A 44971-nucleotide genomic window follows, 5' to 3' on the forward strand; every position below is an offset into this window, starting at 1 on the left:
CCAGTCCGGCTTTAGGCGCAGGAGGAAAGACATAACAGAGAACGGAGTTTTGCACGCCTCCGCCGATACAGCCCCAAACACGGGACAAGGAAAACAGAAAGGACAACTCCATGCCACGCCGTAAAGCCCGCATCAGAAACACGTTTCGCATGAAATTCATGTGGCGCTTCGCGGACGCGTCGCATTCAACCCATGTCAAATTCTTGCGCCGGATCGCCCGTAATATTCCGCAGGCGCGGGAATGGGTTGAAAGGTGCGTCTATGATCCGGATCTGGTTGCGGAAACATATGATCGTATCCTGAGAGAGCTGGGGCCAAGGGAAGACGATTTCACCATTCAGTACAAAAAACTCATGGCTGCCGAGCGGGCCCGGACCGCCGCAGAAACAGATAAAACGCCCCTGAGCCCCCATGACGCGCATGGGCCTCTGAATAGCCAGACACATGCTGGCTCGCATCCGGCGTCTGAACCCAGTGCAGAAAGTTCCGCCGAAGAACCCCCTCGCCCCCGCGTCCTTTTCCTGTAATCACCAGAACGCAGCGCGCGCCTTGCGTGCGGCTGCGGGTGACGAATTGCATCAGGCGCAGCTCTGCGGTCGTCTGTGTCATGCCGTGCAGATCTATCGTCCCGGCCAGTTCCAGCCGGCCGCGGCGCACACGCTTTTCACCGCCGCGGTCAGCGGCTTTTGCCGTGGGCTTTTGTTTGTCTTCCGCCTTGCCGGCCGCCGCGATCAATCCGTCAGCTGAATGTTTGCGCGGACGCATCGGATTGACCGGCCCGCCGGATTCAAGGGCGCGCTCAAATTCTTCCAGATTTGCCGTAGGCGGACCAATCGGCTTTACCGTGCGTGCAACCCTGGCCCAGGCGCGGGATTCCTCAGGGGTCAGGCGGCGCTTGGTCATGGCCTATGGCGCTGTCAGCTTCAGGGACGGATTGGCGACATTCTCATCCATCAGGCGCCGCGCCACCTTGCGCGGCAGGAACACCCACAGCCGGCCAGGCGCATTCATTGTGCCGGCGCGCTCGCCCGCTTCCTTGCCGGTCCCGAAATAGAGATCACCGCGCACGGCGCCCTTTATGGCGCCGCCCGTGTCCTGCGAAATCAACAGGCCCGCCCATTTGCCGCCCAGGCCTGGGGCTTCGGTCTCCACATACATCGGCACGCCCAGCGGGTGGATCGACGTGTCCACCGCCATGGACGACAGCGGGGTCAGCGGAATGCCCTGCGCTCCTTCCGGGCCAAGCGACGGGTCGCCCTCCGGTAGCGCGCGGAAGAACACAAAGCGCGGATTGTGGTTCATCGCCTTGCGCGTCTCAACAGGGCCGGCTCGGTCCATCCAGGCGCGGATGCCCTGCATGCTCGCCTCGCCTGCACTGATGCGGCCCGTCTCCATCAACCAGTTGGCAGTAGAGCCGAAACGGTGGCCATTATGCGCCGCATAGGCCGCTCGCACGGTTCGCCCGTCCGGGAAATGCAGGCGTCCACTGCCCTGGATCTGCAGGAAGAAGACATCCGCTGGGTGGGCATAGGCAATCGCCGTCACGCCATTTGTCGTGATGTCTGCCCGGGGTGGATAGGGCCGCAAACTACCATCCGGCATACGCTGTTTCGGGTTCGCCCCATTCGGCACCAGATCCGCCGGCAGCGCCGGAACAGGTTCGGTGAAAGGAGGCGTCGGCGTGTAGCGCGCTTCATACATCGGCTCGAAATAGCCGGTGAACCGGCTCTCACCCGTGGGAGAGGAGATTTCGACCGGCAGAAATTCGGCCTCCAGAATGGCCTTGGCGCTGGCATCATCCTCCGCCCTGTTGACCGCGTCACACACCGGCAGCCATTCGGCGACAAATCCGGCCCAGGGCGCCTTGGCGGACAGATAATCGCCCGCAGACCGGTCCTGTAGCTTCACACAGGATCGCTTGAACGCGCTGATCGGCAATTCAATCGGGGCCTCCTGCCAGTTCGGCAGGGCGGCAAAACTGCTTGGGCGCTCAATCGCCTCAACCTGTTTCGGCGGGGTGGAGACTTTCGGCGGAATATCCGGCACCACAGGGGACGGCGCAGGCGGCGGGGCACTCTGACAGGAGGCCAGAATGGTCATCACAGACAGGCAAAGCAAACGGCGGAGCATACCGCCACTTATGGCTTGCTTCAGGTCAGTCTGTCACGCCCCAGATGTCGGACGTACAGCAGAAGATGGCCTAATTGGCCTCTTCCACATCATCGAGGATCCAGTTCGGATCCGTTCCGGTCACATCGCGCATGAAGGCCCACAGCTCTTTCGCCGTGCGCGTCGTCTCGCCATCGCCCAGTTCGGCTTCATAGCGGACCCAGACGCGCGCCATCTTGCCGTCCAGCTCTGCGCTTTCGATCTCGGCCTTCTTGATGCGAAGAAGATCAAAAGCGGGCGTGTTGTTAGCTTCGCGATCGCTAATCGCCTGATCCCAGGCTTCATACACGTCATCATCCAGCAATGGACGCAAAGTCTCCCGGTCCCCCCGGGCAAAGGCCCCGACAATCATCGTATAGGCGGCCCGGGCCCCGCGCATGAAATCCGGCTCATTGAACCGGCGGTCAGCATTATAGATCTCTTCCATTCCACCCGCGGCAGGACCGGTAAAGATCGGTGTTTCCGGCTCAGCCGGCTGCATGGGCCGGTCCAGAGGCGTGACGGGACTATCGCTGCGCTTCGCAGACGGTTCTGTCCGGCGCATGGGCGTGTCGTCTTCCCCCTTCCCCAGTACGGTGTAGAGACGGAAAAGAACAAACAGCGCAATCGCTGCAAGAATGATTACCTGGACCACAGGATCGAACATAAGGACGGAATATCCTCCAAAGAAGTGTCTGGTATTCTAGATAGGGTGAACGGCCCTGTCATGCCAGTGATACATTGCGCGTTAAGGGGCCGCATGCTAGGCGGCGCGACGTCAAGTGTAGAGGGAGAACAAGCATGACAGATGCCAGCACACCGGAAAACCCCCAGCCGCAGGGCACCGGCCAAGAGGCGCCGTCCATGCGGGTGCTTGGTCAATATGTCAAAGACCTGTCCTTCGAAAATCCGGGCCATGGCCCTGTTCAGGCCCAACCGAACATTGATCTCGGTATTGATGTTGGCGCGACACCTCACGCCGACGGGAATGGCCTTTTCGAAGTTTCCCTGAAACTGTCCGCCAAGGCGACATCCGAGCAAACTGTGCTGTTCCTCTGTGAACTTGAATATGCCGGCCTGTTTCAGCTGCAAACAGTCCAGCAGAACCAGATCGAGCCCATGCTTCTGATCGAATGCCCGCGCCTCCTCTTCCCGTTCGCGCGTCGCATCATTGCAGAGATCACACGCGAAGGCGGCTTCCCGCCGCTGCTGATCGATCCGGTAGATTTTGTTCAACTCTACCAGGCCCAGTATCAGCGCGCCGCTGAGCAATCTGCTCAAAACGGCACCGGCCAGGCCTGATCAGCAGACCTTTTTCCAGATCGCGTCGTCGCCCAGGCTCACAATGAAGGCTTCATGGGCGGCGCGCTCTTCCTCAGTGATGGATGAGGCAAGTGGTTGAGGCCTTTGCTTTGCTGTCCGTTTCCGAGACCCCAAATCCCTTTCCTCTGCCGTCTCGAACGAGAAGGCCCGCGCGCGACCGCCTAGCAATTCCAGATACACGCTGGCCAACAGCTGGCTGTCGAGCAGAGCGCCGTGGAATGTCCGGCTTTCGAGCGAAATATCATAGCGTCGGCAAAGTGCATCCAGACTGGCCGGGGCGCCGGGATATTTCTTGCGCGCCATGGCGGCCGTATCAATCCAGCGCTCTTCCGGAATCGGCGGACGCCCGCAGCGCTCCAGCTCCATATTGATAAAGCCCCGGTCAAACCCGGCATTGTGCGCAACAATCGTCGCGTCGCCCAGGAATTCCAGGAAAGCATCGACGACTTCCGGATGCTCAAAATAGGGGGCATCTTTCAGATGCTCATCCGTGATGCCGGTGATACGGACCGTGTCTTCAGAAACGGATCGCTTCGGATTAATCAGTACACGAAACGTACGCCCGGTCGCAATGTGGTTCAGCATTTCCACTGCGCCAATTTCGATGACCCGGTCCCCGTCAGCAGGGTTCAGACCGGTTGTTTCGGTATCGAATGCGATTTCGCGAATAACATCACTCATGCGTCACTCTCTTCCTCAGCCAGGCGATTCATCAGGCGCACTATGGCCTGAACACAGTCGCGTGCAAATTCGAAACCATGAGCAGTGGAGATAATGAAATCTGCCTTGGCGCGCTTATCCGCATCCGGCATTTGCCGCGCGAGAATGGACTCGAATGTCTCCGCCGTCATGCCGGGGCGGGAGAGCACCCTTTCGCGCTGCACCTCTGCCGGGGCGCTTACAACCGCGACATAATCGCAATAGGCATATCCGCCCGCTTCATAAAGCAGCGGAATATCCAGCACAATGAAGGGTGCGCCGGATTTGTGCGCAGTATCCCGAAAGTGTTTCTGCGCATCGCCGGCGAGTGGATGGACGATTTTTTCCAGCGTCTTCATCGCTTCAGAATCATTCAGAACGCGCGTGCGCAGCGCAGTGCGGTCAATCGCGCCATCCTTGGTGACACCGGGAAAGGCCGCCTCAACCGGGGCAACCGCAGCGCCGTCCTTGGCATAGAGCGCGTGCACTTCGGCATCAGCGTCATAGACGGGCACGCCTTCCTCGCGGAAGAGTTCTGCTGTCGCGGATTTACCCATTCCTATGGAACCTGTCAGTCCAAGGACAATCATGTCGTGGCCTCCACCAGCTTGCGACAACGCTCCTGTGCGGACACCATATCCGGCAACACGCCGAACCAGTGTTCAAAACTGAACGCCGCCTGCGCCACCAGCATACCAATTCCATCGACAGGCTTCCAATCCTGCGCGCTTGCCGCATCCAGCATAGGTTTTGCCGCCTTGCCATAGGAAATATCGTAGAAGATACGGGACTTGCCATCAGGCATTTCAAGCGCCCCGCCTGAATGCCCGAGGCTGAGCGTATTGATCACAATATCCGCCTCACCCATGGCCGCAACAGCCTGGTCCAGGCTGCAGATTTCCGCTTCGATATTCAGATGGTTCGTCATTTCCTCTGCGCGTGAAACAGTCCGATTACAGATTGTCAGCTCTGCACGCATATCGGAGATAGCAAGTGCCACAGCGCGGGCTGCGCCCCCTGCCCCCAGCAGACACACATGCTGGCCGGAAATATCAATATCAATCTGGCCAAGCGTTTCGGCAAATCCCGGCGCGTCAGTATTCTCTGCGTGCCAGCCACCCTTCTTCAAATGGATCAGCGTATTCGCCGCGCCAATACGGCGCGCGACATCACTGACCGTTTCAGAGAGCGACAGGGCTTTTTCCTTGTGCGGCAAAGTTATGTTCAGACCCTTTGCGCCGCGCGACTCCAATGTCTTGAGCCCTTCGTCCAGTTCGCCTTTGGCAACGTGCAGGGCTTCATAGGTCGCATCGATTCCATGCTCGCGAATCCATGCCTTGTGAATCACAGGCGACAAAGAATGTGACACCGGATCGCCAACAACACCATACAGCAAGGTCATGAGGGCACTACCTTCCGAACACGCAGATAATCAAGCAGGGGCAAAAGCGGTAGACCGAGAATGGAGAAATAATCGCCTTCGATGCGCGTAAACAATTGTGCCCCCAAGCCTTCCAGCTGGTACGCGCCCACTGTGGACAAGAGCGGCGCGCCGACCTTTTCGACATAGTCTTCGATAAAGTCTTCGCTCAGCACACGCATGGTAAGCTTCGGCCGCGCCAGATAGCGCCAGACCGGTTCACCATTTTCGGAAATGACAATCCCTGTTTCCAACGTGTGCGTCTTACCGGACAGTTTACGCAAATGGTCGCGCGCACCCTCCAGATCCACGGGCTTGTCGAAGGCTTCATTCTCCAGCGACAGCATCTGATCACAGCCAATGATCAGACCGTTTTCTCGCATCGAAACTTTCATGGATTTCATCTCGGCCAGCTTCATGGCCTGATCACGCACGGACATGTTCTCGGCCCGGAATGCAGCCTTGGCAGCATCCTCATCCACGTTGGGCTTGATGGTTTCGGCTTCCACACCCGCAGCGGTCAACACGGCGCGCCGACTCTGGCTGCCGGAAGCGAGAATAATGCGTGGGCTCATACTTGTGCTTTCCGTTCGTTCAGCAGGTTCAGGATCGCGGCAGCCGTTTCCTCAACCGAGCGGCGGGACACATCAATGGTCTTCCACTTGTTGCGTTGGAAAAGGCGGTTGGCCTGGGTCACCTCATCGCGCACGGCCGCTTCATCGGCATAGATGGTGTGTTCATCTTGATCCAGCGAGATCAGGCGCTGACGGCGGATCTGCACAAGGCGCTCTGCGCTGATCTTCAGGCCAATGATCAGCGGGCCCTTCGGTCCGAGCTTTTCAATAAAAGGCGGCAGCGGCACGCCCGGAACCAGAGGAATATTCCCCGCCTTCACCTTGCGGTTTGCCAGATACACACAGGTCGGCGTCTTGGATGTGCGGCTGACCCCCAGCAGGATAACGTCCGCGCCGACCAGCCCGTCAACATTCTGGCCATCATCATGCGCGAGTGTGAAATTGATTGCTTCCATCCGTTCGAAATAGTCATCATCCAGCGCGTGCTGGCCGGCAACTTTCTGGTTGGCCGAAATGCCGAGGTGGCGGCCCAGCATGGCGATCGACGCATCCAGAACGGGCAGCGTCGCCACACCATGCTCACGACAGAAGGATTCCAGCTTCTGGCGCAGGACTTCATCAGAGATCGTGTACCAGACAACGCCGGGTGCGGCCTCTATCTCCCGCATCACGCGTTCCAGCTGGCGCTCGGAGCGGACGAGATAATAATTGTGTTCAAGCGGCTGTACGTTTTCGAACTGTGCACAGGCCGCTCGCTGAATCGCATTAAGGGTCTCACCCGTACTGTCAGACACGAGGTGGACATTGAAATAAATGCTGAAGCGCTGAGGGGTCGTATTCATACCCCCTGTGTTGCCGAGGTTGGCGAAACACACAAGACCTGTGAGTCGCCTGTGGATAGCCATTTTTCCCCAACTGGATTCACAATTGACTCACAGGAGGCAGAATCCGACTCCTTAAGAATCCCTTTATGTTCGACTCTGTGAGTCCCGCTAAGGTGTTAACCCCTCATTAACCCTGTCGCGGCGGGTAGTTAATGAAACCTTACCCGGGTGCGACACCCTGTGACTCACCTGTGGAATTAGCTGGACAATTCCTGTGTGTGGCCTTTCTCCACGAATTACACGGTCTAATAGTTATAAGCGCCCTGTCGGGCTTTGTTTGAATTTGGAATGGATGGGGCGATGGGCGAGAACACCAAGCCGAAACTGATTCAGGTACTCGAGGGACATGCGGTTTCTCCGCCTCCGGTATGGATGATGCGCCAGGCCGGGCGGCATCTGCCCGAATATCTTGAGCTTCGGGCGAGAGCTAAGAACTTCCTGGATTTCTGCTACACGCCTTCAATGGCCGCTGAAGCGACCCTGCAGCCCGTCCGCCGATATGGCATGGACGGGGCTATCCTGTTCGCTGACATCCTGTTGATCCTGGACGCGATGGGCCTGGGTGTGCGGTTCGAGAAAGGTGTCGGGCCTCTGGTCGAAGAGATCGCCAGCGCATCGGACCTCTCTCGCGTACCACCACAACAGGCGGCAGACCGTTTGTCTCCCGTCTATGAAACTGTTTCTCGCGTGAAAGCCGGTTTGCCGTCAGGTACAGCGCTGATCGGATTTGCCGGCTCTCCCTGGACCGTTGGGCTTTATGCCATCGAGGGACGTGGCAAGACCGACAAGTCCACCGCCTGGCGCTGGGCCCATGGCAAGCCGGATGAACTGGCCGCTGTGCTGGACCAGATCATTGATGCGACGGCCTATTATCTCAGCGCGCAAGTCGAGGCAGGCGCCGATGCGCTGATGCTGTTCGATAGCTGGGCCGAGGGCCTGCCGGACAATATTTTCCGCGAAGTCATTATTGCGCCGACAAAGAAACTTGTCGCGCGTCTTCGGGAGATGGGCATCACCGTGCCGATCATCGGCTTTCCGCGCGGCGCCTCAGCCATGATTGGCGAGTATGTGGCCGAAACCGGCGTGACAGCTGTGGGCCTCGATACGGCGGCTGTGCCAAGCTTTATCAATAGCGCGCTGCCGGAAGGCTTCCCGGTTCAGGGCCATCTGGACCCGCTATTGTTGATCGAAGGCGGTGAAAGACTCGACGCCCGCGTTCGTGAGCTTATCTCTGTCTATTCCGGCCGCCCGCATATTTTCAATCTTGGACATGGCATCCGGCCGGAAACCCCCATCGCGCATGTTCAGCGCGTTCTGGAAATCATTCGGGAAGGCTGACTTTTATGGCCCGCAAGATCGCTGTCGTACTGTTCAATCTGGGCGGACCGGATACGGAGAAGGATGTTCAGCCTTTTCTGAAAAACCTTTTCCGCGATCCGGCGATTATCGGCGCACCGCTGCCGGTGAGATGGTTCCTGGCGCGGCTGATTTCGTCCACGCGGGCGCCGTCGGTGAAAAAGAATTACGCCATGATGGATGCGGGCGGCGGATCACCCCTGCTGCCAGAAACAAAGATACAGGCAGAGGCGCTGACCGAGGCGTTGGCGAAGCGTTATCCGGAAGATGAAGTGCGCTGCTTTATCGGCATGCGCTACTGGCACCCCTTCACCGAAGAGGCCGCCGCAGAGGTAAAAGCCTGGGGCGCGGATGAAGTCGTGCTGTTGCCACTCTATCCGCAATTCTCCACAACGACGACAGGCTCCTCGCTGACGGCTTGGAAGAAAGCCTACAAGCAGCCTGTGAAGACGGTGTGTTGCTATCCTTTCGCCGAGGGCCTGATCACGGCGCATGTCGAGCGTATCATGGATGCGCACAAGCGCGCGGGCGAGCCGGGCAATGTGCGCTTGCTTCTGTCGGCGCATGGTCTGCCGGAAAAGATCGTCAAATCGGGTGACCCCTATCAGTGGCAGTGCGAGACCATGGCCGACATGATTGCTGGCCGGGTGCCGTCCGACTGGGAAGTCGTGGCGTGCTACCAATCCCGGGTTGGCCCGCTGAAATGGATCGGGCCGCCGACCGAGGAGTGCATCGCGGAAGCTGCCGATGAAGGAAAGAACATCCTCATCGCGCCGATAGCCTTCGTGTCAGAGCATATTGAGACACTGGTGGAGCTGGGCGAGGAATATCGCCTTGTTGCCGAACAGCATGGCGCGCCGAGCTATACCCGCGTGGAAGCCGTCGGCGTGCATGAGGAATTCATCTCCATGCTGGCCGACCAGGTGGAAGATGCGCTGCGCGAAGATCTTGCCATTCGGTCCTGTGCAGGGTCTCGCCTGTGCGCGGGCAACTGGAGTGGATGTCCGAACACACAAGCCCATGCCGGCGCGGGCAAGCTGGTGAATGCAGATCAGAAAGCCGGCGCGTAATGCTGTATCTCTGGGTGAAGGCGCTGCATGTGATTTTCGTGATTGCCCTGATGGGTGGTCTGCTTGTCTATCCGCGCTACAAGATCCATCAATTGTCCAGCAAGCCGGGTGATGAATTGTTCGAGACGATGAAGGATGCCTCGAACAGGCTGCGCAAGATTATCCTCAACCCCAGTATTATTTTAGTCTGGATTCTGGGAATCACGATGCTGGTCATGAATCAGAGCCTGCTGAGCCAGCCATGGATGCATGTGAAACTGCTGCTGGTGCTGATCCTGTCCGGTTTGCACGGCTACTTCATCGGTGTTGGCAAAAAGATCGACCGCGGCACACCGAATGTTACGGCCAAGCGGTTGCGCATGATGAATGAAGTACCGTTTCTGCTGATGATCGGCATCGTCATCATGGTGATCGTGCGCCCGTTCTGAGTCGTCGACTCTGGCACAACCCTTGACGAAATGCCCCTTTAGGAGGCATATGCAGCAAAACCGCTGCGCAGTCCTTGCGCGGGCGATGATCCCCCGATTTCTAAAATCCGGCTCCTGATATTATTTGCAGCAGCCCCTTATCCGGAATTCCCTCATGGCATCTTCCATGCTCGACGACATAACCAGTGTGAAACTCAGCGACCTGAAGGCGAAGTCGCCTGAAGAACTGCTCGCCTACGCAGAAGAGCTGGAAGTCGAAAACGCCTCCTCTATGCGGACGCAGGACATGCTGTTCGCCATCCTGAAGGAACTTGCCGACAGCGAAGTGGAAATCACGGGCCAGGGCGTTCTGGAAGTACTGACCGATGGCTTCGGCTTCCTCCGCTCTCCGGAATCCAACTATTTGCCTGGCCCGGACGACATCTATGTCAGCCCGGAAGTTCTCAAGAAGGGTAATATCCGCACCGGCGATACGGTTGAAGGTCCGATCGTCGCCCCGCAGGATAATGAGCGCTACTTCGCGCTGACCGATGTCTCCCGCATCAATTTCGAGGAGCCTGACAAGGCCAACAAGAAAGTCCACTTCGACAACCTCACGCCGCTCTATCCTGAAGAGCGCCTGCGCATGGAAAGCCAAGACCCGACCCGCAAGGATCGCTCCGGCCGCGTGATTGACATTGTTGCGCCGATTGGTAAGGGCCAGCGTGCGCTGATCGTTGCGCCGCCACGGACCGGTAAGACCGTTCTCTTGCAGAACATCGCGTCTGCCATCGAAGAGAATCACCCGGAATGCTATCTGATCGTTCTGCTGATCGACGAGCGTCCGGAAGAAGTGACCGACATGCGCCGCACGGTGAAGGGCGAAGTCGTCGCTTCCACCTTTGACGAGCCGGCGACCCGCCACGTTCAGGTGGCTGAAATGGTCATCGAAAAAGCCAAGCGTCTGGTTGAGCACAAGCGCGATGTTGTCATCCTGCTCGACTCGATCACCCGTCTCGGCCGTGCCTACAACACGACAGTACCAAGCTCCGGCAAGGTGCTGACTGGTGGTGTGGACGCCAACGCCCTGCAACGTCCGAAGCGTTTCTTCGGTGCCGCACGGAACGTGGAAAACGGTGGTTCGCTGACCATCGTCGCAACGGCTCTGATCGATACCGGCAGCCGGATGGATGAAGTGATCTTTGAGGAATTCAAAGGGACAGGTAACTCCGAAGTCGTGCTTGACCGGAAGATTGCCGACAAGCGGACCTTCCCTGCCATCGACATCATGAAGTCCGGCACGCGGAAAGAAGAACTGATCACGCCGCAGGCGCAGCTGTCGAAAATCTATATCCTGCGCCGTATCCTGGGGCCGATGGGTACGAATGATGCCATCGACTTCCTGCTTGATAAGCTGCGCCAGACGAAGAACAATGATGAATTCTTCGAAGCGATGAAGAACTAAAGGGAGCGCGATTGGCCATGAGCGAGCGCGACACTATCTGCGCCCTCGCCTCGGGCCAGCCCCCTGCTGCCATCTGTATTATTCGCCTCTCCGGAGATGCGATCTGGAAACTGGCCGGTGCGCTGCTGGATTGTGGGCTGCCGGAACCGCGCCGGGCAACCCTGACCAAGTTTCGCGATGAAGATGCCAATCTGATTGATGAAGGCCTCGCCCTGTTCATGCCGGGGCCACATTCCTATACAGGCGAAGATACGCTGGAGCTGTACCTGCATGGCGGGCCTGCGGTCATCGAACATGCAATCAGCACACTGATTAAAGAACCGAACGTGCGGATGGCTGAGCCAGGCGAGTTCACGCGCCGCGCGTTTGAAGCCGGCAAGATAGACCTGACAGAGGCCGAAGGCGTCGCGGACATCATCGAAGCAGAGACGACCGCGCAGAAAGCCCAGGCTTTGCGCCAGCTGACAGGCGGTCTGACCGAGCAGTATGACCGTTGGCGCGCTGAGCTGACCGGTATTTTGGCGCTTATCGAAGTCGCCGTGGATTTCCCGGATGAAGAGGATGCCCCGGAAGAAACAACGGCACCGGTGATCATAAAACTGAACCGGTTGATCGGAGAATTGGAAGAAGCTCTCGGCGACCGGGGCATCGGAGAGAAGATCCGCGACGGCTTCCGCATCGCAATTATCGGCGCGCCCAATGCGGGCAAGTCAACCTTGCTGAACCGGCTCGCGCGCCGTGATGCGGCCATCGTGACGTCCCGTCCTGGGACGACGCGGGATGTGATCGAGGTCCGCCTAGTGCTTGGCGGGCAAATTGTCTGGATCTCTGACACCGCTGGATTGCGCGAAACGGAAGACGAGATTGAAGCCGAAGGCGTGCGCCGTGCAGAACGTGTTGCCGCTGAAGCTGATCTGCGCCTGTTAATGGTTGACGGATCAGCCCCCGAGCTGGGGGTGCTGACCTCCCCTTACCGCCAATCGACGGATATAGTCATCGTTAACAAGGCCGACGTGAATTTGTCGCCTGATCTGCCAGAGTTTAACTATAAAATCTCGGCAAAGGATGGCGCGGGCGTTGCGGAAGTGGAAGCCGCGCTCGCGGATTTCATTGCAAATAAAGCGGCCTCAGTTGAGGCGCCTGTGATCACGCGTGCGCGCCACAGGGCCCGCCTGGTTGAGGGTCTTGGCTGTCTTATCGCGGCACGAGATGCGCTGGACCTAGGTACCGGAGCGGAACTTGCCGCGGAAGATGTACGCCTCGCGATCCGTCATCTGGGCGCGATTGTCGGCACGGTCGGCGTGGAAGATGTGCTTGGCGCTGTCTTCTCCCAGTTCTGCATCGGCAAATGACCCCTAGGGTTTGAGCGCCCGAGCCGCTATATAGCGCCTTTCTGAAAACACCGGACCAGAAGCGGCGCGCGATGAGCGAGACAAACCAGTTTGATGTGATTGTGGTGGGCGGCGGCCATGCCGGCTGCGAAGCAGCGGCAGCGGCGGCGCGGACGGGTGCACGCACAGCGCTCGTAACCCACAAGATCGCAACCATTGGCGAGATGAGCTGTAACCCGGCCATTGGCGGTTTGGGGAAGGGACATCTCGTGCGCGAGATTGATGCGCTGGATGGTTTGATGGGGCGCTTGGCAGACAAGGCAGGCATCCAGTTCCGGATGCTCAACCGCTCGAAAGGCCCGGCCGTCTGGGGACCGCGGTCTCAGATTGATCGCAAGCTTTATCGCGAAGCGATGCAGGCGGAACTCGCCGACTATCCGAACCTCACTATTATCGAGGATGGCGCGGAAGACCTGATTGTTGAGAACGATCATGTGGCCGGTGTGATCGGCCTCAAGGGCGATGCATATCATGCGCCTTCTGTAGTAATTACCACAGGAACTTTCCTGAAAGGCCTGATCCATATCGGTGAGAAGCGCATCCCGGCGGGCCGTGTAGGGGAAGCCCCGGCGATTGGTCTTTCGGATCGACTCTATGGTCTGGGTCTGCCGATGGGGCGCCTCAAAACCGGAACCCCTGCCCGTCTCGATGGCCGCACGATTGCGTGGGATCGTCTGGAGATGCAGCCGGCCGATGAGCGCCCTATTCCGTTCTCCTATCTGACGGACGAAATCACTGTGCCGCAGGTCCAGTGCGGCATCACATGGACGACCCCCGAAACCCACGCGATTATTGCAGAGAATATCACGCAATCGGCTGTTTATTCTGGCGCGATTGCCGGTCGTGGTCCACGCTATTGCCCGTCGATTGAAGACAAGGTGCATCGCTTTGCGGATAAGGATCGGCATCAGATATTCCTCGAGCCGGAAGGCCTGGAAGATCACACCGTGTATCCGAATGGTATTTCGACGTCATTGCCGGAGGAGATTCAGGAACGCTTTTTGAAAACCATTCCCGGTCTCGAAAACGCGAAGATCCTGCAATACGCCTACGCGATTGAATATGACTACGTGGATCCGCGTGCGCTTTCCTCCGCCCTGGAAGTTCAGCTCCTGCCCGGCCTTTATTTGGCGGGACAGATCAATGGTACCACGGGATATGAAGAAGCTGGCGCCCAGGGCCTCGTCGCAGGTCTGAATGCCGCGCGCGCGACGGCTGGGAAAGATCCGATCATTTTTGACCGGGCCGAAGCCTATATCGGTGTTCTGATTGATGATCTCGTCACACGTGGCGTGACGGAGCCATACCGGATGTTCACGTCCCGCGCGGAATACCGTCTGGCACTACGGGCAGATAATGCGGATCAGCGCCTGACCGCCAAGGGTATTGCCGCCGGATGTGTCGGGTCAGACCGTGCCTCTGTGTTTCACGTGAAACAGGAAAAACTGGAAGCGGCTCGGACTCTTCTCAATACTCTCACGCTTTCTCCAGCCAAAGCCGCTTTGTCTGGATGGTCGGTCAATCAGGATGGCCGCGTCCGGACGGCGTGGGAATATCTCTCATATAAAGACATAGGTCTCCCTTCACTAGCCAAAGTCTGGTCAGAGCTATCGGACATCGCGCCAGAGATCGCAACACAGATCGAGATCGAGGCGACCTATTCCGCCTATCTGGATCGCCAGGCGGAAGATGTCGCAGCACTGCGCCGGGATGAGGATCTGATGATCCCGGGTGATCTGGACTATTCCTCGATTGGCGGACTTTCCAATGAAGTACGCCAAAAGCTCGAAACCGTACGCCCCTCCACCCTTGGACAGGCCGGACGGATCGAAGGCGTCACTCCCGGAGCGCTGACCGCACTACTCGGATATGTTAAGCGCCGTAAGAAGGCCGGTTAATACTCATGACGAATTCTCAGGATCGCGCGGCTTTTTTGGCCGATTTCGATGTTTCACGTGAAACATTGGAAAGATTGGACACGATCATCTTAACCCTCGACGACTGGCGCAAGCGGTCAAACTTGATTGGCCCACGCGAATGGCCTCAGATCTGGACACGTCATGTCGGCGATTCCTTCCAGATCCTTGACTCTGTATCTAATGAAACGCGTGTGGTGGATTTCGGTTCCGGCGCGGGCTTTCCAGGATTGATCATGTCGGCGGCCCGCCCAGCGTCTCACGTGACCATGATGGAGAGTGTCGGGAAGAAATGTGCGTTTCTACGCGCCGCGATAGATGCAGCCGGTCTCAATGCCGCCGTCTATCAGGGACGGATCGAAACCGCCCCGGCGAGTGAGGCAGATATCGTCACCGCGCGGGCCTTTGCGCCACTTCCCAAATTGCTCGACTATGCGGCTCCATGGATGGAAAACGGTGCAAAAGGGGTTTTTCTGAAGGGCGAACGCTGGAAAGAAGAATTGACGGACGCGCAACAAAGATGGAGTTTCGCCTATGAGGCGATTCCAAGTCGCACCGGTGGGTCAGGCGTGATTTTGATCGTGAGGGAGCTCAAACGTGGCAGGCGGTAAACCTAGAATTTTTGCGGTTGTGAACCAGAAAGGCGGTGTCGGGAAGACGACCACGTCGATCAATCTGGGAACGGCTTTGGCGGCTGTGGGGCGCCGTGTTCTGATCGTGGACTTCGATGCCCAGGGCAACGCGTCGACCGGTCTTGGCATTGAGCGCCAAGATCGCCTGAAAACATCTTATGATGTGGTCGTGGACCGGATTCCCCTGGAAGAGGCGGTTCTGTCAACCATCGTGCCGCGTCTGGACATTGTTCCAGGTGACGAGAACCTTTCCGGTGTCGAGACGGAATTGGCCAATGATGCACACCGGTCATACCGTCTGCGCGATGGTCTGCATGATTATGTGAACCGGTCTATGGCCGGTAGTCTCGTCAAGTATGACTACATTCTGATTGATTGCCCGCCTTCCTTGTCGTCTCTCACATTGAACGCCATGACGGCGGCGGACGCGCTTCTGGTGCCGCTGCAATGTGAGTTCCTCGCTCTGGAAGGTCTTAGCCAATTGCTGCGCACCGTGGAAGTTGTGCGCGCGGGCCTCAATCCAAACCTTGAGATCCAGGGCGTAGTTCTGACCATGTATGACCGCCGCAATAATCTGTCCGATCAGGTGGCCGACGAAGTGCGCGCTTTCTTTGGCAACAAGGTCTACAATACAGTCATCCCCCGGAATGTCCGACTGTCGGAGGCGCCATCCTTTGGTAAGCCGGCGCTTCTGTATGATTATCGTTGCCCGGGCAGTGAAGCCTATATCCGCCTGGCATCAGAAGTTCTGCAAAGAGAGAAGGCCCGGGCGGCCTGAATATCATGAGCGAAGACGCAAAGAGCAAACCTTCCCGCCTTGGACGCGGACTTTCGGCCCTGATCGGAGAGGTCGAGGGTATCTCTCGCCCTGAAGCCGACACTACAGGCGGCAAGTCTGAAGGCGGTAGCGAGATTGCGATTGATCTGATCCGCCGCAACCCGTCGCAGCCGCGGCGTACGTTTGACGAAAGTGCGCTGAAGGAACTGGCTGAATCCCTGAAAAGCCGCGGTGTTCTGCAGGCGATCCTGGTGCGTCCGGATCCGAAGGAAACCGGGAAGTACCAGATAATCGCAGGCGAGCGTCGGTGGCGGGCCGCCAAAATGGCGGGTCTTACCAGTATTCCTGCGGTCATACGTGATACTGATGAGCTGGAACTGCTTGAAATCGGCATCATCGAGAACGTTCAGCGATCTGACCTCAACCCGATTGAAGAGGCCGAGGCCTATGAAGCGCTGATGAAGCGGTTTGGCCGGACGCAAGACAGCCTGGCGACCAGTGTCGGCAAGAGCCGCGTGCATATCGCCAACACATTGCGTCTTCTGCAATTGCCGGAAGCAGCTCGGGAGCATGTCCGTGAGGGTCGTATCACAGCTGGCCATGCACGAGCCGCGCTCGGCGCGCCAGACCCGGAAGCGCTGATCGATATGGCCGTCGAGAAGGGGCTGACGGTTCGCGATGTGGAAGCGCGCGCCAAAGCGGCCCGCGAAGGCGGCCCGATTGAAACCAAATCTGCGAAGCCCAAGCCGGATGAAAAGGATGTCGATACGGAGGCGCTGGAAGCAGATCTGTCCCGCCAGCTAGGCCTCGATGTTGATATTCGTCACGGCAAGAATGGCGGAGAGCTGCGCATCAAGTATCGCGATCTGGAACAGCTGGATGATGTGTGCCGCCGCCTGACAGCAAAGCGGAAGCTGTAAGGTCTAGCCAACCATTTCAGCTGCGCGAGCGATCTCATTCATCAGTACACGTACAACAGGATCGGCACTTCCGGAGCTGGACTTTGCCTGCTGCTCGGCTTCATAGATCCGTTCCATGATCCGCATAAGACGCTTGGCTGGCCATTTGCGCAGACGGGCATTGAAGGCCGGCCAGTCATTCTGCCAGACGGGCGGGCGCAGTTTCATGCCGGGATTGGAATTGCCCGCCGCCATTTTTGAGTGCGCGTCCAGCATACGCACCGTTTCGAATTGCAGGGACCGGAGAATGGAGATGCCACTTGTGCCGGCAACAGCCAACCGGTCCAGCGCTGCATGTACGGCAGCAGGCTGGCCATTCAGTGTGGCACGGATTGCAGCCGACAGATTGTGATCAATATCCGTTGCCGAGAGGGCGCGAATGTCGCTGACATTGATCGGACGGCCGAGGTTCAGTGCGTAGAGCGAAAGCTTTTCGATCTCCGCATTTGCCAGATTTCTATGGCCTGGCAGGTCACCCACAAACAGGTTGAGCGCATCCGGTTGAATCTCGATGTTCGCTTCGGCCAGAACAGACTTCACCCGGCCTTCAATGTCGCCAGCTTCATCTGCGAACAATTGCAGGCATGCGGTCAGTTTGGCGGCTTCGGCAGCAGCGCGGATCTTTGAGCGCTTTTGCAAGCTGCCGGCTTCGATGATGAGACGGGCGGAATAAAAGCCTTCCTGAGAGTCGCCTTTCTGGATGGCTTCGATAAGTAGTGCGGCGATCTTGTCGCCATTGGTCCGCACGCGAATGACACGCGGATCGCCCAGAAGAGACACAGCCTCCAAACCATCGAACAACAGGGATGGGTCTTTCCGAATGGAATCATCATCCAGAGGGGTAACATCCATGGTTCCGGATTTCGGCGTCCAGGCCCTGATCAGGCTGAGAGCGGCATCAGAGGCCAGCCCCTCATCTTCCCCGAATGCAAGCACAGCCCAGATTGACGGCTTGGGCTTACGGGCAAAATCAGCGGCCTGTTTGCCCTTCAGCAGCATCAGTCTTCAACAAGTTCAAGACGTAGATCATCGACGATACGCTTGGCGAGAAGACGCATGGCACGATCGGAAGCCCCTTTCTGAGCGGAGATATCTCCATAGGGACTATCTGGAACGGCAAAATTGACTTCACTGGATGATCTACCACTCAACGATCCGCTTTCACGGGAGAGCGTGTAGCGGGCATTGGCAACAACGCTTGAGCGTGAGGCTGCGCCATCCGGTTTGAAGGTCAAACGCGTGAGGTTTTCATCAACTTCCACTCTCAGCGTAGCTGGCTCGGTCACATTGGGCAGGCCGATTGCCAGTTCTTCTTGCAACGCCCGGCGCAGCATGTAGCCGGACCGGCCTGCAATCGGGGGTACGGTAATCATGCCGCTCGCATAGTTTGCATTGGAACCCGTTGCGTAAACAGGCCGGAAGCCGCAGCCGGAAATCAGGGCGAAAGCTAAGATGGCGAGAAGATATTTCATGCCACCACGATATTCACGATGCGGCCGGGAACGACAATGGTTTTCTTCACGGACTTGCCTTCAATGAAACTGGTTACTTCCTTCTGAGACAGGGCCAGAGCCTCAACGTCATCCTTGCTCATTGCCTTGGGTACGGTGATTTCCGCGCGGCGCTTGCCATTCACCTGAACAGCCATTGTCACACTGTCATCAACTGTCAGGGAGCTGTCGACTATAGGCCAGTCGGCTGCGGAAACAAATCCTTCCTTGCCGAGACGCTCCCAACAGGTTTCAGCCAGATGCGGCATGAAAGGTGTCAGGCAGCGGGCCAGCATGGAAGCCCCTTCCTGTCGCGCGCCCAGAATGGCGTCTCCAGCAGATTCCGCCTTCTTGAGCGCGCTGACCCATTCATGGATTGTGGCCACTGCGCTGTTGAAACGGAATTCTTCAATCGCCTTGTCGATGGCGGCGACAGCCTTGTGGCTCACCTTGCGAAGGTCAAGGGAGTCGGCATCATCACCAGGCTGCACGGTGGCATCCTCAGGCAGGTTGTCAAAGACGCTCCACAAGCGTTGGGCGAAGCGCGCTGCGCCTTCTACACCGGCCTGCGTCCACTCGACATCGCGCTCCGGCGGAGAGTCAGACAGCACGAACCAGCGGGCCACGTCTGCACCGAACTGCGCAATAATGGCGTCGGGGTCGACCGTGTTCTTCTTTGATTTGGACATCTTCTCGATTGGTCCCGGCGTGGCGATGGCGCCCGTTGCGGTTTCGATCCAGATGTCTCCGTCCTTCTGGACTTCCGACGGTTGCAACCATTTGCCGGCAGCAGATTTGTAGGTCTCGTGCGTCACCATACCTTGCGTGAACAGACCTGCGAAAGGCTCTCCACTCGGCAGGTCCAGCAGTCCGACATCGCGCATGGCTCGGGCAAAGAAGCGCGAATACAGCAGGTGCAGCACAGCGTGCTCAACCCCGCCGACATATTGGTCAACCGGCATCCAGTAGGCGCGCTCTTCCAGGTCTCTCACGCTTGCAAAGCGGGAGTAGTACCAGGAGCTATCGACGAATGTGTCGAGTGTATCGGTTTCGCGGCGTGCAGCGGATCCGCATGTCGGGCAGTCGACATGCTTCCAACTTGGGTGACGCTCCAGCGGATTGCCCGGTTTATCAAAGCTGACATCCTCCGGAAGTCTGACCGGCAGGTCTGTCTCCGGCACCGGCATAATTCCGCAACTGTCGCAATGTATGACCGGGATCGGGCAGCCCCAGTAGCGCTGACGGGAAACCCCCCAGTCACGCAAGCGGTAGTTCACCGTGCCTTCGCCAAGGCCCATGGATTCGATTTTCTCAATCGCCCCGCGCTTGGCGTCTTCAATAGACAGGCCATTCAGGAAGCCGGAATTGAAGATCGTGCCGGGGCCGGTATAGGCCTCTGTATCAACATTAAAGGTCTGACCGTCTGTATTTGGCGGCAATACGACAGGTTTTACCGGCAGGTCGTACTTGCGGGCAAAGTCCATATCGCGCTGGTCATGGGCCGGGCAGGCGAAAATCGCGCCGGTGCCGTATCCCATCAGCACAAAATTCGCGACCCAGACCGGCAGGGTGATGGACTCATCGAAGGGATGCTTCACAGTAAGGCCGGTGTTGAAGCCCAGCTTGTCTGCCTTCTCGATGGCTTCCTCGCTGGTGCCGATCTGCGCACATTTTGCGCGGAAGGCTTTCAGCTCTTCCGAGTGCTCGGCCAGCTTGATGGTCAGCGGGTGATCAGGTGACAGGGCCACAAAGCTCGCGCCGAACAGCGTGTCGGGCCGCGTCGTGAAGATCTCCAAGCCATCAGCATAGCCTGTCGGGGCATCGCTTGCGAACTCGAACCGCATCTGCAGGCCTTCTGACCGTCCGATCCAGTTCGCCTGCATGGTGCGGACCTTTTCAGGCCAGCGCTCCAGCTTCTGCACTTCTTCCAGAAGGTCTTCGGCATAATTTGTGATCCTGAAGAACCACTGGGTCAGCTCACGCTGTTCCACCAGAGCACCAGAGCGCCAGCCACGGCCATCAATCACCTGCTCATTAGCCAGCACCGTATTGTCGACCGGGTCCCAATTCACCTTGGAGGCTTTGCGATAGACAAGGCCCTTTTCCAGAAATTTCAGGAACAGGGCCTGCTGGTCGCCATAATATTCCGGATCGCAGGTTGCGAACTCCCGACTCCAGTCCAGAGACAGGCCGAGCTTCATGAACTGCGCTTTCATGGCGGCGATGTTCTGATAGGTCCATTCGCCTGGATGGACGTTTCGCTCCATCGCAGCATTCTCTGCGGGCATGCCAAACGCGTCCCAACCCATCGGGTGAAGTACATTGTAGCCTTTGGCGCGCTTGTAACGGGCAACTACGTCGCCCATCGCATAATTACGTACATGGCCCATGTGCAGACGCCCCGAAGGATAAGGGAACATCTCCAGCACATAAGCCTTAGGGGCATCACCCGCCTCGGCAGGTGATTTCGCTTCGAACAGCGCAGCCTTGTCCCAAGCTGCACGCCATTTTTCTTCCGCTGTTTGCGGATCGTAACGGGTCGCCATGCCCCTAGACCTTTCCGGATGAAAAGAGTGCCCCTGAGGACTCTATCCCAATTGTGAATTCTTCAGAATACGAGCGCGTTCGAGGATTTTGTTTTCCAGCTGGACACCTGTCACCGGATCGACCGGGGCATCCACCCATTCACCATTTTCATTCGTCTGACGGAAAACGGAAACCTTCACGCCGTCAGCGCGTAGGCGTGTATCGAGAATATAGACGGTTGCTTTGATGCGCTCCCCCGGAGCTTTATCGAAGGTTTTCCAGTCATAAACGATAAGACCGCCGATGGGATCGGCCGACTTTACGGGAAGATCATCAAATGTATCGAGGGCCGCGCGCCATAGATACGGATTCACACTGCCAATATTCTGCTGTGCAACTTTTTGTTCTGTGTTGGCGACTGACCTGGACTGGCAGCCAGAAACCAACAGCATTCCGGCCACTGCCGCAGAGAAGACAAATTTGATCATGAAGAAAGTTCCCGAAAGCAAGACCTTGTTGACGCGCGTTTGTATAACAAGGGGTGTACAGGCTCGCCAGTGCTGATCTGCGTGTCATCACCCCAGGAGTGACTGAATGAGATATGCCCTGATCTGCCTTGCCCTCAGCCCGGCTTTGGCCCCCATCGCGTCTGCCCAATGGGAAGATGACTGGCAGGTCTGGGAAACCAAAACCGAAATTGGCACAACCCTGCTTGGGGCAACGCATGCGGACGAACCTGTGCTGTATCGCTTCTGGTTGGATACCTCGCGCAATCGCATTCTGGACAATGGTGTGGAGATTGGCGCAGCTGGCAGGCTGGAAGTGCAGCGCGATCATCCCGCGCGCGCAGGCTTCAGCGGTGTTCCGAATGGAACAGAAGGCAGCGGTTTTGGTTTGCAGGGTGCCTTTACTGGTCTCGCCACCGGCATTCCGGCGGAGAATGAAGATGCGCGCCTGCAACTGGAGCAGGCCTATGTCTATGCCAATGGCGGCTATGGCGAACTCCGCCTTGGGCGCGATGCTGGTGTCGCGCTGCGCTTTCGGGAGGGGTCGCCTTCCATTTTCAACACGGTGGCCATTGGCGCGCAGACGTTGGACCCCAGCGGCACGGACGTCATAACGACCCGTCATGATTTGACCGGCCCTTCTGCCAAGCTGACCTATACGACCCCGCGCCTGATCGGCTTTCGCGCCGGGCTCAGCTTTACGCCGCGCGTCGCTGTGCGTGGCATGGACCGGGATGCGGACCGCAATTTGCCCAGCACGGCCCCGGTAACCCTCAAAAATGCTGCGGAAGGCGCTGTGAATTTCTCTCACCTTCTGCGCCAGAGCGGTGTGCGTGTACGTGCCTCGGTGGCGGCGAGCACAGCCGAGGTGGATGTTCCTGCCTATGCCGCAGCAAGCTATGACCGCGTATCAACTTGGTCGCTCGGCGGTTCTCTTGAATATCAGGACTTTAGTTTCGGCGCGTCTTACCTAAACTCTGACAACGGAATGGCATCTCAAGGAGATTATGATGCCTGGACTCTGGGCCTGACCAGGAAGGTCGGGAACTATCTTCTAGGTGCAGAGTATGGAGAGGGTGAAGACAATCTCACCAATTTGGATGGAAAAGTCTGGAGTGTAGGGGTGGCGCGCGAGTTCGGCGATCATGTAAAAGGCTCGCTCGGTTATCGTGAAACCGATCTGGATTTTGTCCCGATTCCCGCATCAGCTGGTGTGCAAACAGGCAATTCGCTCGATGGGATTGTGATAGAAATCACACTATCGAATTAGAATCTCAACCTTGTTGGAATGTTAATCTTCTATTTACCCGGCCCTTTGACTATTCTGACTACAGAGGTGCGTTTATTATGAAGCTCAGCTTCGCTATCACGGCAGGGATTTTGTTCGCTGCGCTGGCCATGCCGGCGACAGCGCAAGACGCCATGCCTGCACCTTCGATTGAGGTCAAAGCGCCGACCCTTTCGGAAACCGAATCTGCTCAGTCTGAATGGTATCGTCAGTTTGCCCAGCCGAAGCCAGCCGACAGCAAGCCGGTCTGGCAGGCAGAACCGACGCAGGATTTCTCCATGCAGTTCGGTGGCGACAAGCGGCTCCGCTTCAGCCTCGACAAGGTATCCCGTCCGGGGTTGACACCGCTTCCGCGTGAAGAAATGCAGGCCGGTGCCACCTTCCTGATCACGCCGCGTTTCTCCGTTGGGGGTGAAGTCAGCGTCGGAGCCGACAAGCTGGATGACAAATCCACTTGGGAATCCCGAGAAGTCGAAGCTGGCATCCGCCTCAAATCCGCGTTTAAATTCTAGCGCTCAAACGCGTCCACAATTCCCTCAATCGCGGCCAGGCCTGCCGCATTGCTTATGCTGCTGGCTGTTTGTGCGTTCAGCCCGCCCAGCGCGTAGAGCGGCAAGGGGGTGTGGCCTGACAGTGCGCGCAGCGTATGCGCACCCAGGGGGCTGCTGGCTGAGGGGCTGTTGGATGGAAACACGGCCGAAACCAGTGCGGCATCAAACGTGTTCGCATCCAGGCGCCGCAATTCCCTGCCCCCATGCGCACTGACAGTCATCAGCTTAAACCGCGTTCGCCATTTCCGGGCTGTGGCCAGCTGCGCAAAGGGCCAGTGCACACCGGCTGCCCCAACTTGCATTGCAAGCTTCGGGTCCGCCGCGATCAGCAGGTCCAGGCCGCGCCGATTGGCAATCTCTACCAGCTGTGTTGCCTGCCATGCACGGTCCGCGGCGCCATAATGGCGATAAATGATGCCCCATCCCTGCGGCAGCTGCTCAGCCACGGGGAGAGGGTCCGGTGTACGCTTGGGATCTGTCAGGAACAACGCAGGTGGAAGCCCCGCTGGCAGATGCCGCATGGCACGTCTTGCCGCAGAGATCAGCTTGCGTCTTTCGCCATATTGGGGTTTCTGCGCCATCAGCATGACTGATACGGATATTACCGAAATTGCCAAGCGTCGCCGCGCGATCCTGGATGAGCTTTCCGATATTTCGGAAACGCCGCCGGTTCTGGTGGCTGTCACCAAAACACAGCCGGATGAGGCGCTAGAGGCAATCCTGTTGGATGGACAGCGCGTCTTCGGGGAAAACCGCGTTCAGGAAGCCTATGAGCATTGGGAAGCCCGCCGCGAGAGTATTCCGGATCTGGAGCTGCGCCTGATTGGACCCCTGCAGTCCAACAAGTCCGAAGACGCTGTCCGGCTGTTTGACGTGATCGAGACGATCGACCGGGCAAAGCTCTGCCGCGAACTTGCCAAGGCGGAAGAGAAAACCGGCCTGAAGCGCACCTATCTGATTCAGGTAAACACCGGGGAAGAGCCGCAAAAGGCGGGGGTGAGTCCGGACGGTGTTGAGGATTTGCTGGCAACAGCCCGTGAGCACGGCCTGAATGTTGTCGGCCTGATGTGCATCCCCCCGGTTGAGGAGCCTGCAGGCCCGCATTTCGCGCTGCTGGCTAAGCTCGCCGACAAGCTGGGGCTCAACCAGCTCTCCATGGGGATGAGCGCAGACTATGACCTCGGTGCGCGGTTTGGCGCGACACATGTGCGGGTTGGTTCGGCCTTGTTTGGCGCGCGGGACTATAGCGCCTAGAAGCTGATCTCGATCAGCGTGTCGGGTGTCATCATTTCCAGCGCCGCGAGCAGGTCTTCCTTTTCCATCGCGATGCAGCCCTCGGTGGGCCGAAAGTCCGGCTGGGCGATATGCATGAAAATGGCGCTGCCATGCCCTGGCACGATCGGGTCGTCATTGTAGCCAAGCTCGACAATCACGTCATAGACATGATCGTCCCGCCACAGCTTCTCATGGCTGTGTTTGAAAGGCAGTGACACGAACAGATTGTAGAGCGGATGGTGTGCTTCATCGCACCAGCCATCGTCTGGCGTCAGGGGCACTTTTTCGAGCGCTGTTTTGGGTGGGGCAACCCTGTCAGGCCGATAGAAGACACGGCGGATGGGCCAGCTACCAGCCGGTGAAGCGCCGTCGCCTTCGCGCTTCTGGCCGGCCACGACAACGCCGCCCTTGCCTAGCACGCAGCGCGCCGTAAATCCCGGACCGGAGAATTTGCCATTTGGACGCGCCGTGAACTTCATGCTCACATCTTGCTCCCAGACTTGTGATTGCCCATTTTGGGAACTCTTATGGCATCTGGCGGACGCGACAAGATGCGGTGTGATCCCGCAGAGAAGGAGACCCGCATGACAGGCAAGAAGACAATCCTGCTGGTGGATGATGATCCAGACCTGCGCGAGGCCTTGGCCGAACAGTTTGAGCTCCACGAAGGCTTTGAAACCCTGCAGGCTGAAAATGCACATGAGGGCATAGCCACTGCCTTGGCCGAGCGGATAGATTTGATCCTGCTGGATGTTGACATGCCGGACATGGATGGCCGCGAAGCCTGTAAGCAGATGCGCCAGAAAGGTGTGCGCACGCCGGTCATCATGCTGACCGGGCAGGATGGCGATGCAGACACGATCCTCGGCCTGGAATCCGGTGCCAATGATTATGTGACCAAGCCATTCAAATTCTCCGTCCTTCTGGCACGGGTGCGCGCACATCTACGCAGCTTCGAACAGTCTGAGGATGCGACCTTCCAGATCGGGCCCTATGATTTTCGCCCGGCCATGAAGCTGTTGATCACGCAAGAAGGGCGCAAGGTGCGTTTGACGGAAAAGGAAACCAATATCCTGAAATATCTCTACCGCGCGCAGGGCAAGCCGGTTGCGCGGGATGAGCTGTTGTCAGAGGTCTGGGGCTATAATGCCACCGTTACAACGCACACGCTGGAGACGCATATCTACCGCCTGCGGCAGAAGGTGGAGCCGGACCCGGCCAATGCACGCCTCTTGCTGACGGATGCTGGTGGTTATCGCCTGCAGCCCTGATCAGCCATGCCTGAAACAGGGCGTGCGCGGCGGTAAAACCAGATACCGGCCCATCCGGCCAATACCAGCGCAAAGCCTTCCAGGCCCAACAGTCCCATATGTGGCCACTCAACAGAGGGCATCCACAAGAGCGACGCACCCGCCACGGCGTTGATACTGCCATGAAAGGCACCTGCGCCCCATGCGCCTGCCCCGCGCTCACGCAGCAGTGAGAGGTAGGGCGTTATCAGCATGCAGAAGACGCACATTGCGAGGACGCCGCCCCAGCCCAGTCCCGGATAATTGAAGCCCATCAGGATGATTGGTGCATGCCAGAGGCCCCAGATCAGGCCGATCAGAGCGCTCATCTTCCAGAAGCCAAGATGCGCCAGCCGCGGTTGCAGCCAGCCGCGCCAGCCGAGTTCCTCGCTAAAGGTCAAAGCCAGTGTGTTGATCAGGATGCCGATGGGAACGCCCACGCCGATCTGAATCCAAAACAGCATGTCAGCGGGCATCGGCAGGGGTGTTCCTGTGGCCTCCACGGCATCGGCCAGTTTCTGCGCAGGATCGGCCGGGGCAGCGCCCATCACGAGCAGGCACAGTACAACTGAGAGCGCCGCGAGTATGCATGGCATCATCCAGGCATAGGGCAGCCACAGGAAAAACCGCTTCCAGCTTTCAACTCTCAGGCCCAAAGTCCTCGCTCGGTGACCCCTGTCATAAAGATAGGCGCACACCAGGGCCCCAATAGCAGGCCCGAACATGGCCAGTGTGACCAGCCCCCCTGCGTAAATGCCTGCACCGTTAAATCCACCCAATCCGTACAACACGCCAAAACACGTCCATGAGAACGTGAAGGCAACAAGCAGGAAAAGGCGAATGGGCGTCACGTATTGAGCACTACACTGATCGGGGCATGGTCGGAAGGTTTCCATCCACCGCGCCAGCCAAGATGGATCTTGTAGCTGCTGACGTCCGTATCCGGCAGAGCCGCAGGATTCACCCAGATATGGTCCAGCCGTCGGCCACGATTGCTTTTTGCCCAGTCCTTCGCGCGGTAGCTCCACCATGTGTAGAGCTTCTGTTTGTCATCTACTGACAGGCGGCCGATGTCCGCAAACTCCGCCTGTTTGCGGGAGTTTTCCAGCCGCTCGGTCTCTTCCGGCGTATGGGAGACGATCTTCAATAGCTGCTTGTGAGACCAAACATCATTCTCGTGCGGTGCGACGTTCAGATCACCGACCAGTACGCGCGGCGTTGTCGACTGTTTCTTGTAGGCCGGGCCGAGGCGCTCCAGAAAGTCCAGCTTGTGGGCGAACTTGTCATTGATGGCGGGGTCCGGTTCGTCTCCGCCAGCGGGCAAGTAAATATTGTGCACCTCAACGCCTGCGACTTTCCCGGCGATGACACGCGAATGGCCGTGTCGGCAGAGGTCTGGCGCCTCAATCCGTTCAATGGGCAGGCGAGAGGCGATGGCCACACCATGATGGCCGCCTTTTTGCCCATTCAGGACCAGATGCGGCAGTCCCATTTCGCGGAAGGCCTTTTCCGGAAATTCGCCATCTTGGCACTTGGTTTCCTGAAGGCAGATAACATCCGGCTGCTCGGCGGCAACGAAGGCAGCAACATTGGGTGCACGAAGCCGGACAGAGTTGATGTTCCAGCTGACGATCTTGAGAGGTTTTGACATGAAAGCTGCGTAGCAGTGTTTCCCAAAACGTCAACGCGCCCGAACGCGGGGAAGTTCGGGCGCGCCTGACGCGAGTTTCCAACGTCTCGCCGGGAGGGGAAGGCTCCGGCGGTGACAGTATGATGGTTCACAGCGGGGGGTCGGCTGCTGCGCGGGGTCTTCATACCGTCGACAGTTGCAAAGATGTCACTCCCAGAAATATTTTCAAGTAAAATATACGTTATGTTCTTGCGTGTGTCGGAAATGACGGTGGGCGCTTGTCGCGCCCACCTTGATTGCCTCAGTTTTCATTAAGATCCTTCAGAACGAACAGGCGCGGATTGAGGCGTTTGCCATATTCCACATTGCTCAGCTGAACCGAGGTGATGTTGTTGCCTGAATCCAATGTGCGCCAGCCGGTCAACTCCATATCGGACTCGCGCATCTGAAGCGTCAGCGTGCCATCCATCTCGCCGGACTTGTCCCGCAGCGTGATTTCGACATGGCCATTTGCCTGCGTGACATCCAGAATGTCTGCTTCGCTGGCAAGGTCGATCTTGTCGTCCAGCAGTAGGGCGAGCGGTGTGGTGCCCAGCGGCACACGATCCGTCGTTTCCAGTTCTGAATCTTGCAAGGCGACGGTAGTGCCGTCGCTGACCATAAGCAGCGGGGTCGGCGCGTCATAGTCAAACCGCATCTTGCCGGGGCGTGACAGGGCAAACCGGCCGGTGGTGACGCTCATGTCCGGGGACAATTGCTGGAACGTGCCGGTTGCGGTCTTCACCTTGGCCAGTGCTGCAGAGGCTCGCTTCAGCAGGGTCTGCTTTTGCGCATCGGTGAGCGCTTTCTTCTCGGCGGTCTGCGCCGCCGGGACGGCAGGGGCAGGCGATTGCAGGGCCAGCGCGATCGGGCTGGTCGCGATGGCCGTGACGGCGCCAAGCGTTGCCAGGAAATTCAACATGGGTCAGGTCTCCTTGTTCGTTGACCACGGCTTCGTATTTAAGGGCCTTAGTCCTTCCGAAACAGGGCAGTAAAAAGGTATTTTGGCCGCTTTTCGTTGGGCAGTGTTCAGCTTCACAGGTTGCGGCATTTGGCATGAGCGGAGCATGAACGCTGTTCATGAAGTAAGGTTTCAGGGGAAACGCTTGCGAAAGGCAGGGCAGAGGCCCATCTTCGCCCCAGACAGTCAAGGAATACACACAATGACCGACATGGCCTCCCTCTACACCAAGGACACAAACGATCAGGATTTCATGGCGGATGTTGTAGAGGCATCCCAGGAACAGCCTGTGATCGTGGATTTCTGGGCCCCCTGGTGCGGGCCGTGCCGTACGTTGGGCCCGATCATTGAAAAGGCCGTCGAGGACCGCAAGGGCCAGGTCAAACTGGTCAAGATCAATATTGACGAGAACCCGGCCTATGCGGGCCAGCTTGGCGTGCGCTCCATCCCGGCCGTGTATGCCTTTGACAAGGGCCGCCCGGTCGATGGCTTCATGGGCGCGCTGCCGGAAAGCCAGATCAATGCGTTTATCGACAAGCTGGTCAGCGGCACGGATGCCGGCCAGATGATCGCTGAAGCGCTGGCACAGGCCGAAGCCGCCAGCCAGGCAGGCGATGCGGGGACTGCCGCGCAGATCTATGCCGCCATCATTCAGGAAGATCCGGAAAACGTGACGGCGATTGCGGGTCTTGCACGCTGCTACCTTGCCAATGGGGATGCAGAACGGGCCAGGGCGACCCTGGACATGGTGCCGGAAGACAAGCGCAATGATCATGCCGTAAAAGGTGTGCTCACAGCGCTGGAAATGATGGAAGACGCCGGCTCTCCGGATGAATTCGAGGAAGCCCTCTCCGCTGTTCTGGCCAATCCTGACGATCATGCCCTGCGCTTTGACCTGGCAGAGAAATATGCCGCCGCCGGTCGATACGCTGATGCCGTCGATCATCTACTGATCATCCTTGGCAAGAATCTCAACTGGGAAGAAGGCAAGGCGAAGGAAAAACTGCTTCAGGTGTTCGAAGCGGCAGGAGCAACAGACCCGGCCACAGTGGACGGTCGCCGCCGTCTCGCCTCCCTTATGTTTGCCTGATCCCGTAATCGCCCCACATCTGTCTCACGTAATAAATTCAACAAGCGAGACAGTCAGGCGATGAGCCAGCACCCCATCAGGACAATGTCAGACCTGCCAACTGAGCTGCCGGTCTTTCCCTTGCCCGGTGCGCTGCTGTTCCCGAGATGGCAGCTGCCGCTGAACATATTTGAACCGCGCTATCTGAACATGATTGACGATGTCATGCAGGAAGAGCGCGTCATCGGCATGATTCAGAGCATGGGCGGGCCAAAATCACGCCCCCATCTTGCCCATACTGGCTGTGCCGGCCGGATCACGGCATGGTCAGAGACAGGCGATGGCCGCTACCTGATTACGCTGACGGGCGTTGCCCGCTTTGATGTGAAGGAAGAGCTGTCTGTTACAACGCCTTACCGTCAGGTAGTGGCAGAATGGTCGCCTTATGAGGATGACCTTTATGAGGTCGCGCCGTCTTCGATGCCGGATAGGCAAAAGCTGGTCCGGGCGTTGCGAGAGTATACAGATGCCAATGGCATGGCGACCGACTGGCTTGCGGTTGAGGAGGCGCCCTTGGAAACGCTGATCAATGCGCTCTGCTCGGGCTGTCCGTTCTCCGTCATTGAAAAGCAGGCGCTGGTTGAGGCGCAGACCTTGAAAGATCGCGCGGAAACGCTCATCACGCTTCTGGAAATGGATGTGTCCGGCTCCAATGGCGGCACGCTGCAATAGGATATCCGATGACGGACGAAAAAGACCTCCCACGTGACAATACGTCTGGTGTCGATCCGCGCCTTCTGGAAGTGCTGATTTGTCCGGTCACCCGTCAGGGGCTGACTTATGACCGCGCCGCGAATGAGTTAATCTCTCCCAAGGCGCGCCTCGCCTATCCGATCCGCAACGGTATCCCGATCATGCTGGCGGAAGAAGCGCGCGATCTGGATATGGCTGCGTCTGAGAAAGGGCCGTCTGAATGAGCGCCGCACCCTGGCCGACCCGTTTGGCCTTTCGCAAGTCAGCCGCGGAACTGGCTGTTCAGTTCGATGACGGCGCCGCGGGTACTATTCCCTATGTGACCCTTCGCAAGGAAAGCCCGTCCGCTGAAGTGCGCGGGCATGGCGGGGGGCCACCTCCGCCCCAAGCACCTGTTCCGGCAGACATCAGCGTCACAGGTGCAGATCCGGTCGGGCGCTACGCTGTGCGCATTCATTTTTCCGATGGCCACAATTCCGGCCTCTATACCTGGGGCCAGCTGAGACAGCTTGCAGTGGGTGATACGGTCGGGGCCTAGCGCATCAGGCTCGGCTGATGGGTCTGATCGGCGCTTGCCTGACGGGCCATGGCGCGGCGCAGCGGCCCAATCTTGTTGGCCGCCGTCAGGGCAAGTCCGCGAAAAGGCTTCAGAAGGGCGCTGTCATTCGAGAAGGCCCGGTCCACACCATCCATGAACATGGCAGAGGCGGCAGCATCGAAGCGGCGCCACTTTTCGTATTTCTCCAGCATCACATCAGATCCCGGATCCAGGCCCGTATCACGCGCTTCGCACATCACATCGATTAGAGCGCCGACATCCTTGATGCCCAAATTCAGTCCCTGCCCGGCCAGCGGATTGATGCGGTGGGCAGAATCACCCAACAGCGCCGTGCGCGGGCCCACCATACGGGTCGCAAGCTGCATCACCAACGGATAGGCGGAAACAGGCCCGACAATCTTCATCGGGCCGGCAAAATCAGCAAAGCGTCCATTTAGCTCGGCCTCGATATCCTCGACCGGTAATTCAGCCAGAGCCTCGGCTGCGCCGCGTTTCATGTACCAGGCAAGATTTGCCTGATTGTCAGGCATCGGCAGCGTGGCGAACGGGCCTTCTGGTGTGAACAATTGCCGCGCGACACCGTGGTGAGGGCTGCTGAGCTGCACATTGGCGGCAAAAACGGACTGTTTGTAGTCATGTCCTTCGGTCTTGATGCCTGCATCGCCGCGCACGGCAGACTTCATGCCATCACAGGCAGCGACGAGTCCGGCTTCAATCGTGCGGCCTTCGCTCAAGGTCAGGGTTGCCCCTGCGGCATGTGTCTCCATGCGTTCAAACAGCGTGTTGCGCAGCCAGGTTAGGCTGTCTGTTTCGGCGCAGAGCTTGTCCAGCGAAGCCTGCAAGGCGCCGGCCGGAACCATCTGGCCAAGCGGCTCTCCATCATCGTCTTCCGGCAAGTCTTCATTTGTAAACAATACAGAAGGGCGGCCAAACACGTGTGTGCCGCCATCAATGGCTTCCAGGCCATTCAGGGGCTCGATCAGCTCCATAAGATCCGCTGTTGCGCCTGTCGCGCCCAGCAATCGCCAGCTGCCGCGCACAATCGCAAATGTCCTCGTATCCGGACGGGGCGTGATGTCCGGATTGCGGGCATCTATCAGCACAACTGAAAAGCCGCGCTGCGCCGCCAGGATGGCGAGCGATGTTCCAACTGGCCCTGCCCCTACGACGGCAAGGTCATACTTACGGTCAGACTCTGCATGAGGTGTTTTCATGCCCCTTAGGTAATCCACGTCCGGGCATGCGTCTAGCGATGACGCAGATTTGGGCGATTGGCCGCAACGCTGCCCATGCTTTGACCATGCGGGGTGAGAAAAACCTGTCACACACGCAGCCCGTGCGACTTTCCTGCGTGGGCGCAATCATATCGGTTCTGGGAGAGCGCGGGGGGTCCCACGCTCTGAAGTCTTGATGACGAAGGAGGGGCCAGATGGGCCATAAACTAAACAACTGGATACGCGGCGCGGCGCTGTTGCCAGCCGCACTGATGGTGGGGGCAGCAGCCTACGCCCAGGAAGCAGATTTGGAATCACGCCTCGCGGCACTGGAAGAAACTGTTACAGGCAGTGCTTCGGCATATGTTGATAACAGCTACCTGTTCCTGATCGGCGGCATCATCGTAATGTTCATGGCCGCCGGGTTCTGCATGCTGGAAGCGGGCCTTGTCCGGTCCAAGAACGCGGCCATGCAGTCTACCAAGAACGTGGCCCTCTACTCCGTTGCCGGCCTCATGTTCTGGATTGTCGGCTACAACATGGCTTATCCGGGCGCGACGACGCTTGGCGGCCTTCTCGGCACGACGCCTGGACTGTGGAACGGCGGCGACCTCAGCGTTGAAAGCGATGCAGGCTACGCACCGGCTTCCGACTGGTTCTTCCAGATGGTCTTTGTTGCAACGGCAGCGTCCATCGTCTCCGGTACGATTGCCGAGCGCGTCAAAATCTGGCCGTTCCTGATCTTCACGGCTTTCCTCACCGCGTTCATCTATCCGATCGTGGCATCCTGGGAGTGGGGCGGCGGCTACCTCGACTCTGAATGGGCCTTCTCTGACTTTGCAGGTTCTACGCTGGTGCACTCCACCGGTGGCTGGGCGGCGCTCGCGGGTGCCCTGATCATCGGCCCGCGGATCGGCAAGTATTTCGGCAAGCAGGTGAACCCGATGCCGGGCAACAACATCCCGCTCGCTGCACTCGGTACATTCATCCTGTGGTTTGGCTGGTTCGGCTTCAATGGTGCCTCCCAGCTCGCTGCTGGCACAGCTGCTGACATCAACTCTGTCAGTCAGATCTTCGCCAACACAAACCTGGCTGCGGCTGGCGGCGTGATGGCGGCCATGGTCACCACGGCCCTGCTCTACAAAGGCAAGATCGACGCAACCATGGTCTTCAACGGTGCGATTGGCGGTCTCGTCTCCATCACGGCTGAGCCGCTGGCTCCGTCCATGGGCGCGTCTGTCCTGATCGGTGCTGTTGGCGGTGTCCTGGTTGTCGTGACCGTTCCGCTGCTCGACAAGCTGAAAATCGACGATGTCGTCGGCGCCATCCCGGCCCACCTTGTGTGCGGTATCTGGGGCACGATGGTCGTCGCAGCGTCTTACGGCAACCACATCATGCCGGTCGAAGTTGAGGGAGAGATGCAGGTCAGCTACCTGGGTCAGCTCGTCGGTGTCGTCCTGACGGGGGTGTTCGTCATGGCAGCCTCCAGCGCCATCTGGTTCGCCCTCAAATTCACGCTGGGCCTGCGCCCGAGCGCGGAAGAAGAGGAAATGGGTCTCGACAAGGCAGAAATCGGCCTCGAAGCCTATCCGGAATTCACGAACGGCTAAGCCAGCTTCGTATCTCCCAAAAGGAAAGCCCCGGCAGAGTTATCTGCCGGGGCTTTCTCTATTCAGGGCCGTAGGTGTGGTTGGACCGGCCCCAAACAGGCAGCGGCGCGATTATTGCTGCTCTGGTTCGTCTTCAGGAATGATCACCGTATCAACGGCATGGATCACACCATTGGAGGCAACAATGTCAGCGCCGATGACTGCAGACTGATCCGCTTTCACGCTGTCGCCTTCTTTCTCAACCACCAGATTGGTGTTGGCCAAGGTCGTGACGGTCGTGTCGCCTTCCGCAATGTCCCCGCTCATGATTTCGCCTTCCACGACATGGGCTTTCAGGATCATCGCCAGCTTGTCATTGGCTTCACCGGATTTCAGCTTGGCCAGGGTTTCCGGGTCCAGCTTGTCAAAGGCCGCATTGGTCGGCGCAAAGACCGTCCATTCGCCGTCGGCATTCAGCTTGTCAGCCAGACCAGCCTGTTGAACCAGTGTGACAAGCGTGGTGAAGCGCGGGTCTTCTGCGGCCAGTTCGCCGATCGTGCCCTGCATGGCCAGATCACTCATGGCATCAATTTCGGAGGCATATTCCGGTCCGCCCACAGCGGTAACATCCTCATCCACGTCTGCGTCTGCCGTCATTGCGACATCGACGTCCATCTCTGGCGATTCAACATCCGCCGTCATTGTCGTGTCAGATTCGATCATCTCGCTTGGCGGGGTGTCCATTTCGTCAGAGGCATAGACTTCGCTTGTTTCGGAATCCATTTCTTCTGAATTCACCTCGGCGGAGGCCATGGTTTCTTCTGATTGAGTGGTCACCGTCATATCGGCGTCTGCCATCACCTCGGCTTCCGCAGGCGTCTCCTCGCTATCCTCCGTCACCTCGACAATCACCTTTTCGGCGTTTTCAGCATAGGCTTCCGGTTTTTCCAGGGCCTGAAGCTGAACCGCGTTCAGTTCATCAACCTCCAGATCATCAAGCGCCTCTTCATTTTCTGTCGCTGTGACAGCAGCGGAGGCGTTAATTTCTGTGCTGCTTGTGTTATTTTCTTGTGCGGTCGCGGACATACCCGTTAACAGGGCGATGGTCGCTGGAATGATCAGTGTGCGTCTCATTTTGGTGTCTCCTCTTGAACTACTGTCTTGCCTGACCAATAGCCAGAAAGCCCCGTAGTTCCGGAGATTACAGGGAATACATGTTCGGAAACGACGTTTTGGAACGGCTATTGCTTGAGGTAGAAATGCTGCTTTCTGCAGCAATTGATGGCTTCCCAGAAGTTAACAAAGCCGCTGCAAATCCTTTTTCGGCGTTTGCCGGGCGTTAAGCGTGTTGAGGCAGGGTGCAGGTTCCCAGACAACACAGATGGAGCCTGGCGTCCCCCCATGACAGATTATGTATATACCGATGACGATAGCCCGAGTGTCAGCGATCCGGTTTGGCGGATTCTGACGGGGGCGGCCGCCTTCGGTCTGGGGGTGTTTATCTGCGGTAGTGTTGGCTCTTATGTGCCGAGCGACCCCAGCTGGAATGTTGCCACTGAATCCGATGTCCAGAATTTGTTTGGCGGGGCAGGGGCTATCTTTGCGGACTTTTCCCGTCAGACACTTGGCTGGTCGGCCTGGACTGCAGGTCTGGCGCTGATGATCGGCGGCGCCATGCGCACGGTTCTGATTGGTGCACCGCGCGTTCGTCGCTGGCTGATGGGCCTGATGTTCGTGCCGCTGTCTGCGGCCTTCTTTGCGGCCTGGCCGGTGCCACAGAGCTGGCCGCTCTCTGCCGGGCTGGGTGGTATCGTTGGGGATGCCCTTTTCTATTATGCCTCCATGCCCTTCCGCGCGCTTTTGCTGCCGTCACCCAATGTCTGGGCTGGCGTGCTGCTGGGCATCCTGGCTGCCTGGACGGCCTTGTCCGCGCTCGGCTTCCGCCGCGATGACGCCCACCTCCTGAAACAGGCCGCGACCAATTCCGGTCGCCGTGCGGCCCGTCAGGCCACGGGGGTCGGCGGCTTCCTGATCTCCGTCATCGGCGCAATCCTTCCACGCCGCAAAGTGGCAGAGGACTACCTCGAAGAAGAGGATACTGACGATCGCGCCCGCGTCATCAAGACCGATGACAGCTATGAAGAAGATGACAGCTATGTCGACGACTATGAAGACGATGAGGATGATTTCGAGGAAGACGAAACGTTGCTCGAAGATGACTATGAGGATGATGAGGAAGACGAAGTCGAAGATATGCGTCCGCCGCGCTTCGCTCTGCCGATGACGAATTCCCGTCAGGCTTCCCGTCCGAAAGTCACCAAGAATGACCGCCGACGCTCCTCCAGTCGGCTCCCGTCCATTGACCTTCTGCAAATGCCGGAAGAGCGCGGCGACACGGTTGACGAAGACGCCCTACTGCAAAAGGCGGCGCGCCTGACCGAAGTGTTAAAGGAATTCGGCGTGCGTGGACGCATCAAGGAAGTGCGCCCCGGCCCGGTGATCACCCTGTTCGAAATGGAGCCGGCTCCGGGTGTCAAATCTTCCCGCGTGATCTCGCTCGCAGACGATATCGCTCGCTCCATGAGCGCCATCTCTGCCCGTGTTGCGGTTGTGCCTGGCAAGAACGCGATCGGTATCGAACTGCCGAACGAAGACCGCGACACGGTGTTCCTGCGCACATTGCTGCAATCGGAGGCCTATGTTGGCACCCGCGCCAGCCTGCCCATGGCGCTCGGTGAGGACATTGGCGGCGTGCCGAATGTTGTTGATCTCGCAAAGATGCCTCACCTGCTGATCGCCGGTACGACGGGCTCTGGTAAGTCGGTCGGCGTGAACGCGATGATCCTGTCCCTGATCTATCGTCACACGCCGGAACAGTGCCGCTTCATCATGATCGACCCGAAGATGCTGGAACTCTCCATCTATGAAGGCATTCCGCACCTGCTGGCACCGGTTGTGACCGATCCGAAGAAGGCGGTGAATGCGCTGCAATGGACTGTCCGCGAGATGGAAAGTCGTTATGAGCTGATGTCCAAGGCAGGCGTGCGTAACCTGGCAGGCTTCAATGACAAGGCCGCCAAGTATCGCAATAATGGCGAGACCCTGACCCGCAAGGTACAGACCGGCTATGATGAGCGCGGCAAGCCGACCTATGAGACGGAAATGCTGCCAACGGACCATATTCCGAACATCGTGGTTGTGATCGACGAGATGGCAGACCTGATGATGGTTGCCGGCAAGGAGATCGAAAGCTGCGTGCAACGCTTGGCCCAGATGGCTCGTGCGGCCGGCATCCACCTGATCACCGCCACGCAGCGTCCATCGGTTGACGTGATCACAGGCACGATCAAGGCGAACTTCCCGACACGGATTTCTTATATGGTCACCACCAAGATCGACTCCCGGACGATCCTGGGCGAACAGGGTGCGGAACAGCTGCTTGGCATGGGTGACCTGTTGTATCAGGCCCCAGGTAAGAAATCCCAGCGTCTGCATGGTCCGTTCGTATCTGATGAGGAAGTCGGCAGTGTGGTCGAATGGCTTCGTGACCAGGGCGAGCCGGACTATGTCATGGACATTCTCGAATCGCCGGATGACGGCTCCACCGGCTCTGCTGTGATGGACGCCATGCTCGGTACCAGCACGGGCGATGAGGAAGATGATCTCTACGCCCAGGCCATCGCTATTGTTGTGCGCGATCAGCGGGCCTCGACCTCTTATCTTCAGCGCCGCCTGAAGATCGGTTACAACAAGGCTGCAGGCCTGATTGATCGGTTGGAAGAAGAAGGCGTCATTTCCGCGCCCAACCATGCAGGCAAGCGCGAAGTTCTGGCCAGCAACCGCGCGAGTGACGCCGCCTGATCAAAGGCTTTGGTGGGCGTTAAAGGGGCAAACCCCCGTCCGACATTAGAAGCGGGCGGGGGTTTTATTTTGTCTGGGCATAACGCTCGCAGGTCTCACCCGGCATCGTGTCTCCGTAGGCAGAGTAATTGGGGTTCGTGTCGATGAGTGCGGCGGTGACGCCATTCGTCCAGCCAAACCCGTCCTGCAACGGATATTCACCGCCGCCACCAGGGCGCACCGTGACGACATCATATTTCTCCACCAGTTTGCCGGTCTCACAATATGTGCGCGATACAGTGGTCAGCCAGCGTTCGGCGATGTCATCGGCCAGGGGCACATGGCCATAGTCTTCCAGTCCCTTTACCGCGATCCAGTGCAGCGGCGCCCATCCATTTGGCGCGTCCCATTGCTGGCCCGTATTCAGCGGTGTGGTCATCAGCCCACCCGGCGCGAGCAAGTGCTCAGCAGTATAGGCCGCCGTCCTGTCGGCTTGCGTCTGTGTCGCGAGGCCCAGGAAAAGCGGATAGAGACTGGCGGCAGAATCGCGCTGCGTTGGCACAGTGGCGTCCAGATCATAATCGCCAAAAACGCCGCGCGCCTCATCCCACAGCCAGATATTCATGGCAGCCTTGCGCGCCTCGGCCTTTGCCATGAAAGCTGCATTGCAGACCGGATCTTCTGCCTGCTCACATCCAGCGGCAATCGCCAGCTCCAGTCCATAGAGTAAAGCGTTCAGATCCACCGGAAGAATGCGCGTCGTCTGAATGGTCGAAAGGTCCTTCGGGTCTTCCAGCCAGCGGGAAGAGAAATCCCAGCCGCTTTCGGCCCCTGCCCTCAGCTCACGGTAGAGTTCGGCTTTAGGCCGGTCTGACTGGTGGGCGGTTTCGGTATCCTGAATGAAGGATTCGTCACGCGGTACATCGCGCCCGTCCCAATAGCGGTTCAGCACGTTGCCATCCTGCAGGGTGACCGCCCGCTCGCCTTGCATCCAAAAAGCATATTCTGCTTTCAGCTCCGGCAGATAATCAGCCCATGCGGCGGCTTCGTCTCCGGGCGAGAGTAATCCTACCATGGCGAAGAAGAAGGGCGGCTGCGAGCGGCTGAGATAATAGGTGCGATTGGCATTCGGGACATGCCCTGTTTCGCGGATAAGCCACGCGAAATTGTCGACCATGCTCTGCTTGATGTCATCATGGCCGGGCCCCAGCCCGGTCATTGTGAAATAGGCGTCCCAGTAATACACTTCGCGAAACCGTCCGCCGGGCACGATATAGGGATGAGGCAGCGGAATGAGCGATGTGACGCGCACCGAATCATCAGCATTGCGCGTCAGATGAGGCCAAAGCGCCTCTATATGCTTGCGGAGAGACAAATCTTCCGCCAAAGCAACATAATCTGTGATCGGATTATTATCCGGAAGGTCAAAATAGGTGTCAATGAACTCTGCCAGGTCTTCCCGTGTCTGCGGCCGGGCCTCGGCATAGGCTTCATTGATCAGCGGCGGCGGCAATTTGGGCTTGGCATCCACCCAATCCTTCGGATCGACAAGCCCGCTAAGCGCGACCCTCTGGAAGAGTCCCGGATAGGCCAGCGACGGCGGATCACGCTCCGCTAGCGCAGAGGGTTGCAAGACAGGCTGTGCCGGAATGACGGCAACAGGTGTGACCTGCTGGCATGCGTTGAGGAGAAACGCCGCCAGCCCGATCAAAACTCCGTTTCGTCCCTGCGTCGCCATCGCCCTATCCCATGGGGTACATGATGTCTTTGGCGACCGCGTCACAGGCCTTCATCACATCATCTGTCAACGTCATGTCAGACGCGGCCAGAATATCCGCCAGCTGATCATAGGTTGAGACACCGACAATGGTGGAGGCAACAAAATCATGCTGCTTGGACCAGGCCGTGGCCAGCGTGACAGGCGCCATGCCGGCCTCCTTGGCAATTTCCATATAGCGGCGGGTCGCTTCCAGGGATTTCTCGTTCACAAAGCGCTCGGCCATGACGCTCTGGCGTCCGCCCATCTTCAGATAGTTGGAGAACCGCGCCCCATCCGGCCGTGCGCCATTCTGATACTTGCCGGACAAAACCCCGCCGCCCAGCGGAGAATAGGGGATCAGGCTGACCCCCTCACGGCGGCAGACTTTTGCCAGCGCATCTTCAAAGCGGCGATTGTTCAGGCTGAAATTGTTCTGGATCGTCTGATACCGCACCGTACCCAGACGTTCAGATGTCTCGATACTCTTCATCAGGCCCCAGGCATCTTCATTGCTGCAGCCGACAATGCGCATTTTCCCGGCGCGGACCAGATCGTCCAGCGTCTCCATCGTCTCGTCAAAGGCCGTGCCATGGTCAGGCCAGTGCGTCTGGTAGAGATCAATATAGTCCGTCTGCAGGCGCGTCAGGCTAGCTTCGACCGCTTTGATGATATTGTGCCGGTCCAGCGCTGTCATGCCCGCGCGTTGGGACCCGCGGATCCAGCCATGGGATGGCCCGCACACTTTGGTCGCCAGGATGATGGAATCGCGGTCTTTGGTCTTCATCCAGCGCCCGAAGATTTCCTCTGTCGTCCCGGCCCATTCATCCTTGGGCGGCACCGGATAATTCTCGGCCGTATCAAAGAAATTGATACCGGCATCCAGAGAGGCATCTAGAATACGGTGGGCTTCGGCCTCATCCGTCTGGGATCCGAACGTCATCGTGCCCATGCAGATGTCGGACACATAAATGGCACTCTTGCCAAGGCGGCGGTGTTGCATCGTGTTTTCCTCAATCCTGTTCGGGCAAAGTGTAGGCGCTAAAGCTGCGTGAAGTCCACGATTACAAAATCATGGCCGGTCGCTTCAACGAATTTGCGAAAATCCGCCCGGCTGATCGCGGTCGTGCCGGTATTGGTCATCGGGTGGAAATTGACCGGTTCATGTTCCGTCAGCGCGGCATCGACCAGAAAGTGCACGCGGCCCGCCCGGTCATTCATCAGAGCAAAGGCGGTGACAGAGCCCGGCTGAACACCCAGCACCTCCTGCATCAATTCCGCCGGGCCGAAAGATAGCCGTTTCGTGCCGATCAGCTTGTGCAGCTGGTTCAGCTTTAGCTGAGAATGGGCCTCTGCCGCGATCAGCACGAGAGTACCGTCCTTGTCTTTCAGGAACAAATTCTTCGTGTGCCCGCCGGGCAGTCTGGCTTTCAGATCGCGGCCTTCCTCCACGGTGAAGGTTGGCTCATGCCAGTGCGTGCTGTGGGCAATGCCCAATTCATCAAGATAGGCGAACAGATCATCAGGGCTTGCAGTCATGGGGGCCTTTGGGCCAAGACTTGGGCCTCTCGTCAAGCACCGTTAGGACAGGCCTTCCATGCATCTCGATTGTTACAAGATCTACGACGTCGCACCGGATCTGGTGCCCGCCCGCTCCAACCGGGACTGGATGGATGCCTTTACGGATCGCCACCCCTATCGCTGCCTGCCGCTGACCATGGCGAATTCTACGGGCTGGGAACTGCTCTGCCCGATGGATATCAAGATCAAATGGAATGGCGGTCCCCGGAATGAGGATATTCAGCTGCTGACACGCGGCGACCCAAAGGCGATTTCCAGCTTTGCCGACGCGCACTTCATGCGCGGCATCGTCACCTTCCATACCGGCCATTTGTTCCGCACGCCGCCGGGCTGGGGCGTCTGGGTCACCGGCGCGCCGAACTGGCCGAAGGATGGCATCTATCCGCTGACGGGCCTGGTTGAGACTGACTGGCTGCCCTTCCCGTTCACGATGAACTGGCAGATGACAAGGCCGGGCGAGGTCGTCTTTGAAAAGGGAGAGCCCTTCGCCTTCATCACGCTGATGGAGCATAAAAAGCTCGAAGAGGTTCAGCCCGAACGCAAGCTGCTGCGCTCGAATGAGGAACTCGTGAAGGAATACACTGCCTGGAGCGAAAGCCGGGCGGACTTCAACACGCGCCTCAAAAGCGGCGAGGAAAACGCCATGAAGGAACGTTGGCAGCGCCACTATATGAAGGGCCAGAAACCCACCGGCGACAAGGCTGACAGCCACCAGACCAAACGCCGCCTGAAGCCGCCGAAAGACGTTTAGGGCCGCGACTCATCCTGAGCGTAGTCGAAGGATGAAGCGTTGCTTGCAGGACTAACCGGCCCGTCCCGCCTTTTCGTCAATGCCGCTGATGCCCTGGCGTTTTTCCAGCTCGGCGGCGACGTCATTCAGGCTTACGCCCCGTGCGCGCAGGGCCACAAAAGCATGGTACAGCACATCGGCGGCTTCGCTGGCGACACGGTCATCGCTTTCCTTCATCACGGCCTCAGCCAGTTCCTGGCCTTCCTCATGCACTTTTTCGGCGCAGGCCTCCGGCCCTTTGGACAGCAGCTTGGCCGTCCATGAGGTGGAGGCATCGCCCTCTTTTGCCCGGGCGTCGATAGTGGTGCCGAGATGCGCAAGCGCTGCAGCGAGGCGGTCGGAAGAGCCAAGATCAGTCATGCCCCGCGCCATAGCGCACTTACGCGACGTGAGGAAGCCTGACCGCTTGACCTTCCCCGCCCGACCGTCACTTTAGGCAAAGAGGAACGCCACAAGATCAGGAAAAAGAGCCATGAAAGACCGGGTCTCCATCACCATGCTGGATGACGGCATTGCCGATGTCCGCTTCATTCGCACCGACAAGATGAATGCGCTCGACACCGCCATGTTCAATGGCATCGTTGAGGCCATCGAGCAGCTGAAGACCATGAAGGGTCTGCGCGCCGTGGTTGTCTCTGGGGAAGGCCGCGCCTTCTGCGCTGGTCTCGACCTGTCCAGCCTTGGCAGCAATGAAGACAGTGACGACAAGGTCACGAAAGATCCGACCCGCAGTCTCGGCGATCGTACCAATGGCATCGCCAACCGCGCGCAATATGTCGCCTGGGGCTGGCGCGAGGTGCCTGCACCGGTAATCGCTGCGGCGCATGGTGTCGCGTTTGGCGGCGGCTTTCAGGTTCTCTCCGGTGCCGACATTCGTTTCATCCATCCCGATACGCGCTGCGCCATCATGGAAATGAAATGGGGCCTCGTGCCGGATATGGCGGGCTTTCCGCTCTGGCGGGGCAATGTTCGCGATGATGTGCTGCGGGAGCTGACCTACACCAATCGCGAATTCAGTGGCCGCGAGGCGCATGAGATGGGCTTTGCCACCCATATCTCCGACACGCCCTATGAAGACGCACTGGCGCTGGCGAAGCAGTTCGCGCAGAAGAATCCGGATGCCATGAAGGCCTCCAAGCGTCTGTTCAACATGATGCAGGACGCGACCGATGCGGAACTGCTGCAGGCCGAATCCGACGAACAGTCAAAGATCATGCGCACGCCAAACCAGATGGAAGCCGTCATGTCCCAGATGCAAAAGCGCAAGCCGGAATTCACAGATTAGATACCAGCCCGGTTCGGGCCGCAGCGGATGCCTAAAGCGGCCGCACCGGCGCGCCAGCCTCAGACAATGCCCGCCGGGCATCGGCCACCGTTGCTTCCCCGAAATGGAAGATCGAGGCCGCGAGCACCGCCGTCGCCCCGCCCTCCAGCACTGCCGGCGGCATGTCATCCACACTGCCCGCGCCGCCGCTGGCCACCACCGGCACATTCACCGCAGACGTCACCGCCTTCAGCAACGGGATGTCATAGCCGGATTTCGTGCCATCCTTGTCCATACTGGTCAGCAGGATTTCGCCGGCGCCCTTCTGCTCGGCCAGGCGCGCAAATTCCACCGCATTGATGCCGGTTTCCTTGCGCCCGCCATGGGTGAAGATCTCCCAGTGATCGCCCACGCGGCGCGCATCAATGGCGACGACCACGGCCTGCGCGCCGGCCTTCGCGGCGCAGCGGCTGATCACATCCGGGTCTGCCACGGCGGCGGAATTAATCGCCACCTTGTCCGCCCCGGCCCTCAGCAGCGCGACCATATCCTCCGCGCTGCGCACGCCCCCGCCCACAGTCAGCGGCATGAAACATTGCTCGGCCGTCGCAGAGACAATGTCCATCAGCGTGCCGCGCCCTTCATGGCTGGCGGTGATATCCAGAAAGCACAGCTCGTCGGCGCCCTGCGCGTCATAGGCTTTCGCCAGCGCCACCGGGTCGCCGGCATCTTTCAGGTCCACAAAATTGACGCCCTTCACGGTGCGTCCGTCTTTCACGTCGAGGCAGGGGATGATGCGGGTTTTCAGGCTCATGCTCCGGCTTTACCCTCCTCGGCGCCAGAAGAAAAGCGAAAGCGCCTTACCCGGCTGTAACGGAACAAGTCCGCCGGCCCATGCATTGATTAGGCGATACCCGAGGGCAAGAGGCCCCGGCGAATGAAACGAACGAAAGGAGCAAGACTCATGAAACGCCAGAACAAGCTTTTCCTTGCTGCCGGTCTCGTTACGGCAGCGGGCGCTGCCTTCGCAGGCCAGAAATATGGCCGCAAATATCTGCGCAAGCGTCGCGCGGAAAATACCGATGAAACGCCCCGTCTGAACGGCAAGTCCGGCATCCAGGCTACGCCGCGCCAGCAGGCGCCGCAAACAAAGCCACAGGGCGACCAGATGACAGCGCACTGATAACGCTTCATCCCCACGCGAAATATGGGCCGCCTTTTGCGGCCCTTTTTCGTACGCGCCATATGACAGGGAATTCATGCCAAAGCGGGTTCAGTCCGCGGCATGACGGGCGTATATTTTCCTCACATGGGCAACAGACCCATGACATAAAGGTAGAGGAGACTTCCCATGAATCTCTGGAAAACACGTATCACAGCCTCACAAACGGTCTGTGCTGATGCGCAGTCTACTATACGCCGCGCCATGCATCATGCCCGTCTCGGGACAGGTGAGTTTGACCATGATGTCAGCGCTCCGATGACTGACATGGCCCATGCCCTGCGCACACGGCGACAGATTCGCCTGATGCCCGGCCCCCGCACACGCCACGGAATATAGAGGCCCCTTGCCGGAACTCTCCTGTCAGGTGCCGCGTTTACTTTTCAGACACGAAATCTGATAGGAGACCCATCATGCAATTCTGGAAAAAAGCTGCCATCTTTACAGGCTCTGCCCTCGCCACCGCTGGCGCGGGCTATGCCGCGCGTACGCTGCTGCGCCGGTATCTCGGCCACCACACCAACACGGCCAGCCCCAAACTGATTCCCGCCGTGGCAAACCGCGTCACCAGCACGCCCAATAAACAGCGCACCGGCGCGCGCTGATACGATTTATCAAAATCAAAACACCCAAACGGGCCAGCATAGTCTGGCCCGTTTTCTACGTGCACGTAATATTGGGATAGGCACGCCCGCCCTCTCTTCCCCTCACCTTGGCGCATGCCTGGGTCCAGAGCTGCAGGTGCGGAAGTTTGTG

General features: G+C 58.5%; 50 protein-coding genes. 26 read left to right on the plus strand and 24 right to left on the minus strand.

What is annotated here, in order from left to right; translation table 11 throughout:
* Positions 1 to 351: 351 nt before the first annotated feature.
* The 3 genes from HY2_RS07245 to HY2_RS07255 form a co-directional block, all read right to left on the minus strand.
* Positions 352 to 903: a Smr/MutS family protein gene (locus HY2_RS07245; protein WP_034826185.1), complete on the minus strand. Its 552-nt coding sequence runs from the start codon at positions 901 to 903 to the stop codon at positions 352 to 354.
* 3 nt (positions 904 to 906) lie between these two features.
* Positions 907 to 2130 carry a murein transglycosylase A gene (gene mltA, locus HY2_RS07250; protein ID WP_051594824.1) on the minus strand — a complete coding sequence of 408 codons (1224 nt, stop codon included), beginning with the start codon at positions 2128 to 2130 and terminating at the stop codon, positions 907 to 909.
* A gap of 70 nt (positions 2131 to 2200) precedes the next feature.
* The gene (locus HY2_RS07255) at positions 2201 to 2815 is read right to left on the minus strand and encodes a Tim44/TimA family putative adaptor protein (protein WP_034826186.1); all 615 of its coding nucleotides are present in this window, start codon (positions 2813 to 2815) and stop codon (positions 2201 to 2203) included.
* A gap of 134 nt (positions 2816 to 2949) precedes the next feature.
* Here HY2_RS07255 and secB point away from each other — a divergent pair, with 134 nt between their 5' ends.
* Complete coding sequence (secB, locus tag HY2_RS07260) at positions 2950 to 3450, plus strand: protein-export chaperone SecB (RefSeq protein ID WP_034826187.1); 501 nt, start codon at positions 2950 to 2952, stop codon at positions 3448 to 3450.
* Here the strand turns inward: secB and dnaQ are convergent, their stop codons facing one another.
* From dnaQ to HY2_RS07285, 5 genes are read right to left on the minus strand one after another with little or no spacing between them, the layout of a single operon-like run.
* On the minus strand, positions 3451 to 4152 hold the full coding sequence (dnaQ, locus tag HY2_RS07265; RefSeq protein WP_081814974.1) for a DNA polymerase III subunit epsilon: 702 nt from the start codon (positions 4150 to 4152) through the stop codon (positions 3451 to 3453).
* The gene (coaE, locus tag HY2_RS07270) at positions 4149 to 4760 is read right to left on the minus strand and encodes a dephospho-CoA kinase (RefSeq protein WP_034826188.1); all 612 of its coding nucleotides are present in this window, start codon (positions 4758 to 4760) and stop codon (positions 4149 to 4151) included. Before coaE ends, dnaQ begins: the two co-directional genes overlap by 4 nt.
* Positions 4757 to 5572, minus strand: a complete 816-nt coding sequence (aroE, locus tag HY2_RS07275; protein ID WP_034826189.1) for a shikimate dehydrogenase — start codon at positions 5570 to 5572, stop codon at positions 4757 to 4759. The genes coaE and aroE overlap by 4 nt, the downstream gene beginning before the upstream one ends.
* Complete coding sequence (locus HY2_RS07280) at positions 5569 to 6165, minus strand: Maf family protein (RefSeq protein ID WP_034826190.1); 597 nt, start codon at positions 6163 to 6165, stop codon at positions 5569 to 5571. The genes aroE and HY2_RS07280 overlap by 4 nt, the downstream gene beginning before the upstream one ends.
* Positions 6162 to 7007: a pyruvate, water dikinase regulatory protein gene (locus HY2_RS07285; RefSeq protein ID WP_034826192.1), complete on the minus strand. Its 846-nt coding sequence runs from the start codon at positions 7005 to 7007 to the stop codon at positions 6162 to 6164. The genes HY2_RS07280 and HY2_RS07285 overlap by 4 nt, the downstream gene beginning before the upstream one ends.
* A 342-nt stretch (positions 7008 to 7349) precedes the next feature.
* On the opposite strand from HY2_RS07285, the gene hemE reads away from it, so the two are divergent.
* The 9 genes from hemE to HY2_RS07330 all read left to right on the plus strand — a co-directional run bounded on the left by hemE (position 7350) and on the right by HY2_RS07330 (position 16984).
* Positions 7350 to 8387, plus strand: coding sequence for a uroporphyrinogen decarboxylase (hemE, locus tag HY2_RS07290; protein WP_034826195.1), 1038 nt, complete (start codon positions 7350 to 7352; stop codon positions 8385 to 8387).
* 5 nt (positions 8388 to 8392) lie between these two features.
* A complete protein-coding gene (gene hemH / locus HY2_RS07295; RefSeq protein WP_051594825.1) occupies positions 8393 to 9475 on the plus strand; it encodes a ferrochelatase in 1083 nt (360 codons plus the stop codon).
* Positions 9475 to 9903 (plus strand): CopD family protein, encoded by a 429-nt coding sequence (locus HY2_RS07300; RefSeq protein WP_034826197.1) that lies wholly within the window; start codon positions 9475 to 9477, stop codon positions 9901 to 9903. Before hemH ends, HY2_RS07300 begins: the two co-directional genes overlap by 1 nt.
* A gap of 154 nt (positions 9904 to 10057) precedes the next feature.
* Positions 10058 to 11347, plus strand: coding sequence for a transcription termination factor Rho (gene rho, locus HY2_RS07305; RefSeq protein WP_407066580.1), 1290 nt, complete (start codon positions 10058 to 10060; stop codon positions 11345 to 11347).
* A gap of 17 nt (positions 11348 to 11364) precedes the next feature.
* Positions 11365 to 12699 carry a tRNA uridine-5-carboxymethylaminomethyl(34) synthesis GTPase MnmE gene (gene mnmE, locus HY2_RS07310; RefSeq protein WP_034826199.1) on the plus strand — a complete coding sequence of 445 codons (1335 nt, stop codon included), beginning with the start codon at positions 11365 to 11367 and terminating at the stop codon, positions 12697 to 12699.
* Between the two features lie 71 nt (positions 12700 to 12770).
* A complete protein-coding gene (mnmG, locus tag HY2_RS07315) occupies positions 12771 to 14636 on the plus strand; it encodes a tRNA uridine-5-carboxymethylaminomethyl(34) synthesis enzyme MnmG (protein ID WP_034826201.1) in 1866 nt (621 codons plus the stop codon).
* Positions 14637 to 14641: 5 nt separating this feature from the next.
* On the plus strand, positions 14642 to 15265 hold the full coding sequence (rsmG, locus tag HY2_RS07320) for a 16S rRNA (guanine(527)-N(7))-methyltransferase RsmG (RefSeq protein WP_034826203.1): 624 nt from the start codon (positions 14642 to 14644) through the stop codon (positions 15263 to 15265).
* Positions 15252 to 16064 carry a ParA family protein gene (locus HY2_RS07325; RefSeq protein WP_034826205.1) on the plus strand — a complete coding sequence of 271 codons (813 nt, stop codon included), beginning with the start codon at positions 15252 to 15254 and terminating at the stop codon, positions 16062 to 16064. Before rsmG ends, HY2_RS07325 begins: the two co-directional genes overlap by 14 nt.
* A 5-nt stretch (positions 16065 to 16069) precedes the next feature.
* A complete protein-coding gene (locus HY2_RS07330; protein WP_034826207.1) occupies positions 16070 to 16984 on the plus strand; it encodes a ParB/RepB/Spo0J family partition protein in 915 nt (304 codons plus the stop codon).
* A 3-nt stretch (positions 16985 to 16987) separates the two neighbouring features.
* On the opposite strand, the gene holA is transcribed toward HY2_RS07330, so the two are convergent.
* The 4 genes from holA to HY2_RS07350 are packed head-to-tail and all read right to left on the minus strand — an operon-like array spanning position 16988 to position 21527.
* The gene (holA, locus tag HY2_RS07335) at positions 16988 to 18022 is read right to left on the minus strand and encodes a DNA polymerase III subunit delta (protein WP_034826209.1); all 1035 of its coding nucleotides are present in this window, start codon (positions 18020 to 18022) and stop codon (positions 16988 to 16990) included.
* The gene (lptE, locus tag HY2_RS07340) at positions 18022 to 18495 is read right to left on the minus strand and encodes an LPS assembly lipoprotein LptE (protein ID WP_034826211.1); all 474 of its coding nucleotides are present in this window, start codon (positions 18493 to 18495) and stop codon (positions 18022 to 18024) included. Before lptE ends, holA begins: the two co-directional genes overlap by 1 nt.
* Positions 18492 to 21059 (minus strand): leucine--tRNA ligase, encoded by a 2568-nt coding sequence (gene leuS, locus HY2_RS07345; RefSeq protein WP_034826213.1) that lies wholly within the window; start codon positions 21057 to 21059, stop codon positions 18492 to 18494. Before leuS ends, lptE begins: the two co-directional genes overlap by 4 nt.
* A gap of 42 nt (positions 21060 to 21101) precedes the next feature.
* Complete coding sequence (locus HY2_RS07350) at positions 21102 to 21527, minus strand: DUF3576 domain-containing protein (RefSeq protein ID WP_034826214.1); 426 nt, start codon at positions 21525 to 21527, stop codon at positions 21102 to 21104.
* A 106-nt stretch (positions 21528 to 21633) separates the two neighbouring features.
* On the opposite strand from HY2_RS07350, the gene HY2_RS07355 reads away from it, so the two are divergent.
* Together HY2_RS07355 and HY2_RS07360 are read left to right on the plus strand one after the other, a co-directional pair.
* Positions 21634 to 22815 (plus strand): porin, encoded by a 1182-nt coding sequence (locus HY2_RS07355; RefSeq protein WP_034826216.1) that lies wholly within the window; start codon positions 21634 to 21636, stop codon positions 22813 to 22815.
* Between the two features lie 77 nt (positions 22816 to 22892).
* Positions 22893 to 23345, plus strand: coding sequence for an NtrZ family periplasmic regulatory protein (locus HY2_RS07360; protein WP_034826218.1), 453 nt, complete (start codon positions 22893 to 22895; stop codon positions 23343 to 23345).
* Here HY2_RS07360 and HY2_RS07365 read toward each other — a convergent pair.
* A complete protein-coding gene (locus HY2_RS07365) occupies positions 23342 to 23965 on the minus strand; it encodes a thiamine phosphate synthase (protein WP_158535292.1) in 624 nt (207 codons plus the stop codon). The genes HY2_RS07360 and HY2_RS07365 overlap by 4 nt on opposite strands.
* 4 nt (positions 23966 to 23969) lie before the next feature.
* On the opposite strand from HY2_RS07365, the gene HY2_RS07370 reads away from it, so the two are divergent.
* Positions 23970 to 24638 carry a YggS family pyridoxal phosphate-dependent enzyme gene (locus HY2_RS07370; RefSeq protein WP_034826261.1) on the plus strand — a complete coding sequence of 223 codons (669 nt, stop codon included), beginning with the start codon at positions 23970 to 23972 and terminating at the stop codon, positions 24636 to 24638.
* On the opposite strand, the gene HY2_RS07375 is transcribed toward HY2_RS07370, so the two are convergent.
* The gene (locus HY2_RS07375; protein ID WP_034826222.1) at positions 24635 to 25138 is read right to left on the minus strand and encodes a L,D-transpeptidase family protein; all 504 of its coding nucleotides are present in this window, start codon (positions 25136 to 25138) and stop codon (positions 24635 to 24637) included. The genes HY2_RS07370 and HY2_RS07375 overlap by 4 nt on opposite strands.
* 105 nt (positions 25139 to 25243) lie before the next feature.
* On the opposite strand from HY2_RS07375, the gene HY2_RS07380 reads away from it, so the two are divergent.
* Entirely contained in the window at positions 25244 to 25930 is a 687-nt protein-coding gene (locus HY2_RS07380; protein ID WP_034826223.1) for a response regulator transcription factor, read from the plus strand.
* Here the strand turns inward: HY2_RS07380 and HY2_RS07385 are convergent.
* The 3 genes from HY2_RS07385 to HY2_RS07395 form a co-directional block, all read right to left on the minus strand.
* Positions 25912 to 26799: a CPBP family intramembrane glutamic endopeptidase gene (locus tag HY2_RS07385; RefSeq protein WP_034826225.1), complete on the minus strand. Its 888-nt coding sequence runs from the start codon at positions 26797 to 26799 to the stop codon at positions 25912 to 25914. The genes HY2_RS07380 and HY2_RS07385 overlap by 19 nt on opposite strands.
* On the minus strand, positions 26796 to 27599 hold the full coding sequence (locus tag HY2_RS07390; protein ID WP_034826227.1) for an exodeoxyribonuclease III: 804 nt from the start codon (positions 27597 to 27599) through the stop codon (positions 26796 to 26798). Before HY2_RS07390 ends, HY2_RS07385 begins: the two co-directional genes overlap by 4 nt.
* A 280-nt stretch (positions 27600 to 27879) precedes the next feature.
* On the minus strand, positions 27880 to 28539 hold the full coding sequence (locus HY2_RS07395) for a LolA family protein (RefSeq protein WP_034826229.1): 660 nt from the start codon (positions 28537 to 28539) through the stop codon (positions 27880 to 27882).
* 241 nt (positions 28540 to 28780) lie between these two features.
* Here HY2_RS07395 and trxA point away from each other — a divergent pair, with 241 nt between their 5' ends.
* The 4 genes from trxA to HY2_RS07415 all read left to right on the plus strand — a co-directional run bounded on the left by trxA (position 28781) and on the right by HY2_RS07415 (position 30938).
* Positions 28781 to 29668 carry a thioredoxin gene (gene trxA / locus HY2_RS07400; RefSeq protein ID WP_034826231.1) on the plus strand — a complete coding sequence of 296 codons (888 nt, stop codon included), beginning with the start codon at positions 28781 to 28783 and terminating at the stop codon, positions 29666 to 29668.
* A gap of 84 nt (positions 29669 to 29752) precedes the next feature.
* Positions 29753 to 30379: an LON peptidase substrate-binding domain-containing protein gene (locus tag HY2_RS07405; RefSeq protein WP_233346146.1), complete on the plus strand. Its 627-nt coding sequence runs from the start codon at positions 29753 to 29755 to the stop codon at positions 30377 to 30379.
* A gap of 8 nt (positions 30380 to 30387) precedes the next feature.
* Positions 30388 to 30624 carry a Trm112 family protein gene (locus HY2_RS07410; protein WP_034826235.1) on the plus strand — a complete coding sequence of 79 codons (237 nt, stop codon included), beginning with the start codon at positions 30388 to 30390 and terminating at the stop codon, positions 30622 to 30624.
* A complete protein-coding gene (locus tag HY2_RS07415) occupies positions 30621 to 30938 on the plus strand; it encodes a gamma-butyrobetaine hydroxylase-like domain-containing protein (protein ID WP_034826236.1) in 318 nt (105 codons plus the stop codon). Before HY2_RS07410 ends, HY2_RS07415 begins: the two co-directional genes overlap by 4 nt.
* Here the strand turns inward: HY2_RS07415 and HY2_RS07420 are convergent.
* The gene (locus HY2_RS07420) at positions 30935 to 32173 is read right to left on the minus strand and encodes an FAD-dependent monooxygenase (protein WP_034826237.1); all 1239 of its coding nucleotides are present in this window, start codon (positions 32171 to 32173) and stop codon (positions 30935 to 30937) included. The genes HY2_RS07415 and HY2_RS07420 overlap by 4 nt on opposite strands.
* Positions 32174 to 32388: 215 nt before the next feature.
* On the opposite strand from HY2_RS07420, the gene amt reads away from it, so the two are divergent.
* Positions 32389 to 33783, plus strand: a complete 1395-nt coding sequence (gene amt / locus HY2_RS07425; RefSeq protein WP_034826238.1) for an ammonium transporter — start codon at positions 32389 to 32391, stop codon at positions 33781 to 33783.
* Between the two features lie 111 nt (positions 33784 to 33894).
* Here amt and HY2_RS16755 read toward each other — a convergent pair whose 3' ends face one another.
* Positions 33895 to 34896: a fasciclin domain-containing protein gene (locus HY2_RS16755; protein ID WP_051594827.1), complete on the minus strand. Its 1002-nt coding sequence runs from the start codon at positions 34894 to 34896 to the stop codon at positions 33895 to 33897.
* A gap of 80 nt (positions 34897 to 34976) precedes the next feature.
* On the opposite strand from HY2_RS16755, the gene HY2_RS17780 reads away from it, so the two are divergent.
* Positions 34977 to 35105: a hypothetical protein gene (locus tag HY2_RS17780; RefSeq protein ID WP_267895817.1), complete on the plus strand. Its 129-nt coding sequence runs from the start codon at positions 34977 to 34979 to the stop codon at positions 35103 to 35105.
* A gap of 58 nt (positions 35106 to 35163) precedes the next feature.
* Entirely contained in the window at positions 35164 to 37623 is a 2460-nt protein-coding gene (locus HY2_RS07435) for a DNA translocase FtsK (RefSeq protein ID WP_034826239.1), read from the plus strand.
* Between the two features lie 64 nt (positions 37624 to 37687).
* Here HY2_RS07435 and treF read toward each other — a convergent pair whose 3' ends face one another.
* Genes treF through HY2_RS07450 form a run of 3 tightly spaced genes read right to left on the minus strand, consistent with a single transcriptional unit; the run spans position 37688 to position 40897 of the window.
* A complete protein-coding gene (treF, locus tag HY2_RS07440; RefSeq protein ID WP_081814976.1) occupies positions 37688 to 39340 on the minus strand; it encodes an alpha,alpha-trehalase TreF in 1653 nt (550 codons plus the stop codon).
* Between the two features lie 4 nt (positions 39341 to 39344).
* Entirely contained in the window at positions 39345 to 40361 is a 1017-nt protein-coding gene (locus HY2_RS07445; RefSeq protein WP_034826240.1) for an aldo/keto reductase, read from the minus strand.
* A 38-nt stretch (positions 40362 to 40399) separates the two neighbouring features.
* Positions 40400 to 40897, minus strand: a complete 498-nt coding sequence (locus HY2_RS07450; RefSeq protein ID WP_034826241.1) for a prolyl-tRNA synthetase associated domain-containing protein — start codon at positions 40895 to 40897, stop codon at positions 40400 to 40402.
* A gap of 58 nt (positions 40898 to 40955) precedes the next feature.
* Between HY2_RS07450 and HY2_RS07455 the strand changes: the two genes are divergently transcribed.
* On the plus strand, positions 40956 to 41690 hold the full coding sequence (locus HY2_RS07455) for a DUF6065 family protein (protein ID WP_034826242.1): 735 nt from the start codon (positions 40956 to 40958) through the stop codon (positions 41688 to 41690).
* A gap of 51 nt (positions 41691 to 41741) precedes the next feature.
* Here HY2_RS07455 and hisE read toward each other — a convergent pair whose 3' ends face one another.
* Positions 41742 to 42089 (minus strand): phosphoribosyl-ATP diphosphatase, encoded by a 348-nt coding sequence (gene hisE / locus HY2_RS07460; protein WP_051594829.1) that lies wholly within the window; start codon positions 42087 to 42089, stop codon positions 41742 to 41744.
* 112 nt (positions 42090 to 42201) lie between these two features.
* On the opposite strand from hisE, the gene HY2_RS07465 reads away from it, so the two are divergent.
* Complete coding sequence (locus tag HY2_RS07465) at positions 42202 to 43014, plus strand: crotonase/enoyl-CoA hydratase family protein (RefSeq protein WP_034826243.1); 813 nt, start codon at positions 42202 to 42204, stop codon at positions 43012 to 43014.
* A 31-nt stretch (positions 43015 to 43045) separates the two neighbouring features.
* On the opposite strand, the gene hisF is transcribed toward HY2_RS07465, so the two are convergent.
* Positions 43046 to 43807 carry an imidazole glycerol phosphate synthase subunit HisF gene (gene hisF, locus HY2_RS07470; RefSeq protein WP_034826245.1) on the minus strand — a complete coding sequence of 254 codons (762 nt, stop codon included), beginning with the start codon at positions 43805 to 43807 and terminating at the stop codon, positions 43046 to 43048.
* 150 nt (positions 43808 to 43957) lie between these two features.
* Here hisF and HY2_RS07475 point away from each other — a divergent pair, with 150 nt between their 5' ends.
* The 3 genes from HY2_RS07475 (at position 43958) to HY2_RS07485 (ending at position 44820) form a co-directional block, all read left to right on the plus strand.
* Positions 43958 to 44176 carry a hypothetical protein gene (locus tag HY2_RS07475; RefSeq protein ID WP_034826248.1) on the plus strand — a complete coding sequence of 73 codons (219 nt, stop codon included), beginning with the start codon at positions 43958 to 43960 and terminating at the stop codon, positions 44174 to 44176.
* A gap of 168 nt (positions 44177 to 44344) precedes the next feature.
* Complete coding sequence (locus HY2_RS07480) at positions 44345 to 44554, plus strand: hypothetical protein (RefSeq protein ID WP_034826250.1); 210 nt, start codon at positions 44345 to 44347, stop codon at positions 44552 to 44554.
* Positions 44555 to 44628: 74 nt separating this feature from the next.
* Entirely contained in the window at positions 44629 to 44820 is a 192-nt protein-coding gene (locus tag HY2_RS07485; protein ID WP_034826252.1) for a hypothetical protein, read from the plus strand.
* Positions 44821 to 44971: the final 151 nt, after the last annotated feature.

It is taken from the genome of Hyphomonas pacifica, from assembly GCF_000682675.1.
GTDB classification, from domain to species: Bacteria; Pseudomonadota; Alphaproteobacteria; order Caulobacterales; family Hyphomonadaceae; genus Hyphomonas; species Hyphomonas pacifica.

Bases quoted from the DNA above. Each gene is read 5' to 3' on its own strand.
- HY2_RS07280 (WP_034826190.1), bottom strand. From the start codon at position 6,165: ATGAGCCCACGCATTATTCTCGCTTCCGGCAGCCAGAGTCGGCGCGCC.
- HY2_RS07410 (WP_034826235.1), top strand. From the start codon at position 30,388: ATGACGGACGAAAAAGACCTCCCACGTGACAATACGTCTGGTGTCGAT.
- HY2_RS16755 (WP_051594827.1), bottom strand. From the start codon at position 34,896: ATGAGACGCACACTGATCATTCCAGCGACCATCGCCCTGTTAACGGGT.
- HY2_RS07455 (WP_034826242.1), top strand. From the start codon at position 40,956: ATGCATCTCGATTGTTACAAGATCTACGACGTCGCACCGGATCTGGTG.
- HY2_RS07450 (WP_034826241.1), bottom strand. From the start codon at position 40,897: ATGACTGCAAGCCCTGATGATCTGTTCGCCTATCTTGATGAATTGGGC.
- treF (WP_081814976.1), bottom strand. From the start codon at position 39,340: ATGGCGACGCAGGGACGAAACGGAGTTTTGATCGGGCTGGCGGCGTTT.
- leuS (WP_034826213.1), bottom strand. From the start codon at position 21,059: ATGGCGACCCGTTACGATCCGCAAACAGCGGAAGAAAAATGGCGTGCA.
- aroE (WP_034826189.1), bottom strand. From the start codon at position 5,572: ATGACCTTGCTGTATGGTGTTGTTGGCGATCCGGTGTCACATTCTTTG.
- HY2_RS07420 (WP_034826237.1), bottom strand. From the start codon at position 32,173: ATGAAAACACCTCATGCAGAGTCTGACCGTAAGTATGACCTTGCCGTC.
- secB (WP_034826187.1), top strand. From the start codon at position 2,950: ATGACAGATGCCAGCACACCGGAAAACCCCCAGCCGCAGGGCACCGGC.
- amt (WP_034826238.1), top strand. From the start codon at position 32,389: ATGGGCCATAAACTAAACAACTGGATACGCGGCGCGGCGCTGTTGCCA.
- HY2_RS07485 (WP_034826252.1), top strand. From the start codon at position 44,629: ATGCAATTCTGGAAAAAAGCTGCCATCTTTACAGGCTCTGCCCTCGCC.
- mnmE (WP_034826199.1), top strand. From the start codon at position 11,365: ATGAGCGAGCGCGACACTATCTGCGCCCTCGCCTCGGGCCAGCCCCCT.
- HY2_RS07330 (WP_034826207.1), top strand. From the start codon at position 16,070: ATGAGCGAAGACGCAAAGAGCAAACCTTCCCGCCTTGGACGCGGACTT.
- HY2_RS07475 (WP_034826248.1), top strand. From the start codon at position 43,958: ATGAAACGCCAGAACAAGCTTTTCCTTGCTGCCGGTCTCGTTACGGCA.
- rho (WP_407066580.1), top strand. From the start codon at position 10,058: ATGGCATCTTCCATGCTCGACGACATAACCAGTGTGAAACTCAGCGAC.
- rsmG (WP_034826203.1), top strand. From the start codon at position 14,642: ATGACGAATTCTCAGGATCGCGCGGCTTTTTTGGCCGATTTCGATGTT.
- HY2_RS07300 (WP_034826197.1), top strand. From the start codon at position 9,475: ATGCTGTATCTCTGGGTGAAGGCGCTGCATGTGATTTTCGTGATTGCC.
- coaE (WP_034826188.1), bottom strand. From the start codon at position 4,760: ATGATTGTCCTTGGACTGACAGGTTCCATAGGAATGGGTAAATCCGCG.
- HY2_RS07350 (WP_034826214.1), bottom strand. From the start codon at position 21,527: ATGATCAAATTTGTCTTCTCTGCGGCAGTGGCCGGAATGCTGTTGGTT.
- HY2_RS07415 (WP_034826236.1), top strand. From the start codon at position 30,621: ATGAGCGCCGCACCCTGGCCGACCCGTTTGGCCTTTCGCAAGTCAGCC.
- HY2_RS07255 (WP_034826186.1), bottom strand. From the start codon at position 2,815: ATGTTCGATCCTGTGGTCCAGGTAATCATTCTTGCAGCGATTGCGCTG.
- hisE (WP_051594829.1), bottom strand. From the start codon at position 42,089: ATGACTGATCTTGGCTCTTCCGACCGCCTCGCTGCAGCGCTTGCGCAT.
- dnaQ (WP_081814974.1), bottom strand. From the start codon at position 4,152: ATGAGTGATGTTATTCGCGAAATCGCATTCGATACCGAAACAACCGGT.
- HY2_RS07245 (WP_034826185.1), bottom strand. From the start codon at position 903: ATGACCAAGCGCCGCCTGACCCCTGAGGAATCCCGCGCCTGGGCCAGG.
- hisF (WP_034826245.1), bottom strand. From the start codon at position 43,807: ATGAGCCTGAAAACCCGCATCATCCCCTGCCTCGACGTGAAAGACGGA.
- HY2_RS17780 (WP_267895817.1), top strand. From the start codon at position 34,977: ATGTTCGGAAACGACGTTTTGGAACGGCTATTGCTTGAGGTAGAAATG.
- HY2_RS07370 (WP_034826261.1), top strand. From the start codon at position 23,970: ATGACTGATACGGATATTACCGAAATTGCCAAGCGTCGCCGCGCGATC.
- HY2_RS07465 (WP_034826243.1), top strand. From the start codon at position 42,202: ATGAAAGACCGGGTCTCCATCACCATGCTGGATGACGGCATTGCCGAT.
- holA (WP_034826209.1), bottom strand. From the start codon at position 18,022: ATGCTGCTGAAGGGCAAACAGGCCGCTGATTTTGCCCGTAAGCCCAAG.
- HY2_RS07375 (WP_034826222.1), bottom strand. From the start codon at position 25,138: ATGAAGTTCACGGCGCGTCCAAATGGCAAATTCTCCGGTCCGGGATTT.
- mnmG (WP_034826201.1), top strand. From the start codon at position 12,771: ATGAGCGAGACAAACCAGTTTGATGTGATTGTGGTGGGCGGCGGCCAT.
- HY2_RS07360 (WP_034826218.1), top strand. From the start codon at position 22,893: ATGAAGCTCAGCTTCGCTATCACGGCAGGGATTTTGTTCGCTGCGCTG.
- HY2_RS07445 (WP_034826240.1), bottom strand. From the start codon at position 40,361: ATGCAACACCGCCGCCTTGGCAAGAGTGCCATTTATGTGTCCGACATC.
- HY2_RS07380 (WP_034826223.1), top strand. From the start codon at position 25,244: ATGACAGGCAAGAAGACAATCCTGCTGGTGGATGATGATCCAGACCTG.
- hemH (WP_051594825.1), top strand. From the start codon at position 8,393: ATGGCCCGCAAGATCGCTGTCGTACTGTTCAATCTGGGCGGACCGGAT.
- HY2_RS07435 (WP_034826239.1), top strand. From the start codon at position 35,164: ATGACAGATTATGTATATACCGATGACGATAGCCCGAGTGTCAGCGAT.
- HY2_RS07365 (WP_158535292.1), bottom strand. From the start codon at position 23,965: ATGGCGCAGAAACCCCAATATGGCGAAAGACGCAAGCTGATCTCTGCG.
- lptE (WP_034826211.1), bottom strand. From the start codon at position 18,495: ATGAAATATCTTCTCGCCATCTTAGCTTTCGCCCTGATTTCCGGCTGC.
- trxA (WP_034826231.1), top strand. From the start codon at position 28,781: ATGACCGACATGGCCTCCCTCTACACCAAGGACACAAACGATCAGGAT.
- mltA (WP_051594824.1), bottom strand. From the start codon at position 2,130: ATGCTCCGCCGTTTGCTTTGCCTGTCTGTGATGACCATTCTGGCCTCC.
- hemE (WP_034826195.1), top strand. From the start codon at position 7,350: ATGGGCGAGAACACCAAGCCGAAACTGATTCAGGTACTCGAGGGACAT.
- HY2_RS07405 (WP_233346146.1), top strand. From the start codon at position 29,753: ATGTCAGACCTGCCAACTGAGCTGCCGGTCTTTCCCTTGCCCGGTGCG.
- HY2_RS07395 (WP_034826229.1), bottom strand. From the start codon at position 28,539: ATGTTGAATTTCCTGGCAACGCTTGGCGCCGTCACGGCCATCGCGACC.
- HY2_RS07355 (WP_034826216.1), top strand. From the start codon at position 21,634: ATGAGATATGCCCTGATCTGCCTTGCCCTCAGCCCGGCTTTGGCCCCC.
- HY2_RS07480 (WP_034826250.1), top strand. From the start codon at position 44,345: ATGAATCTCTGGAAAACACGTATCACAGCCTCACAAACGGTCTGTGCT.
- HY2_RS07285 (WP_034826192.1), bottom strand. From the start codon at position 7,007: ATGAATACGACCCCTCAGCGCTTCAGCATTTATTTCAATGTCCACCTC.
- HY2_RS07390 (WP_034826227.1), bottom strand. From the start codon at position 27,599: ATGTCAAAACCTCTCAAGATCGTCAGCTGGAACATCAACTCTGTCCGG.